The 57,671-nt window shown below is 54.3% G+C and carries 51 protein-coding genes (1 of these 51 running past the window's edge); 28 read left to right on the top strand and 23 right to left on the bottom strand.

The features are described 5' to 3' along the window. A protein-coding gene (locus NA624_RS08645; protein WP_000980661.1) for a Tex family protein crosses the window boundary here: on the bottom strand, positions 1-2,126 show its 5' portion. The gene continues 205 nt to the left of window position 1, outside the view; 2,126 of the gene's 2,331 nt are visible here — the first part of the coding sequence; its start codon is at positions 2,124-2,126; its stop codon lies beyond the left edge, outside the window. 98 nt (positions 2,127-2,224) lie between these two features. Further along, on the bottom strand, positions 2,225-2,698 hold the full coding sequence (gene greB / locus NA624_RS08640; RefSeq protein ID WP_000856695.1) for a transcription elongation factor GreB: 474 nt from the start codon (positions 2,696-2,698) through the stop codon (positions 2,225-2,227). A 225-nt stretch (positions 2,699-2,923) separates the two neighbouring features. Between greB and ompR the strand changes: the two genes are divergently transcribed. Continuing rightward, positions 2,924-3,643: an osmolarity response regulator transcription factor OmpR gene (gene ompR, locus NA624_RS08635; RefSeq protein ID WP_001157751.1), complete on the top strand. Its 720-nt coding sequence runs from the start codon at positions 2,924-2,926 to the stop codon at positions 3,641-3,643. Further along, positions 3,640-4,992, top strand: a complete 1,353-nt coding sequence (gene envZ, locus NA624_RS08630; protein WP_001253818.1) for a two-component system sensor histidine kinase EnvZ — start codon at positions 3,640-3,642, stop codon at positions 4,990-4,992. Before ompR ends, envZ begins: the two co-directional genes overlap by 4 nt. Before the next feature lie 74 nt (positions 4,993-5,066). On the opposite strand, the gene pckA is transcribed toward envZ, so the two are convergent. Next, positions 5,067-6,686: a phosphoenolpyruvate carboxykinase (ATP) gene (gene pckA / locus NA624_RS08625; RefSeq protein WP_001265689.1), complete on the bottom strand. Its 1,620-nt coding sequence runs from the start codon at positions 6,684-6,686 to the stop codon at positions 5,067-5,069. Between the two features lie 379 nt (positions 6,687-7,065). Here pckA and NA624_RS08620 point away from each other — a divergent pair, with 379 nt between their 5' ends. After that, entirely contained in the window at positions 7,066-8,775 is a 1,710-nt protein-coding gene (locus tag NA624_RS08620) for a DUF4153 domain-containing protein (RefSeq protein ID WP_000446439.1), read from the top strand. Positions 8,776-8,885: 110 nt separating this feature from the next. On the opposite strand, the gene hslO is transcribed toward NA624_RS08620, so the two are convergent. From hslO to igaA, 4 genes are all read right to left on the bottom strand, one after another. Then, positions 8,886-9,764, bottom strand: a complete 879-nt coding sequence (gene hslO / locus NA624_RS08615) for an Hsp33 family molecular chaperone HslO (protein WP_001135571.1) — start codon at positions 9,762-9,764, stop codon at positions 8,886-8,888. 24 nt (positions 9,765-9,788) lie between these two features. Continuing rightward, positions 9,789-10,190 carry a ribosome-associated heat shock protein Hsp15 gene (hslR, locus tag NA624_RS08610; RefSeq protein ID WP_000660721.1) on the bottom strand — a complete coding sequence of 134 codons (402 nt, stop codon included), beginning with the start codon at positions 10,188-10,190 and terminating at the stop codon, positions 9,789-9,791. 10 nt (positions 10,191-10,200) lie between these two features. Beyond that, entirely contained in the window at positions 10,201-10,869 is a 669-nt protein-coding gene (gene yrfG, locus NA624_RS08605; protein ID WP_001520508.1) for a GMP/IMP nucleotidase, read from the bottom strand. Positions 10,870-10,933: 64 nt separating this feature from the next. Next, entirely contained in the window at positions 10,934-13,066 is a 2,133-nt protein-coding gene (igaA, locus tag NA624_RS08600) for an intracellular growth attenuator protein IgaA (protein ID WP_000104091.1), read from the bottom strand. 322 nt (positions 13,067-13,388) lie between these two features. Between igaA and nudE the strand changes: the two genes are divergently transcribed. Continuing rightward, entirely contained in the window at positions 13,389-13,952 is a 564-nt protein-coding gene (gene nudE / locus NA624_RS08595; RefSeq protein ID WP_000045725.1) for an ADP compounds hydrolase NudE, read from the top strand. 95 nt (positions 13,953-14,047) lie between these two features. Here the strand turns inward: nudE and mrcA are convergent, their stop codons facing one another. Continuing rightward, positions 14,048-16,600: a peptidoglycan glycosyltransferase/peptidoglycan DD-transpeptidase MrcA gene (gene mrcA, locus NA624_RS08590; protein ID WP_000673824.1), complete on the bottom strand. Its 2,553-nt coding sequence runs from the start codon at positions 16,598-16,600 to the stop codon at positions 14,048-14,050. Between the two features lie 120 nt (positions 16,601-16,720). On the opposite strand from mrcA, the gene NA624_RS08585 reads away from it, so the two are divergent. The 12 genes from NA624_RS08585 (at position 16,721) to trpS (ending at position 27,006) form a co-directional block, all read left to right on the top strand. Beyond that, positions 16,721-17,500, top strand: coding sequence for a hypothetical protein (locus tag NA624_RS08585; protein WP_000874737.1), 780 nt, complete (start codon positions 16,721-16,723; stop codon positions 17,498-17,500). Further along, positions 17,500-18,039, top strand: a complete 540-nt coding sequence (locus NA624_RS08580) for a PilN domain-containing protein (RefSeq protein WP_000951377.1) — start codon at positions 17,500-17,502, stop codon at positions 18,037-18,039. Before NA624_RS08585 ends, NA624_RS08580 begins: the two co-directional genes overlap by 1 nt. Next, on the top strand, positions 18,023-18,496 hold the full coding sequence (locus NA624_RS08575; protein ID WP_000992475.1) for a HofO family protein: 474 nt from the start codon (positions 18,023-18,025) through the stop codon (positions 18,494-18,496). The genes NA624_RS08580 and NA624_RS08575 overlap by 17 nt, the downstream gene beginning before the upstream one ends. Next, positions 18,486-18,887, top strand: a complete 402-nt coding sequence (locus tag NA624_RS08570; RefSeq protein ID WP_000648142.1) for a HofP DNA utilization family protein — start codon at positions 18,486-18,488, stop codon at positions 18,885-18,887. Before NA624_RS08575 ends, NA624_RS08570 begins: the two co-directional genes overlap by 11 nt. Continuing rightward, a complete protein-coding gene (gene hofQ, locus NA624_RS08565; protein ID WP_000832820.1) occupies positions 18,802-20,040 on the top strand; it encodes a DNA uptake porin HofQ in 1,239 nt (412 codons plus the stop codon). Before NA624_RS08570 ends, hofQ begins: the two co-directional genes overlap by 86 nt. Before the next feature lie 464 nt (positions 20,041-20,504). Beyond that, the gene (gene aroK / locus NA624_RS08560) at positions 20,505-21,026 is read left to right on the top strand and encodes a shikimate kinase AroK (RefSeq protein WP_000818621.1); all 522 of its coding nucleotides are present in this window, start codon (positions 20,505-20,507) and stop codon (positions 21,024-21,026) included. Between the two features lie 56 nt (positions 21,027-21,082). Continuing rightward, on the top strand, positions 21,083-22,171 hold the full coding sequence (aroB, locus tag NA624_RS08555; protein WP_000439821.1) for a 3-dehydroquinate synthase: 1,089 nt from the start codon (positions 21,083-21,085) through the stop codon (positions 22,169-22,171). A 97-nt stretch (positions 22,172-22,268) separates the two neighbouring features. After that, positions 22,269-23,546, top strand: coding sequence for a cell division protein DamX (damX, locus tag NA624_RS08550; protein WP_000343151.1), 1,278 nt, complete (start codon positions 22,269-22,271; stop codon positions 23,544-23,546). 180 nt (positions 23,547-23,726) lie between these two features. Next, entirely contained in the window at positions 23,727-24,563 is an 837-nt protein-coding gene (gene dam / locus NA624_RS08545; RefSeq protein WP_000742132.1) for an adenine-specific DNA-methyltransferase, read from the top strand. 17 nt (positions 24,564-24,580) lie between these two features. Further along, the gene (gene rpe / locus NA624_RS08540) at positions 24,581-25,258 is read left to right on the top strand and encodes a ribulose-phosphate 3-epimerase (RefSeq protein ID WP_000816283.1); all 678 of its coding nucleotides are present in this window, start codon (positions 24,581-24,583) and stop codon (positions 25,256-25,258) included. Then, a complete protein-coding gene (gene gph, locus NA624_RS08535) occupies positions 25,251-26,009 on the top strand; it encodes a phosphoglycolate phosphatase (protein ID WP_000359652.1) in 759 nt (252 codons plus the stop codon). Before rpe ends, gph begins: the two co-directional genes overlap by 8 nt. Continuing rightward, complete coding sequence (gene trpS, locus NA624_RS08530) at positions 26,002-27,006, top strand: tryptophan--tRNA ligase (RefSeq protein ID WP_000165562.1); 1,005 nt, start codon at positions 26,002-26,004, stop codon at positions 27,004-27,006. The genes gph and trpS overlap by 8 nt, the downstream gene beginning before the upstream one ends. Positions 27,007-27,150: 144 nt before the next feature. On the opposite strand, the gene NA624_RS08525 is transcribed toward trpS, so the two are convergent. The 7 genes from NA624_RS08525 to tsgA form a co-directional block, all read right to left on the bottom strand. Further along, positions 27,151-27,321: a YhfL family protein gene (locus NA624_RS08525; RefSeq protein ID WP_000472323.1), complete on the bottom strand. Its 171-nt coding sequence runs from the start codon at positions 27,319-27,321 to the stop codon at positions 27,151-27,153. 193 nt (positions 27,322-27,514) lie between these two features. After that, entirely contained in the window at positions 27,515-33,346 is a 5,832-nt protein-coding gene (locus NA624_RS08520; RefSeq protein ID WP_408136937.1) for an autotransporter adhesin BigA, read from the bottom strand. Positions 33,347-33,674: 328 nt separating this feature from the next. Then, positions 33,675-35,048 (bottom strand): siroheme synthase CysG, encoded by a 1,374-nt coding sequence (gene cysG, locus NA624_RS08515; RefSeq protein WP_000349904.1) that lies wholly within the window; start codon positions 35,046-35,048, stop codon positions 33,675-33,677. Between the two features lie 11 nt (positions 35,049-35,059). Further along, on the bottom strand, positions 35,060-35,869 hold the full coding sequence (gene nirC / locus NA624_RS08510) for a nitrite transporter NirC (RefSeq protein WP_000493573.1): 810 nt from the start codon (positions 35,867-35,869) through the stop codon (positions 35,060-35,062). 265 nt (positions 35,870-36,134) lie between these two features. Beyond that, positions 36,135-36,461, bottom strand: coding sequence for a nitrite reductase small subunit NirD (gene nirD / locus NA624_RS08505; RefSeq protein ID WP_000084814.1), 327 nt, complete (start codon positions 36,459-36,461; stop codon positions 36,135-36,137). After that, positions 36,458-39,001, bottom strand: coding sequence for an NADPH-nitrite reductase large subunit (gene nirB, locus NA624_RS08500; protein WP_000049255.1), 2,544 nt, complete (start codon positions 38,999-39,001; stop codon positions 36,458-36,460). Before nirB ends, nirD begins: the two co-directional genes overlap by 4 nt. A 318-nt stretch (positions 39,002-39,319) precedes the next feature. Next, complete coding sequence (gene tsgA, locus NA624_RS08495) at positions 39,320-40,501, bottom strand: MFS transporter TsgA (protein ID WP_000185265.1); 1,182 nt, start codon at positions 40,499-40,501, stop codon at positions 39,320-39,322. Positions 40,502-40,777: 276 nt separating this feature from the next. Here tsgA and ppiA point away from each other — a divergent pair, with 276 nt between their 5' ends. The 5 genes from ppiA (at position 40,778) to argD (ending at position 44,121) form a co-directional block, all read left to right on the top strand. Then, a complete protein-coding gene (ppiA, locus tag NA624_RS08490; protein WP_000920478.1) occupies positions 40,778-41,350 on the top strand; it encodes a peptidylprolyl isomerase A in 573 nt (190 codons plus the stop codon). Positions 41,351-41,463: 113 nt separating this feature from the next. Next, entirely contained in the window at positions 41,464-41,631 is a 168-nt protein-coding gene (locus NA624_RS08485) for a YhfG family protein (protein ID WP_001519136.1), read from the top strand. Continuing rightward, the gene (locus tag NA624_RS08480) at positions 41,621-42,223 is read left to right on the top strand and encodes a putative adenosine monophosphate-protein transferase Fic (protein WP_001280672.1); all 603 of its coding nucleotides are present in this window, start codon (positions 41,621-41,623) and stop codon (positions 42,221-42,223) included. The genes NA624_RS08485 and NA624_RS08480 overlap by 11 nt, the downstream gene beginning before the upstream one ends. 31 nt (positions 42,224-42,254) lie before the next feature. Further along, positions 42,255-42,818, top strand: a complete 564-nt coding sequence (pabA, locus tag NA624_RS08475; RefSeq protein ID WP_000601876.1) for an aminodeoxychorismate synthase component 2 — start codon at positions 42,255-42,257, stop codon at positions 42,816-42,818. Positions 42,819-42,903: 85 nt separating this feature from the next. After that, complete coding sequence (gene argD / locus NA624_RS08470) at positions 42,904-44,121, top strand: bifunctional acetylornithine/succinyldiaminopimelate transaminase (RefSeq protein ID WP_000190032.1); 1,218 nt, start codon at positions 42,904-42,906, stop codon at positions 44,119-44,121. Positions 44,122-44,163: 42 nt separating this feature from the next. Here the strand turns inward: argD and NA624_RS08465 are convergent, their stop codons facing one another. Together NA624_RS08465 and crp are read right to left on the bottom strand one after the other, a co-directional pair. Continuing rightward, on the bottom strand, positions 44,164-46,251 hold the full coding sequence (locus tag NA624_RS08465) for a YccS/YhfK family putative transporter (protein WP_000269317.1): 2,088 nt from the start codon (positions 46,249-46,251) through the stop codon (positions 44,164-44,166). 48 nt (positions 46,252-46,299) lie between these two features. Continuing rightward, complete coding sequence (crp, locus tag NA624_RS08460; protein WP_000242758.1) at positions 46,300-46,932, bottom strand: cAMP-activated global transcriptional regulator CRP; 633 nt, start codon at positions 46,930-46,932, stop codon at positions 46,300-46,302. 307 nt (positions 46,933-47,239) lie between these two features. Here crp and NA624_RS08455 point away from each other — a divergent pair, with 307 nt between their 5' ends. After that, positions 47,240-47,644 (top strand): OsmC family protein, encoded by a 405-nt coding sequence (locus NA624_RS08455; protein WP_001148919.1) that lies wholly within the window; start codon positions 47,240-47,242, stop codon positions 47,642-47,644. Between the two features lie 95 nt (positions 47,645-47,739). Here the strand turns inward: NA624_RS08455 and NA624_RS08450 are convergent, their stop codons facing one another. From NA624_RS08450 to NA624_RS08440, 3 genes are read right to left on the bottom strand one after another with little or no spacing between them, the layout of a single operon-like run. Continuing rightward, entirely contained in the window at positions 47,740-48,609 is an 870-nt protein-coding gene (locus NA624_RS08450; RefSeq protein ID WP_001274690.1) for a phosphoribulokinase, read from the bottom strand. Between the two features lie 51 nt (positions 48,610-48,660). Then, entirely contained in the window at positions 48,661-48,879 is a 219-nt protein-coding gene (locus NA624_RS08445; protein ID WP_000586568.1) for a YheU family protein, read from the bottom strand. Then, positions 48,876-49,943, bottom strand: coding sequence for a hydrolase (locus NA624_RS08440; protein WP_001214117.1), 1,068 nt, complete (start codon positions 49,941-49,943; stop codon positions 48,876-48,878). The genes NA624_RS08445 and NA624_RS08440 overlap by 4 nt, the downstream gene beginning before the upstream one ends. Before the next feature lie 197 nt (positions 49,944-50,140). Here NA624_RS08440 and NA624_RS08435 point away from each other — a divergent pair, with 197 nt between their 5' ends. Beyond that, entirely contained in the window at positions 50,141-50,452 is a 312-nt protein-coding gene (locus tag NA624_RS08435) for a monooxygenase (protein ID WP_000047690.1), read from the top strand. 1 nt (position 50,453) lies between these two features. Here the strand turns inward: NA624_RS08435 and NA624_RS08430 are convergent, their stop codons facing one another. Together NA624_RS08430 and NA624_RS08425 are read right to left on the bottom strand one after the other, a co-directional pair. After that, entirely contained in the window at positions 50,454-50,675 is a 222-nt protein-coding gene (locus tag NA624_RS08430) for a helix-turn-helix domain-containing protein (RefSeq protein ID WP_001054031.1), read from the bottom strand. A 15-nt stretch (positions 50,676-50,690) separates the two neighbouring features. Then, positions 50,691-52,598: an ABC transporter ATP-binding protein gene (locus tag NA624_RS08425; protein WP_000634765.1), complete on the bottom strand. Its 1,908-nt coding sequence runs from the start codon at positions 52,596-52,598 to the stop codon at positions 50,691-50,693. A 265-nt stretch (positions 52,599-52,863) separates the two neighbouring features. On the opposite strand from NA624_RS08425, the gene kefG reads away from it, so the two are divergent. The 4 genes from kefG to slyD all read left to right on the top strand — a co-directional run bounded on the left by kefG (position 52,864) and on the right by slyD (position 56,116). Further along, positions 52,864-53,415 (top strand): glutathione-regulated potassium-efflux system ancillary protein KefG, encoded by a 552-nt coding sequence (kefG, locus tag NA624_RS08420; protein WP_000081820.1) that lies wholly within the window; start codon positions 52,864-52,866, stop codon positions 53,413-53,415. Beyond that, positions 53,415-55,220 (top strand): glutathione-regulated potassium-efflux system protein KefB, encoded by a 1,806-nt coding sequence (kefB, locus tag NA624_RS08415; protein ID WP_000398141.1) that lies wholly within the window; start codon positions 53,415-53,417, stop codon positions 55,218-55,220. Before kefG ends, kefB begins: the two co-directional genes overlap by 1 nt. Before the next feature lie 10 nt (positions 55,221-55,230). Next, positions 55,231-55,431, top strand: coding sequence for a YheV family putative zinc ribbon protein (locus NA624_RS08410; protein ID WP_001007735.1), 201 nt, complete (start codon positions 55,231-55,233; stop codon positions 55,429-55,431). 94 nt (positions 55,432-55,525) lie between these two features. Beyond that, on the top strand, positions 55,526-56,116 hold the full coding sequence (gene slyD / locus NA624_RS08405) for a peptidylprolyl isomerase (RefSeq protein ID WP_000861341.1): 591 nt from the start codon (positions 55,526-55,528) through the stop codon (positions 56,114-56,116). Positions 56,117-56,304: 188 nt separating this feature from the next. Here slyD and NA624_RS08400 read toward each other — a convergent pair whose 3' ends face one another. Continuing rightward, positions 56,305-56,523 carry a protein SlyX gene (locus tag NA624_RS08400; protein WP_001152701.1) on the bottom strand — a complete coding sequence of 73 codons (219 nt, stop codon included), beginning with the start codon at positions 56,521-56,523 and terminating at the stop codon, positions 56,305-56,307. 219 nt (positions 56,524-56,742) lie between these two features. Here NA624_RS08400 and fkpA point away from each other — a divergent pair, with 219 nt between their 5' ends. Beyond that, complete coding sequence (fkpA, locus tag NA624_RS08395; protein ID WP_000838225.1) at positions 56,743-57,561, top strand: FKBP-type peptidyl-prolyl cis-trans isomerase; 819 nt, start codon at positions 56,743-56,745, stop codon at positions 57,559-57,561. The last annotated feature ends 110 nt before the right edge of the window (positions 57,562-57,671 follow it).

Here is a 57,671-nt window from a genome sequence, read left to right as displayed (position 1 = left end):
TCCACTTCCAGCACTTTCACCTTCACGATGTCGCCCGCTTTCACCACGGTGTGCGGATCTTCAACGAACTTATTCGAGAGCGAGGAGATATGCACCAGGCCATCCTGATGAACGCCGATATCGACAAACGCGCCGAAGTTAGTGACGTTAGTGACCGCCCCTTCCAGAATCATCCCCGGCAGCAGGTCGTTCATGGTTTCGACGCCATCGGCGAATTGCGCGGTTTTAAATTCAGGACGCGGGTCGCGGCCCGGTTTTTCCAGCTCTTTGATGATATCGCTCACGGTCGGCACGCCGAATTTATCGTCGGTAAAATCAGCGGCCTTGAGGTGACGCAATTCGTTGCTGTTGCCCATCAGATCTTTTAGCGCTTGCTGCGTCGCCGCCAGAATGCGTTCGACAACCGGATAGGCTTCCGGGTGGACGGTGGAGGCATCCAGCGGGTTATCGCCGTGGTTAATACGCAGGAAGCCCGCGCACTGCTCAAACGCTTTCGGCCCCAGACGGCTCACCTTCAACAGTTGCTGGCGGTTCTGAAACTGACCGTTCTCATCGCGCCAGGCGACGATGTTTTGCGCCATCATGCGCGTTAAGCCCGCGACGCGGGTCAGCAGCGGTACGGAGGCGGTATTCAAATCGACGCCGACGGCGTTTACGCAGTCTTCGACCACCGCATCCAGCTTACGCGCCAACTGGGTCTGGCTGACATCGTGTTGATATTGGCCGACGCCGATGGATTTCGGATCGATTTTCACCAGTTCCGCCAGCGGATCCTGCAGGCGACGCGCGATAGAGACCGCGCCGCGCAGGGAGACGTCGAGATCCGGAAACTCCTGCGCCGCCAGCTCAGAAGCGGAATACACGGACGCCCCCGCTTCGCTGACGATCACTTTCTGCGCCGTCACGTTCGGGAACTGTTTCTGTACGTCGAGATAGAAGCGTTCGGTTTCACGCGAGGCCGTACCGTTGCCAATCGCGACCAGTTCGACGTGGTATTTTTCGCACAGCGCGGCGATCACGGTAGCCGCTTTGGCCGCCTGACCGGTATGCGGATAAATGGTATCCGTCGCCACCAGCTTGCCGGTGCCGTCAACGACAGCGACTTTTACGCCGGTACGCAGGCCAGGATCAAGGCCCATCGTGGCGCGCAGGCCTGCGGGGGCTGCCATCAGCAGGTCGTGCAGGTTACGGGCAAACACGTTAATCGCTTCATCTTCCGCACGTTCGCGCACGGTGCCCATCAGTTCGGTTTCGAGGTGCATTAAGACTTTGATACGCCACGTCCAGCTCACTACGCCTTTGCGCCAGCTATCCGCCGGGGCGTTATTTAGCCGCAGGCCGAGATGGTCCATGATGATTTGCTCGCAGTAGCTTTCTTTCGGCGGCTCATCAAACTGTGGGTCGGCATTGAGCGAAAGTTGCAGAATGCCTTCGTTACGACCACGGAACATGGCCAGCGCACGGTGAGACGGGACGTTAGCAATGGGCTCATGATGGTCGAAATAGTCGCGGAATTTTGCCCCTTCTTCCTCTTTGCCGCTCACGACCGTGGCGACCAGATGGGCGTTCTTCCATAGGTAATCACGCACTTTCGCCAGCAATGCGGCGTCTTCGGCAAAGCGCTCCATCAGAATGTAGCGTGCGCCGTCGAGCGCGGCTTTCGTGTCCGCCACGCCTTTGTCGCCATCAATGTACTTTGCCGCTTCCACGTCAGGATCGTGGGACGGTTCGTTCCAGAGCAGATCGGCCAGCGGCTCAAGGCCGGCTTCAATGGCGATTTGTCCACGGGTGCGGCGTTTAGGTTTATAGGGCAGGTAGAGGTCTTCGAGCTCGGTCTTACTTAACGTAGCGTTGATGGCGCCAGCCAGCTCATCGGTCAGTTTGCCTTGTTCGGAAATGGACTTGAGGATGGCCTGACGCCTGTCTTCCAGCTCACGCAGATAGCCCAGACGCGTTTCCAGGTTACGCAACTGCGTGTCATCCAGACCGCCGGTGATTTCTTTACGATAACGTGCGATAAACGGCACGGTGTTCCCTTCGTCAAGCAGGCGAACGGCAGCTTCAACCTGCCCGGCATTTGCCTGGATTTCACCCGCAATAATGCGGCAGAAAGAATCATTCATCATGGGTTAGCTTCGTCTTCAGGATAAAAATCAGGGGATAGTTATACGGATTGGCTGGCAAAAATGCCAGCCATCAGCGGGGGCTTAGGATTCTTCTTGTCTTATTTGACGTATTCGATCGCATTGACGTACCAGTTTGCTTCGCCGACAGGGGTGTTAACCACCGCCAGATCGCCCACTTCTTTTTTCAGTAGCGCCCGCGCCATCGGCGAGTCGATAGAGATGTAATCCTTACGTCCGAAAATTTCATCGTAGCCGACAATGCGGAACTTCAGCGTATCGCCGTCATCATTTTCAATTTCCACCCAGGCGCCGAAGAAGACTTTGCCCTCCTGCTGCGGGGAATAATCCACGATTTTGAGATTTTCCATGCATTTGGTCAGATATCTGACGCGTCTGTCGATCTCACGCAGGCGCTTTTTATTATACTGATAGTCGGCATTCTCGCTGCGGTCGCCCAGACTCGCAGCCCAGGTCACTTTTTTGGTGACCTCCGGGCGCTCTTCACGCCAGAGATAATTGAGCTCTTGTTTGAGTGTTTCGTACCCTTCGCGGGTGATCAGGGGCGTTTTCATCTCGTTGATTTACCTTTGCTGTCGATATTGCGCACACGGGGTATAACGTGATCGTCCCGACAGAATAAATAATGGGGTTGCCGATTAATTGTATATTTAAGCTGCTGTTAAATATGCTTTGTAACAATTTAGCCTGAAATTCATACCAGAATTTGCTGGTGACTCACGTGAGCTTTTTTAAGAATACACACTTACATTTGTTGCGAACCTTTGGGAGTACAGACAATGCAAGAGAATTATAAGATTCTGGTGGTTGATGACGATATGCGTCTGCGGGCGCTACTGGAACGTTATCTGACCGAGCAGGGCTTCCAGGTTCGAAGCGTCGCTAACGCCGAGCAGATGGATCGTCTGCTGACCCGTGAATCTTTCCATCTCATGGTACTGGATTTAATGCTGCCAGGTGAAGATGGTCTGTCGATTTGTCGTCGCCTGCGTAGTCAAAGTAATCCAATGCCGATCATTATGGTCACGGCGAAGGGTGAAGAGGTTGACCGTATCGTCGGGCTGGAAATCGGCGCCGATGACTACATTCCTAAACCGTTTAACCCGCGCGAGCTGTTGGCGCGTATCCGCGCCGTGCTACGTCGTCAGGCAAACGAACTGCCCGGCGCGCCGTCGCAGGAAGAGGCCGTTATCGCGTTCGGTAAGTTTAAACTGAACCTCGGTACGCGCGAGATGTTCCGTGAAGATGAACCGATGCCGCTGACCAGCGGGGAGTTTGCGGTACTGAAAGCGCTGGTAAGCCACCCGCGCGAGCCGCTCTCTCGCGATAAGCTGATGAATCTGGCCCGTGGCCGCGAGTATTCCGCGATGGAACGCTCCATCGACGTCCAGATCTCCCGCCTGCGCCGTATGGTGGAAGAAGATCCGGCGCATCCGCGTTATATTCAGACCGTCTGGGGCCTGGGCTACGTCTTCGTACCGGACGGTTCTAAAGCATGAGGCGAATGCGCTTCTCGCCGCGAAGTTCATTTGCCCGCACGCTGTTGCTCATCGTCACCTTGCTGTTCGTCAGCCTGGTGACGACCTACCTGGTGGTGCTGAACTTCGCGATTTTGCCGAGCCTCCAGCAGTTTAATAAGGTTCTGGCTTACGAAGTCCGTATGCTGATGACCGATAAGCTGCAACTGGAGGACGGCACGCAGTTAGTCGTGCCGCCTGCGTTTCGTCGGGAAATCTATCGCGAGCTGGGGATCTCTCTCTACACCAACGAAGCCGCCGAAGAGGCCGGGCTGCGTTGGGCGCAACACTACGAATTCTTAAGCCACCAGATGGCGCAGCAATTAGGCGGCCCGACGGAAGTGCGCGTTGAGGTCAACAAAAGCTCGCCTGTCGTGTGGCTCAAAACCTGGCTGTCGCCCAATATCTGGGTGCGCGTGCCGCTGACCGAGATTCATCAGGGCGATTTTTCTCCGCTTTTCCGTTACACGCTGGCGATTATGCTCCTGGCGATAGGCGGCGCGTGGCTGTTTATTCGTATACAGAACCGACCGTTAGTGGATCTTGAACATGCCGCCCTGCAGGTAGGGAAGGGAATTATTCCGCCGCCGCTGCGTGAATATGGCGCCTCTGAGGTGCGCTCTGTGACTCGGGCGTTTAACCATATGGCAGCCGGCGTGAAACAATTGGCTGATGACCGTACGCTATTGATGGCGGGCGTCAGCCACGACTTGCGCACGCCGCTGACCCGTATTCGTCTGGCGACGGAGATGATGGGCGAGGAAGACGGTTATCTCGCGGAGTCGATCAATAAAGACATCGAAGAGTGTAACGCCATTATCGAACAGTTTATTGACTATCTGCGTACCGGTCAGGAAATGCCAATGGAGATGGCGGATCTCAATTCCGTACTGGGCGAGGTGATTGCGGCGGAAAGCGGCTATGAGCGTGAGATTAACACTGCGCTTCAGGCAGGCAGCATCCAGGTGAAAATGCACCCGCTCTCGATTAAGCGCGCGGTGGCGAATATGGTGGTTAATGCTGCCCGTTATGGCAACGGCTGGATTAAGGTCAGTAGCGGCACCGAGTCGCATCGCGCCTGGTTCCAGGTAGAAGATGACGGGCCGGGCATTAAGCCGGAGCAGCGTAAACATCTGTTCCAGCCTTTTGTACGCGGCGACAGCGCCCGTAGCACCAGCGGCACAGGGCTGGGGCTGGCGATTGTGCAGCGCATTATCGATAACCATAACGGGATGCTGGAGATTGGCACCAGCGAGCGTGGCGGATTGTCAATTCGCGCCTGGCTACCGGTTCCTGTGGCTCGCGTCCAGGGGACGACAAAAGAGGCATAAGAAAGGGAGGTATTACCCTCCCTTTCTTCTTAACGCCGGATGACGCCGTTCAAAGCCGCCATCCGGCCTCTTCCTTACAGCTTCGGTCCGGCGCTAACCAGCGCTTCGCCTGCCGGGGTATCCGTATACTTCTCGAAGTTCTCAATGAACAGTTTCGCCAGCGCGGTGGCTTTTTCCTGCCATTGTTCCGGCGACGCGTAGGTGTTACGCGGGTCGAGAATGTGGGTATCCACGCCTGGCAGTTCAGTCGGGATCGCCAGATCGAACAGCGGCAGACGGAAGGTTTCCGCGTTATCAAGAGAACCGTTCAGAATGGCGTCGATAATTGCGCGCGTATCTTTGATGGAGATACGTTTGCCGGTGCCATTCCAGCCGGTGTTAACCAGATAAGCCTGCGCGCCTGCTGCCTGCATACGTTTCACCAGCACCTCAGCATACTGCGTCGGGTGCAGCGTCAGGAACGCGGCGCCGAAGCAGGCGGAGAAGGTGGGGGTCGGTTCGGTGACGCCGCGTTCGGTGCCGGCCAGTTTAGCGGTGAAACCCGACAGGAAGTGGTACTGCGTCTGGTTAGCGGTTAAACGGGAAACCGGCGGCAACACGCCGAAGGCGTCCGCCGTCAGGAAGATAACCTTCGTGGCGTGACCTGCTTTGGACACAGGCTTAACGATGTTATCGATATGATAGATCGGGTAAGAGACGCGGGTGTTTTCGGTTTTGGAACCATCATCGAAATCAACGGTGCCGTCTTCGCGCACGGTGACGTTTTCCAGCAGCGCATCACGGCGAATCGCATGATAAATTTCTGGCTCCGCTTCTTTCGACAGTTTGATGGTTTTGGCGTAGCAGCCGCCTTCAAAGTTGAACACGCCGTCGTCATCCCAACCGTGCTCATCATCGCCAATCAGACGACGTTTCGGGTCGGTGGACAGAGTGGTTTTTCCGGTACCGGAAAGGCCGAAGAAGACCGCGACATCGCCTTTTTCACCCACGTTGGCGGAACAGTGCATTGAGGCGATACCTTTGAGCGGCAGCAGGTAGTTCATTACCGAGAACATTCCTTTTTTCATTTCGCCGCCGTACCAGGTGCCGCCAATAAGCTGAATGCGTTCAGTCAGGTTGAACGCCACGAAGTTTTCCGAGTTCAGCCCTTGCTCTTTCCACTGCGGGTTGGTGCACTTCGCGCCGTTCATGACAATAAAGTCAGGTTTGAAGCCTACCAGCTCTTCGTCCGTTGGGCGAATGAACATATTTTTAACGAAGTGGGCCTGCCAGGCGACTTCCGTAATAAAGCGCACGGAAAGACGAGTGTCGGCATTTGCGCCGCAGAACGCATCAACAATGAATAAGCGTTTACCGGAAAGCTGATGCGTCACCAGACCTTTCAGGTGTTGCCAGGTTTCCTGGGAAAGCGGCTTATTATCGTTTTTACCTTTACCCTTATCGGACCACCACAGCGTATCACGCGTGGTGTCGTCGCGAACAATATACTTATCCTTAGGCGAACGACCGGTAAAAATACCGGTATCAACGGCAACAGCGCCCAGGTTAGTTAACACGCCACGCTCATACCCTTCCAGACCAGGATTAAGTTCTTCCTGATAAAGGGTGTCGTAGCTGGGATTGTAAACGATATCCTGGACGTCGTTGATACCATAAGCCTTGAGATCTTGCGGGGTTAAATTGTTAACGCGCATATCACTGCTCCTTAGCCAATATATATTACCGAAAATAGTAAGGTTTTTTGAGGTTGGTTAACCGCGACAAGGCTCATAGATTTACGTATCTGGACAAAATCACGATTGACGAAAAACACTGTGACTCCTGTCACGCAGCGGCGGTTATTATGGCAGGAAACCTACTTTTGTTGTGGAAAATGTTCTGAAAACGTTAAAAGGAAGTGTTTTTGACCGACATAATGTGACTGTAATCGCATTCATGTAAGAAAGTTACGTAACACCAACATTAACAATATCGATTCACCTCTCTGCGTTTTTTTCTGAATTATGCATGACGACGCCTGGCGGTGAACAGATGATGCAATAATGCGACTTTCTCATCATTCTGGATAACGACATGGAAAGTGTAGCGCTTTCACGTACTACTCGCTGGGGTATGTTGCTCACCGGTTTGCTGCAGGGCGTCTTGTGCTACCTGCTGATGGCCTGGCTGGTACCACTAAATAGCGACTGGCTGTTCTATGGTATGCCTGCGACGATAGCGTTGTCGTCAATGCTATTGCTTACCGTGGTCTCCTTTAAACAGCGCGCGCTGTGGGGCTGGCTGGGGCTGATCTTTGTGGTCGTGCTGGCAATGAGCGGCTGGCTGAAATGGCAGGTTGAGGCGGTGGAGAAATGGCGCCTGGCTGAGCTCCTCTGGCTGTATGGTCTCCGGCTTGTGTTGATGGCGATGCTGGTATTGCCCTGGATGCAATATCAGCTACATTCGCAAACCGGTTCGGCGCGTTATCCCCAGTTTTATCTGCGGTTATGGCATAACGTACTGACATTGTTTATCGTCCTGGTCGCTAACGGACTGTTCTGGCTGGTACTTCTGCTCTGGAGCGCGCTATTCAGGCTGGTAGGCATCCGCTTTTTCAGTACCCTTTTCTTTGAAACTGAAGCCTTTATTTATGTGACCATCGGCTTGGTTACGGCGCTGGCGGTCATTCTCGCCCGCACGCAGTCGCGCCTTGTGGCGGCGGTGCAAAAGCTGCTGACGCTGATCGCGACGGGTTTACTGCCAGTGGTGTCGCTGCTGGCATTGCTGTTTATTGTGACGTTACCCTTTACCGGACTGGAGGCGATTTCTGCGCGTGTTTCCGCTGCGGGGCTGCTATCCACGCTGACGCTGATGCTGCTGCTCCTCGTGGCGATTGTCAACGAACCGCAAAAGCGCGTATTACCCTATCCGCGCGTACTACGCGGCATGATTAGCGCCTCGCTGTGCGTTGCCCCGATATATATGCTGCTGGCGGGCTGGGCGTTATGGGTACGCATTCAGCAATACGGCTGGACGCCGGATCGTCTGTATGGCGCGCTGACGGCGTCTGTCTTGCTGGTATGGTCCTTCGGTTATCTGATCGGTCTGTTACGCCGCGGACGCGACCCTGGTGAGTGGCAAGGCAAGGTGATACTGAGCGTCTCTTTGTTAACGCTGGTGATATTGCTGTTGCTGGCCTCGCCTGTACTTGATGTCTGGCGTATTAGCGTCAACAGCCATATGGCGCGTTACCATAGCGGTAAAATTACTGCGGATCAGATCAGCCTGTATATGCTGGATCACAGCGGCAAACCTGGCCAGGAAGCGCTGAAATCGTTGCGGGATGACGAGGCGTTTACGCAGAACAGAAAGCGCAATCGTGAACTGATGACGTTTTTGCAGAGAAATAAGGTCTCTCCGACGGCGGACGATTTAGCGCGGGTGGTGATGATTGCGCCCGGTAGCCAGAAGCCGGATGCCGCATTTTGGGCGTTTGTCAAAGAGCAGAGTTATTCGGACGATTCCTGCCTTGAACTGGATGCCTGCGTGCTGGTGAGTCAGGATCTTAACGGCGACGGTCAGCCTGAGCAGGTGCTGTATAACTTTATTGTTGCCGAGAGCCAGGTCTACGGCTTAAAAGAGGGGAAATGGACGCAGAAAGCGTTCGCCCGATTGCCGGACGGGTTTTCTAAGACGCAACTGTTGCACGCGATTGCCGGGCATCGGTTAGACTCAGCCCCCAAAGCCTGGCGCGATATCATTATTGATGGTAAGCGGTTGGATGTGGATTACTACAACGAGTAAGCTTTTTGCCGGATGGCGGTATAAATGCCTTATCCGGCCTACGGAGCGGGATGCTGTAGGCCAGATAAGCGCAGCGCCATCAGGCAATGACGTTGCTGACTACGAGGCGATTAGTGAACCTGTGGATCGGCTGGAGAGGCGTTGTTACGGATCTCCGCGATATCCATCGCATTGAACAGATAATGATTGCCGCAGTAATCGCAGTGCATATCGATTTCGCCTTCTTCCGCCAGAATGCTGTCCACTTCTTCATCCGGCAATGTTTTCAGCGCGCCCGCGCAACGTTCGCGTGAACAGGTACATTTGAATTCAACATCTTGCGGATCGTAGAGCGTGACTTCTTCTTCGTGATACAAACGCCACAGCACGTCATTTGCCGGTAACGTCAGCAGCTCTTCGCTTTTAATGGTTTCCGTCAACATAGCCAGATGGTCGAAATCCTCCGCCTGCGCGTTCTGTGCTGGCATCACCTGGAGCAACATTCCACCTGCCGCCGGTTTACCGTCGACATCGCCGGTACGGATAAACAGGCGCGTCGGCAACTGCTCGGAGCGCAGGAAGTAATCTTCCAGGCACGCCGCCAGAGTATCGCCTTCCAGACCCACCACGCCCTGATAGCGTTCACCCTCTTCCGGCGTAATGGTGATCACCAGATAGCCGTTGCCAACCAGCGTTTTGAGATCCGCATTGTCAGGGATGTCGCCCTGAACGCGAGCCACGCCGCGCATCTGCTGCTGATTATTGCCATTGATCACCGCCAGGCTTAACGGCCCGTCGCCCTGGAGCTGTACCGTAATGTCACCGGCAAACTTCAGCGTTGCGGTCAGCAGGCTAGTGGCGACCAGCAGTTCGGCCAGTACGGTTTTCACCGGCTGCGGGTAGGTATGATTGTCGAGGATCTGTTGCAAGGTTTCCGAAACGGTCACCAGCTCGCCGCGAACGGCAAAGTTTTCAAACAGATAACGATGTAATTGGTCATGTTGCGGCATAATCATCTCTCTTGCGGGTGACAGTTATTCGCTGTCGCCGTGTTTAAATCGTAACAGGTCGCGGCGCTCTTTCTTGTCCGGTCGCCTGTCCGGATGCGGCATGGTCAGGGCGTTAAGCTTGCGCGCCTGCGCCATTTTTTCGCGTTTTTCCACGCTTTCCGCCGTCTCTTCATACAGAGCGACGGCTTCGCTGGCCGGACGGCGCTGTTCGGTGATGGCTTTAACGATCACCGTCCGTTCGTCATTTCCCTGACGCAGGGTAAGGGTTGCGTTCAGCTCGACGATTTTGCTCGGCTTACTGCGCTGGCCGTTGTAATGCACCTTACCGCCTTCAATCATCTCGCGGGCCAGCGCGCGGGTTTTATAAAAACGCGCGGCCCACAGCCATTTATCCAGTCTGACCTCAACGGAGGACTTTTCTTTCATGGCGTCTCCTTCACATCAGCGAGGGGATCAGACGGCGGTAGTCGTTCAGAGACGGATGGCGCGTATAGTGCTTTTCCGCCAGGCCGGAATCAGGATTCGTCACGCCAAGACAGTAGCGAATACCAAACCGGGCGGCGGCGTCGAGAATCGGTTCGCTGTCATCGATAAACAGCGTTTTCTCTGCGCTTATTCCCGTTTCCTCAGTGACAGCGCGCCATAACCGCTGATCCTCTTTGGGATAACCAAATGTGTGGGTGGAAAGTAATAAATCAAGGTGTGAGGCCAGACCGGTATGCTCCAGCTTCACCGCCAGGTTATGTGGATGCGCATTGGTGAGCAGAATCCGACGTTTTCCGCTGGCTTTTAACGCATTCAGAAACGGTACGGTATCGTCGCGCAAAACGGCGCGCGGCCCTTGCGCCGTCGTCATGGCGCAAATATCCAGACCCAGACGCTCGCTCCAGTAATCCAGACAGTACCAGTTTAGCGTATGCTGTACGGCATGATACTGCTGGCGAATATATTCCTGCGCGTCCTGCGGCGAAATACCCTGCTGCGCGCCGTAGGTTTCCGGTACCAGCTTTTGCCAGAAATAGTTATCGAACGCGAGATCAAGCAGCGTGCCGTCCATATCCAGCAAAACGGTATCCACGTTTTGCCAGTCAATATCAATATGCATGGGGAACTCCAGGGTAACGCAATTTGCGCGACAGGGTAGCATACCCTGTCGCACGGCGGCGCGATCAGATGAGATTTTCCGGAGAGACGGTTAACCTGGGATTGAGGCAGTTTTCATAGTATTCCTGGATGTCCGCCATACGGGTGCGGTGGCGTTGGTAACGTCTGAACGCCTGAATGCCGTTGTAGACCGCGCTCACTATCATTGCCAACATCAGCAGCGTGGTGCCGAGGTAACGCCACCAGCCGGATTTATCGGGGATACGATGCAGGCTGATATGCTGCGTGCCGTTGGCATCGGTATACACGCTGGTGACAATGCCCTCGGCGCTAAATGGCGTCTGCATGAGCGTTTGCGCCAGACGCTGGAAGGCGCTCCACTGTTCCTGCGCGGGATAGTCATACAGCGGCGTTGACGGCCAGGCCTGATCAACCAGTTCGCTGCCTTCATCGCTGGCGATCAGGAATCCGCCGGGAGCGGGGCTATTCAGCGACTGGGCGGCACGCGCGGTCTCGCGAGAAATAAACGGCGCCGTTGAGGTCGTGACCAGATTTTCCAGCGACTCTGCGCTTACGGGGCGTAGCAGCACGTTGACGCCGTCCAGTTTGCCGGCGTTCGCGCGTTTCACCAGCGCGTTCCAGTCCTTACTGTTACCGAGATTAACCAGCGCATTTTTCAGACGCACGCACTCGTCTTCCGCCGCGCACAAATCAGCGGTTTTCAGAACAATATCGCCAAAGTCATCTAATAATACCATGCCCGATTTTTGTATCGCGGAGCGTAAAGATGCGCTGACGCGCGAGTCGTCTTCGGGTTTTGGATGGAGCTGACGATTTACCGCCTGGCTTAGCGCCATCGCTTTATTCACCAGATCTGATTCCGGCAGCGGTAGCGCAGGCGCGTCATTCCAGATGATTTGCGAGCAATCGAACGGCATAAACGGGGAGTTAGACTGGCCGCTCCAGGTCGCCCCGGAATGAATATTACACATTCCTTTACCGCTCAGGTGCAGCGTATCGCCCACCCGTACGCCAGCTTTTTCAAGCTGTTTTACCGTTGTCGCTTCAATGGTTTGCGCGCCTTTCATCCACGATAGCGTGAACTTAATTGGCATATCCAGCGGGATCCAGAACAGCAGCATAAACAACACCAGCAGCGAACCGATAGCAATAACAGTGCTGCGTAACCAGTGCTGCAACGGAAAGTTTTTCACTTCATCATGCAGGGATAAAAACCGGCCCTGGCGGGCGACATGGCGATCAAGGTAAATATCAATATCCGTTTGTTGCCCAAGATCCTGCGTAATGTAGGGTTGCCAGTGGGCAGGGTAAATAAGGTCGATGATGCCCAGGGAGATATTGTTAATCTGCTCCTGATTATTCTCCCCAAACAGTCCCCAGCGGCGGGGCGTTCCCCGCAGACAGTGAATTTCCCGCAGCGCGCTTTTCGACGGCGGCGCAAAAAGCCCCCAAAGTCCGGCTGCCAGCAGCAGGATCGCGCCGCCTATCATCCACGGTACAAAAACGTCTGGCGTTATCAGACAGAAAAAGAATAACAAAAAGGAGGCGACGATTAACAACGCTTCGCGCAAGCCAGCCGGGCGGCTGAGCGCATATTCTTCGTGGGTCTCCTGACGGATATTCAACAGCTCAATCTGCTCGCTCTCTTCGCCGCGAATCGACGCCTGCGTAGAGGCCGTATTCTGTAGCGCGTAGCCGCGCGACTCCTGCATATACTCTTGCAGCGTATGGCCGTTTAAAGAGATCACCAGCGGCAGCGTATCCGTGAGGATCAGCTCAACGTTGTTTTCATCATTGATGTACTGTTCCCAGAAAGGCGGCAGATGGACTTCGACGGAGTCGAGGTAGTAGCGCCATTTATTAGGATCGTCAGTGGTAATGCCGTAGCGGGTGATGGAGTGGGTCAGTATCACGACACTGTTGCTTTCCGCGTTCAGCGTCAGCGAGATGGGCGCAGCACTGGCACCTGTCGGCCCCGGAACTTGCTGGATCTGGCTAAGGTTATCGAGATAGTTTTCTACCGCGCTGCGCTCTTCGGGCAACAGTTTACGCGTTTGCGCGTCCTGAAAGGCGCTGATCCACGGTAAGCTCCCTCGTCTGGACTTTACCCGGAACCGCCATATTGCCAGTAGAGAGCAGGCCAGCAAAGCAGCTATAAAAATCAGAATGGTGCTCATGCTTTCCCCATCTTACTAAGTCTGTCAGGCGTGGTCAGTCGCACCCTGTCCAATAAACATTTTTCTGTGGTTGGCTATCGGCAAGCGTGGAGTTGAACTTGAGCATTGTAAAGCGCATCCCAGTGAAGGCAAATCATAGCAATACCACCAAAAACGGAATATCAGCAAATTCCTGGAGTTATTTCAACCTATTGACTTTTAATTTGAAATAAGAATTAATTTTTATTACGTTACATAAATGTAAATAAACGGCAATTCGCATTGCCGAAACCGTGCGGTATGTCGCACAATGACCACAGATTACACTGCAAAGATTCTCACAATGAGCAAATCATTACAAAAACCCACCATTCTGAAAGTGGAAACCGTCGCACAATCCCGACTGTTTAACGTAGAAAGCGTGGATCTGGAGTTCAGCAACGGCGTGCGTCGCGTGTATGAACGTATGCGACCATCAACCCGTGAGGCGGTAATGATTGTGCCGATCGTTGATGAGCATCTGATTCTTATTCGTGAGTATGCGGTGGGAACCGAATCCTATGAGCTGGGCTTCTCGAAAGGATTGATCGACCCGGGCGAGACCGTTTTTGAAGCGGCGAACCGGGAGCTCAAAGAAGAGGTCGGGTTTGGCGCGCATAACCTGACCTTCTTAAAAAAACTCAGCATGGCGCCCTCTTATTTTTCCAGCAAAATGAATATTGTGGTGGCGGAAGATCTCTATCCGGAGTCGCTGGAAGGCGACGAGCCTGAGCCATTGCCGCAGGTACGCTGGCCGCTGGCGCATTTAATGGATCTGCTGGAAGACCCCGATTTTAACGAGGCCCGCAACGTCAGCGCGCTGTTTCTGGTACGCGAGTGGTTGAAAGCGCAGGGCCGAATTGCCTGATGGCGCGGCGTTGATCAAGCCAACGGGAGGTTCGTCTCCCCGTTCGCCGTCATCCGCTAAACACAATAAAAAAGGCGCCGGAGCGCCTTTTTTGATCAGAACAGTTCGTGTGTTTCACCATTATCAATAATGGTGGTTCCCACCTCGTGTACCGCCTGTTGTGTCGGCTGCGTGCCTTCGATGAAATACTCTTCACGGCTGTTACCGCCGCTCGCCAGTTGTCCGGTACTGCGGTCGATATTCACCGTGACAATGCCCGGCGGCGGCGTTAGCGGCTGTTCCGGCACGCCTTCCAGCACGGCTTTCATATAGGCGTCCCATGCAGGTTGCGCGCTCTTCGCGCCGCCCTCATAGCCGGAGATTTGATCTTTGATCGCGCCGGAAGCGGTAGTGCGGCCTAAATCACGGCGGTGATCGTCAAAGCCGATCCATACGGAAGTGACGACGCCAGGACCATAGCCGGAGAACCATGCGTCTTTCGAGCTGTTGGTCGTACCGGTTTTGCCGCCGATATCGCGACGTTTAAGGTCGCGCGCCGCACGCCAGCCGGTACCCATCCAGCCGGGTTCGCCGAAGATATTGGTGTTCAGCGCGCTTTTGATCAGAAACGCCAGCGGCGTATTGATCACATGCGGCGCGTACTCCTGCGTGCCGTTTTGCGCGACCAGCGCCTGGTTTGCCTGTTCCAGCTCAGGCATCGGTACGGCGCTGTTTTGCTGCTCTTGCGAAACCGCGACCTCTTCCACATTGGTGTTTTCCAGCACGTCGGATTTCTGCGTATTGCCGTAAATGACCGGGATATCGCACTCCGGGCAGGCGATTTTCGGTTTCGCTTCGAAGATCACGCCGCCCTGATCGTTCTCAATCTTGCTGATGAAATACGGGTCGATCAGGAAACCGCCGTTCGCCATCACCGCATAACCGCGCGCAACCTGCATCGGCGTGAAGGAGGCGGAGCCCAGCGCCAGCGATTCGGTATGCACGATATTCTGCGCCGGGAAGCCGAAGCGTTGCAGATACTCCGCCGCATAGTCGACGCCCATGGCGCGCATGGCGCGTACCATCACCACGTTTTTCGACTGCCCCAGCCCCTGGCGTAAACGAATCGGTCCGGCGTACTGCGGCGGGGAGTTTTTCGGACGCCAGTCTGAACCTGCCCCGGCGTCCCAGCGGGAAATCGGCACATCGTTGAGCATACTGGCAAGCGTCAGCCCTTTATCCATTGCGGCGGTGTAGAGGAACGGTTTGATGTTCGACCCCACCTGACGCAAAGCTTGCGTCGCGCGGTTAAATTTACTCTGATTAAAATCGAAACCGCCGACCAGCGCCAGTACCGCGCCTGTTTGCGGGTTAAGCGAAACCAGCGCGGAGTTCACTTCCGGTACCTGCGCCAGCCACCAGTCGTTATCCACCTGACGAACCCAGATTTGCTGACCTGTCTGGACGACATCGGTAACTTTACGCGGCGTCGGCCCCTGCTGTGTATCCGAGCGGTAAGGCCGCGCCCAACGCATTCCTTCCATACGTAGCGAAACGGACGTACCGTCGGCAAGCGCAGCGGTCGCCTCTTGCGGATTAGCGCTGGTGACCACGGCGGGAAGCAGCGGTCCGTAGGTCGGCAACGCTTTCAACGTATCGGTAATTTTTTTACTGTCCCACGCCGTTTCGCCCACTTTCCATAGCACATTCGCCGGGCCGCGATAACCGTGGCGCATGTCATAGTCCAGCACGTTATTACGCACCGCCTGTTGCGCGGCCTGCTGCACTTTGCGGGTGATGGTCGTGTAAATACGATAACCATCTTCGTAGGCGCTTTCGCCATAACGGTTATACATTTCCTGGCGCACCATTTCCGACAGATAAGGTGCGGAGAAGGCGATTTCCGGCGCGTGATAATTTGCGTCGATAGGTTCGCTACGGGCCTGATCGTACTGCGCCTGAGTGATATATCCCTCGCTTAACATTCGCGAAAGCACTACGTTACGGCGCGCTATCGCCCGATCCATCGAGTAGAGCGGGTTAAAGGTAGAAGGCGCTTTAGGTAGCCCGGCGATAACCGCCATTTCGCTTAGGCTAAGCTGGTCGACCGTCTTACCAAAGTAGACCTGTGCCGCCGCGCCAACGCCATAGGCGCGGTAGCCGAGATAGATCTTGTTCAGATAGAGTTCGAGGATCTCATTTTTATTCAGCATCTGCTCAATACGAATCGCCAGAAACGCTTCCTTGATCTTGCGCATCAGCGTGCGTTCGGGGCTAAGGAAGAAGTTTCGCGCCAGTTGCTGGGTAATGGTACTTGCTCCCTGCGATGCGTGACCGGAGAAGAGCGCGACGCTGGCCGCACGGAAAATACCTACCGGGTCAATGCCGTGATGCTCATAAAAGCGGCTATCTTCGGTGGCGATAAAGGCGTTGATCATTTCCGGCGGAATTTGATCGAGCGTAACGGGAATACGACGTTTTTCGCCATATTGCGCGATAAGTTCGCCATCCGCGCTGTAAACCTGCATCGGAATTTGCAAACGCACATCTTTCAATGTCGCGACGTCAGGTAGCTGCGGCTCAATATAGCGATAAAGGCCATAAATCGAGCCTGCTCCCAGCAGGATGCAACATACTGCAAGGATCAATAAATACTTTACGAACTTCACTGGAGATTTCCCATTTAGTGTCATTTGGGCAGTTTATAAACAAACGCGCGGTAGTATAAAGGCAAGCCAGACGCATTGATATACCCGTTAACGCGACGGGTGATAAGGAGATCGACCGTTATGGCTTTTAAAACCTGGCAAATAGGATTGCATATTCAGCAGCATGAAGCGCTGGCCATCGCCGTTATTCGCGGCGCATCGGGCTGGTCTCTGCAACGTTGGTGGCGACTGCCGCTGATGAACGCCTCCACGGCAGAGGGTACGATTCCTGACCCGCAATCGCTGGCTCACGTACTGCGACCCTGGAGCCGCGAGCTGCCGCTACGTCACCGTATTTATCTCTCTTTTCCCGCAAATCGGACATTGCAACGCGCTTTTCCACATCCGCCGATGCGTCTGCGGGAACGTGAGCAAGTCGCATGGCTTTCACAAACGATGGCGCGTGAGCTGGATATGGATCCGGACTTATTGCGTTTCGACTTTCAGGACGATGCGCTGAGCCCCGCGTTCAACGTTACCGCCGTGCAAAGCAAAGAAATTTCAGCGCTGTTAACGCTGGCGCAAACGCTCAATGTGCGCATCGCTGCTGTAACTCCCGATGCCTGCGCGTTACAGCGCTTGCTGCCGTTTATACCTTCGGGGCGGCAATGTCTGGTCTGGCGCGATGAGAGCCAGTGGCTGTGGGCGACGCGCTATGCGTGGGGGCGTAAATCGGCGTGCGAGGCGACGACGCTGCATGATCTTGCCGCGACGTTATCCGTCGTGCCGGAACATATTTCGTTATGCGCCGAAGGCGAATTCGACCCCTGGCGCGTCGTTACCGTCCGCCAACCGCCGGTTCCGCCGGACGGTTATCGCTTTGCGATTGCGCTGGGTTTAGCCATGGGGGAGATACGCTGATGGCGCATTCTGTCAATTTGCTCCCCTGGCGGCACCAACATTACGTAGCGCGTCTGCGGCTGTGGTGCGTGGTATGGGGCGCGTCCCTGCTGCTGATAGCAAGCCTCGCGACGATCGCCCGGTTGGTTTTTTGGCAGGAGGGGAGGATTAATGAACTGCTACTGACGGCGGAAAACGGACGCACGACGGCGCTTGCGGCGAACATACCGCAGTTGCAGCAGCGTCAGCGGCAGCAACAGGCGCGATTACAACGTCAGGCGCAGCGTGAACTGACGCAAGCCTGGCAATCTATCTTGACTGACCTTGCCAACCTGTTGCCAGATCAGGCATGGCTGACAAGCCTCAATTATCAGCAAGAGACGCTAGAGCTGGAAGGGCTGGCGAGAACGTTTGACGCCCTGCTCACGCTTGAGACATCGCTTCGTCACTATGTCAGTTTTCCGCTAAACCGCACGGGCGCCACGCGGCAGGATGCGCAAGGGCGCTGGCAGTTCCATTATCAGTTAACGAGGAGCGCCGCCCGTGAACGCGCTCTTTGATATCTGGTACGGGATGTCGCGCCGTGGTCGGGTTTTTTGTTGGTGTGCAGGCGTGCTGTGCCTGACGCTGACGGTCGCGTTATCTGTGGACTATCCCGGCTGGAAAACGCTGGATACGCAACAAACGCGGTTAAGCCAGCAGCGCGAGGCCGCCCGACAACAGTGGCGTCATCTGCGCCGTCTGAGCGTCGCGGCTGAACCGCTTTTCGGGCGCACCGTTGAAAATCCGCGTCCTTTTTCGCCGTTAGATTTCCAGGCTCCTCCCCTGCGTTTGCTGCACTGGCAGCCATCGGCGCAGGGGGGAGAAATGGCGCTGAAAACGTCCTGGGATGCGGTGCCGTCACTGTTTGTCCGGTTGGCCGAAAGCGAGATGAGCGTAAGTCGGTTTTCATTGCGTAGAGAGGGGGCGGAATTATTGATAACGCTGCAACTGGAGCGCCTGGCGAATGAAGGCTAGCCGTAGTGTATTGCTCTGTTTTTGTTTGCTGACGTTGACAGGAATGCGCGATCCCTTCCGCCCGCCGGAAGATCGCTGCCGGATAGCGGAACTCTCGCAGTGGCGATATCAGGGCGCGGTACGTAAAGGCGAGCGATGGACAGGCATTCTTAAAGATAGCCAGCAAAAATGGCGGCGAGTGGAAGAAGGGCAGACGCTGGAAAACGGTTGGACGATTGTCCGCCTGACGGCGGAAGCCTTAACGTTAACGACCGGTAAAAATTGTGCGCCGCCGCAGTGGCGGTGGCTACGTCAGGGAGCGGGCAATGAAGCGATGGATAGCCATAATACTGATAGTCTTGATGCCCGCCGCACAGGCGGGAAAAGCGGCGAAAGTGACGCTGGTGGTTGACGACGTCCCTGTGGTGCAGGTTTTGCAGACTTTAGCCGAGCAGGAGCGGCAGAATCTGGTGGTGTCGCCGGACGTCAGCGGGACATTATCGCTACATCTGACGGATGTGCCGTGGAAACAGGCGCTACAGACGGTGGTCAATAGCGCTGGGCTGGTGCTGCGTCAGGAGGGGAATATTCTCCATGTTCATTCACAGGCCTGGCAGAAAGAACACAGTGCGCGGCAGGATGCCGAGCGGTTAAGGCTTCAGGCTAATTTACCGCTGGAAAACCGCAGCATTAGCCTGCAATACGCCGATGCCGCCGAACTGGCGAAAGCGGGCGAGAAACTCCTGAGCGCGAAGGGAACCATCATGGTAGATAAGCGCACCAACCGCCTGCTGTTGCGCGATAATCGCGCGGCCCTGGCGGAGTTGGAAAAATGGGTATCGCAAATGGATCTGCCGGTGGCGCAGGTGGAACTGGCGGCGCATATCGTCACCATTAACGAAAAGAGTCTACGGGAACTGGGCGTAAAGTGGACGCTGGCTGACGCGACGCAAGCGGGCGCGGTGGGTGACGTGACGACGCTTTCCAGTGATTTATCCGTCGCCGCCGCCACCTCACGCGTCGGGTTTAACATCGGGCGCATTAACGGACGCTTGCTGGATCTAGAGCTGTCAGCGCTGGAACAAAAGCAGCAGTTGGATATTATCGCCAGCCCCCGGCTGCTGGCTTCGCATCTGCAGCCAGCCAGTATCAAGCAAGGCAGCGAAATTCCTTATCAGGTTTCCAGCGGCGAAAGCGGCGCGACCTCCGTGGAATTTAAAGAAGCGGTGCTGGGAATGGAAGTGACGCCCACCGTTTTGCAAAAAGGGCGCATCCGCCTGAAGTTACATATCAGCCAGAATGTCCCCGGTCAGGTACTACAACAGGCTGACGGCGAAGTGCTGGCGATAGATAAACAGGAAATTGAAACGCAGGTAGAGGTAAAAAGCGGCGAGACGCTGGCGCTGGGCGGTATTTTTTCGCGAAAAAATAAATCGGGTAGCGATAGCGTGCCGCTGCTGGGGGATATTCCCTGGCTTGGTCAGCTCTTCCGCCATGACGGCAAAGAGGACGAGCGACGCGAATTAGTGGTGTTTATCACCCCCAGACTGGTGGCGACAGAATAATTTATGCATAAAAAAGCGCTGTTTTTGCACTGAACGCATCTGCGGGATTTGACGTGCGGATGTATTTAGCATACAAGGAGTACCGATTTGAGAGTCGTGCTTTTCGTTGCTGACGCATTGATTAATGCGCTTTGCCTTGCCGAAGGTGTGCATAAGACCGATGATAAACGGCTGAATGTCCGCTGATGCAGACGTATTGGTTCTGCGGATTGCGCACAATTGTTTGAAAGTAGAGCAATTTGTAGGCCGGATATGTTGTTCTGGTCGCCATCCGGCAACGCTAACTCGGGTTTTGCAACAATCAGGCTTGGTGATTTATTCAGTTGCCAAACCCGCTTGAGTATTGAGATAATTTTCAGTCTGACTCTCGCAATATCTTATGAGGTTTCAGTTCATGTCCTGCTGCGCTGGGTGTCTGTGAAGCGGGTTTACCATTAACGAATAGTCTTAGTAGTACCGAAAAAATGGCAGAGAAACGCAATATCTTTCTGGTTGGGCCTATGGGTGCCGGAAAAAGCACTATTGGGCGCCAGTTAGCTCAACAACTCAATATGGAATTTTACGATTCTGATCAAGAGATTGAGAAACGAACCGGAGCTGATGTGGGCTGGGTCTTCGATGTTGAAGGTGAAGACGGCTTCCGTAATCGTGAAGAAAAAGTTATCAACGAATTGACGGAAAAACAGGGTATTGTGCTGGCAACCGGCGGTGGCTCTGTAAAATCGCGTGAAACGCGTAACCGTCTCTCCGCGCGTGGCGTCGTGGTCTACCTTGAAACGACCATCGAAAAACAACTGGCGCGTACGCAGCGTGATAAAAAACGCCCGCTGTTGCAGGTTGAAGCACCGCCTCGCGAAGTTCTGGAAGCGCTGGCTAACGAACGCAATCCGCTGTACGAAGAGATTGCCGACGTCACCATTCGCACCGACGATCAAAGCGCTAAGGTTGTGGCAAACCAGATTATTCATATGCTGGAAAGCAACTAATTCAAGCAGAATACGCTGGGTAAGCGGGCACAAGTAACTAAGGTGGATGTCGCGTCATGGAGAGGATTACAGTCACTCTCGGGGAACGTAGTTACCCGATCACCATCGCGGCTGGTTTGTTTAACGAACCAGCTTCATTCTTGCCGCTGAAATCAGGCGATCAGGTCATGTTAGTGACCAACGAAACCCTGGCGCCGCTTTATCTGGACAAGGTTCGCGGCGTACTCGAACGGGCAGGCGTTAACGTAGACAGCGTGATTCTTCCTGACGGCGAGCAGTATAAGAGCCTGACGGTGCTGGATACGGTGTTTACGGCGTTACTGAAAAAACCGCATGGTCGTGATACCACGCTGGTCGCGCTTGGCGGCGGCGTGATTGGCGATCTCACCGGTTTTGCGGCGGCCAGCTACCAGCGAGGCGTACGTTTCATCCAGGTGCCAACTACCTTACTGTCGCAGGTTGATTCTTCCGTGGGCGGGAAAACCGCCGTCAACCATCCCCTTGGCAAAAACATGATTGGCGCGTTTTACCAACCCGCTTCTGTGGTTGTCGATCTTGATTGCCTGAAAACGCTTCCCGCACGCGAACTGGCATCGGGACTGGCAGAGGTGATCAAATACGGCATTATACTCGACGCAGACTTCTTCACCTGGCTTGAGGAGAATCTGGATGCGCTATTGCGTCTGGACGGCCCGGCGATGGCGTACTGTATTCGTCGTTGTTGCGAGCTGAAAGCCGAAGTTGTTGCCGCCGACGAGCGTGAAGCGGGCTTACGTGCTTTACTGAATCTTGGACATACCTTTGGCCACGCCATTGAAGCGGAAATGGGATATGGCAATTGGTTACATGGTGAAGCCGTTGCCGCAGGTATAGTGATGGCTGCGCGCGCATCCGAGCGTTTGGGGCAGTTCAGTTCTGCTGATACGCAGCGCATCATCGCTCTACTCGAACGGGCCGGGTTGCCAGTCAATGGCCCTTGCGAGATGTCCGCGCAGGACTATTTGCCGCACATGCTGCGAGATAAAAAAGTGTTAGCGGGGGAGCTGCGTTTAGTGCTTCCGCTGGCCATAGGGAAAAGTGAAGTGCGCGGCGGAGTGTCGCACGAAGTCGTTCTTAGCGCGATTGCTGACTGTCAGCAGGCGTAACAACAAGAAAGGTCAGACTGATATTGCGTAGATGTCAGTCTTTTAGCTTCAGGTTATGTGCAATGTCGTAAGCATTAACCTTTGAGTGGGGTGTTAAATGGATGAATTCAAACCAGAAGACGAGCTGAAACCCGATCCCAGCGATCGTCGTACTGGTCGTTCTCGTCAATCTTCAGAACGCGATAATGAGCCACAGATCAACTTTGATGACGTTGATCTGGATGCCGACGATCGCCGTCCGACGCGTACGCGTAAAGCGCGTAGTGAAGAACCTGAAGTTGAAGAAGAGTACGAATCCGATGAAGACGATACGGTGGACGAAGAGCGTGTTGAACGCCGCCCACGTAAGCGTAAAAAGGCGGCCCATAAGCCAGCCTCTCGTCAGTACATGATGATGGGCGTTGGCGTACTGGTGCTGCTGCTATTGATTATCGGTATCGGCTCCGCGCTGAAAGCCCCCTCAACGTCTTCCAGCGAGCCGTCGGCCTCTGGCGAAAAGAGTATCGATCTTTCCGGTAACGCCGCCGATCAGGCGAATGCGACCCAGCCTGCGCCGGGCACCACCTCCGCAGAACAAACCGCGGGCAATACGTCGCAGGATATTTCGTTGCCGCCGATTTCTTCAACGCCGACGCAGGGACAGTCGCCTGTGGTCGCTGACGGTCAGCAGCGCGTGGAAGTGCAGGGCGATCTGAATAATGCGCTGACGCAGAATCCAGAGCAGATGAACAATGTTGCGGTGAACTCTACGTTGCCGACAGAGCCTGCAACCGTCGCGCCAGTTCGCAATGGCAGCACGACGCGTCAGGCGGCGGTTAGCGAACCTGCCGAGCGTCATACCACGCGTCCGGAACGTAAACAGGCCGTCATTGAACCTAAGAAACCGCAGACCACGGCGAAAACCACGACTGCGGAACCGAAGAAACCGGTCGCGCCAGTGAAACGCACGGAACCGGCAGCGCCAGCCGCGACGCCGAAAGCGACCACCACGACGGCTGCTCCGACAGCGACGGCAAGCGCTGCGCCGGTACAAACCGCGAAACCAGCGCAAGCCTCCACGACGCCTGTCGCAGGCGGCGGGAAAAGCGCCGGCAACGTTGGCGCGTTAAAGAGCGCGCCATCCAGCCACTACACATTGCAGCTCAGTAGTTCTTCAAATTACGACAACCTGAACGGTTGGGCGAAGAAAGAGAACCTGAAAAATTATGTGGTATACGAGACGACGCGTAATGGACAACCGTGGTATGTGCTGGTAACGGGGATGTATGCTTCGAAAGAGGATGCTAAACGTGCGGTGTCCACCTTACCTGCCGATGTGCAGGCGAAAAACCCGTGGGCAAAACCGTTGCATCAGGTTCAGGCCGATCTGAAATAATCCAGGCTGTGTCCTGCAATTGCCTGTGAGTGTCGCTGACAGCTATTTTTGTTCAGGACAGGCGCGAGGGGCGCATTTGCTATCGCCAAATGCGCCGTAAAGCAACGCGGCACAGCCTAAAGCGCAGGATGCTGTCGGAGCTTTCTCCACAGCCGGAGAAGGTGTAATTAGTTAGTCAGCATGAAAAAAAATCGCGCTTTTTTGAAGTGGGCAGGGGGAAAATACCCTCTGCTTGATGATATCAAACGACATTTGCCAAAAGGCGAGTGCCTTGTCGAACCTTTTGTGGGTGCCGGATCGGTGTTTCTTAACACCGACTTTTCTCGTTATATCCTCGCCGATATCAACAGCGACCTTATTAGCCTCTATAACATCGTGAAGTTACGTACTGACGAGTACGTACAGGCTTCGCGCGAGCTGTTTATGCCTGAAACTAACCAGGCTGAGGTCTATTACCAACTCCGTGAGGAGTTCAACACCTGCCAGGACCCCTTTCGTCGGGCGGTACTGTTTTTATATCTGAACCGCTACGGTTATAACGGACTCTGTCGCTATAACTTGCGCGGGGAATTTAATGTACCGTTTGGTCGTTATAAAAGACCTTACTTCCCGGAAGCGGAGTTGTACCACTTTGCAGAAAAAGCGCAGAATGCGTTCTTTTACTGTGAGTCATACGCAGACAGTATGGCGCGTGCGGACAAGTCGTCGGTGGTCTATTGCGATCCGCCTTATGCGCCGTTGTCCGCCACGGCTAACTTCACAGCGTATCACACCAATAGTTTTAGCCTGACGCAACAAGCGCATCTGGCGGAAATCGCTGAGAATCTGGTCAGTAACCGGATACCGGTGCTCATTTCCAACCATGATACGGCGCTCACACGCGAGTGGTATCAACTCGCAAAATTGCATGTCGTCAAAGTTAGACGCAGTATAAGCAGCAACGGCGGCACACGTAAAAAGGTGGACGAACTGCTGGCTCTGTACCAACCAGGAGTCGCCACGCCTGCAAGAAAATAATTCTCAAGGAGAAGCGGATGAAACAGTATTTGATTGCCCCCTCAATTCTGTCGGCTGATTTTGCTCGCCTGGGTGAAGACACCGCCAAAGCGCTGGCTGCCGGTGCTGATGTTGTACACTTTGACGTCATGGATAATCACTATGTGCCGAACCTGACTATCGGCCCGATGGTGCTGAAATCCCTGCGTCAGTACGGTATTACCGCGCCTATTGATGTCCACCTGATGGTCAAGCCAGTCGACCGTATCGTGCCCGACTTTGCCGCCGCTGGCGCGAGCATCATTACCTTTCACCCGGAAGCCTCCGAACATGTTGACCGCACGCTACAGCTGATTAAAGAGCACGGCTGTAAAGCGGGGCTGGTATTCAACCCGGCAACGCCGCTCAGTTATCTCGATTACGTCATGGACAAACTGGATGTGATCCTGCTGATGTCCGTGAACCCAGGCTTCGGCGGCCAGTCTTTTATTCCGCAGACGCTGGATAAACTGCGCGAAGTGCGACGCCGCATTGATGCGTCCGGTTACGACATTCGCCTGGAAGTGGATGGCGGCGTGAAGGTGAACAATATCGGCGAGATCGCCGCAGCAGGCGCGGACATGTTTGTTGCGGGGTCGGCAATTTTCGATAAGCCCGACTACAAAAAAGTGATTGATGAAATGCGCAGTGAGCTGGCAAAGGTAAGTCATGGATAAGTTGCAGAATATTCGGGGCGTCGCCTTTGATCTTGACGGCACGCTGGTGGATAGCGCGCCGGGTCTTGCCGCGGCGGTGGATATGGCGCTGTATGCGCTGGAACTGCCGGTCGCGGGCGAGGAGCGCGTGATTACCTGGATTGGTAACGGCGCAGACGTATTGATGGAACGCGCGCTGACCTGGGCTCGCGAGGAGCGCGCCACGCTGCGTAAGACGATGGGGAAACCGCCCGTTGATGAAGATATTCCTGCCGAGGAACAGGTACGCATTCTGCGTAAACTGTTCGACAGGTATTATGGCGAAGTGGCGGAAGAAGGCACCTTTTTATTTCCGCATGTCGCCGACACGCTGGGCGCGCTGCACGCCAGCGGATTGTCATTAGGTTTGGTGACCAACAAACCGACGCCGTTCGTCGCGCCGTTGCTGGAATCGCTTGATATCGCCAAATACTTTAGTGTGGTTATCGGCGGCGATGATGTGCAAAATAAGAAGCCGCATCCGGAGCCGCTGTTGCTGGTGGCAAGCCGGCTGGGCATGATGCCGGAGCAGATGCTTTTTGTCGGCGATTCGCGTAATGACATTCAGGCTGCAAAAGCGGCGGGCTGCCCTTCGGTTGGCCTGACATACGGCTACAATTATGGCGAAGCGATCGCTCTTAGCGAGCCGGACGTCATTTATGACAGTTTTAACGATCTTTTGCCCGCACTTGGGCTTCCGCATAGCGATAACCAGGAAATAAAAAATGACTAAGCCCATCGTTTTTAGTGGCGCACAGCCCTCAGGTGAATTGACCATTGGCAACTATATGGGGGCATTGCGTCAGTGGGTAAACATGCAGGATGACTATCATTGCATCTACTGCATCGTAGACCAACATGCTATTACCGTGCGTCAGGACGCGCAGCAGCTACGTAAAGCGACGCTGGATACGCTGGCGCTGTACCTGGCATGTGGTATTGATCCTGAAAAGAGCACTATTTTCGTTCAGTCCCATGTGCCGGAACATGCGCAGCTTGGCTGGGCGCTGAACTGCTATACCTATTTCGGCGAGCTGAGCCGTATGACGCAGTTTAAAGATAAATCTGCGCGCTATGCGGAAAACATTAACGCCGGCCTGTTTGATTACCCGGTGCTGATGGCGGCAGACATCCTGTTGTACCAAACCAATCTGGTGCCGGTAGGCGAAGATCAGAAGCAGCATCTGGAACTGAGCCGCGATATCGCCCAGCGTTTCAACGGGCTGTATGGCGATATTTTCAAAGTACCGGAACCGTTTATTCCAAAATCCGGCGCGCGCGTGATGTCGCTGCTGGAGCCGACAAAGAAAATGTCCAAATCGGACGATAACCGTAATAACGTGATCGGCCTGCTGGAAGATCCGAAATCGGTAGTGAAGAAAATCAAACGAGCGGTCACTGACTCCGACGAGCCGCCGGTAGTGCGTTATGATGTGAAAGAGAAAGCGGGTGTCTCTAACCTGCTGGATATTCTTTCCGCCGTGACCGGTCAGAGCATTCCTGAACTGGAAAAACAGTTTGAAGGTAAAATGTATGGCCATTTGAAAGGCGAAGTGGCGGAGGCGGTTTCCGGAATGTTGTCTGAGTTGCAGGAGCGCTATCATCGTTTCCGCAACGACGAAGCGTTCTTGCAGAAGGTGATGAAAGACGGGGCGGAAAAAGCCAGCGCACGTGCGGCCGAAACGCTGAAAGCCGTTTACGAAGCCATTGGCTTTGTGGCGAAACCGTAAGGGGTATTGCGTGCCCGATGGCGCGAGCTTATCGGGCCTACAAACGAGCGTAAGTTGGACAAGGCATCTGCGCCGTACCGTTTATCAGACCTGTAAAAAAACCGGGAAAATCCCGGTTTTTTTGTATCTGCGCAGTCGTTTCTATTATTGATCGGCAGCCGGGCCGCAACCACCAATAATTTTAGAAATAGAAATTGCAGGGTGCAGCAAATAATCGTAGCTGCAGTTGTTTTTTTTGTTTTCGATATGACCAGTACAGGCGGTGAGCGTTGCCAGAACCCCTGCCACAACGGCAATTTTTACAAATTTGAACATGTCAAAATCCTTGTTGATAAAACGAACACTAATGGTGGAATAAATATAAGATCTATTTAGCGTATAGTACGATAGCAATTAATAAACCATGCAGGTAGTCCAAATAAGGACTTCATCTTTACCTGGAAATCTGATTTAAAAAAGGCCGCTTAATAATAAGCGGCCTGTATTAGTGTTATATAATGTCGTTTATTTAACGAAATGTTTTCTTAACGTTAAGCATAAAGCCTTTATCGCTGATACCGTCTTCTTTCCACTGGTACGCATCCAGATGTAGCGCGGTATCATTGCTGCTATATTTCACGCCGATGGTTGCCAGGCCATTAACGCCGCCGCCTTTTTGACCGTCATCTATGCCGAACGATTGACCCGCCGCACCCTGTAATGACGCTGTACGCTGGCTCTTGCTGTAGCTCAGGTTCGGGCCGCCTTCCAGGGTAGCGGTGGCGCTCCAGCCGTCTTTCCCGGCGTAATCCAGCTTCAGGCCGACAAGAGAGTCTACCGCCGTTTCGTTGCCAGAATTCATGGACAGGTTAAAATCTCCGGCGCTGCGCTCTTTGTAGCCATCTTCCTTGGTGTGACGGAATTTCACCCCGGCATACGGCGTGACTTTCAGCGTATCACTCATCAGAGTGAAGGTTTTTGCCCCTTCGCTGCGGAACTCAAGGTACTGCTGACGTACGTCGGAATCCGCCACCTTGTTGGTGTCGCCATACGAGACGGAGCGACTGCTGTCCAGGTTATGCACGTCATAACGCAGGCTGTTATTCCACGCCAGACCTTCATCAAACGCCATGCTGTGCTTCAGGCCGAAGAACTGACTGTAGCCGCCGGTCAGGCCGTTATCGCCCGCGGTTTTCGAACCGTCGCCATCCAGACGCGCAATACCGTACTCCAGCGTCAGATTCTGGCTTGTGGTCAAATCCAGCTTCTGGCGCAGCGCCAGCATGTCGTACTGAGTGTCGTTGCCCAGTTCAGCGCGCGGGTCGCCTTTCGCCACTACGTTAAACGCCAGGCCGTCTTTAATCTGCTGGGCCGCGTCGGCCAGCATGTTAAAGCGGTTACTGAGGATACGCGCTTCGCGGAACACGGTGGTGGCCTGAGCGCCGCTGACCTGTTTCAGGGCGTTGTTCAGTTCGGCGGTGGTGCCAACGTTGAGGCTGGTATACAGCTCGTTGTTGGTATAACCGGCGTCGAGCGCACTCGCCACGCCGGAGACGCTGGCGTCGGTCGCCACATCGGCATAGGCGTTTTTGGTCATGGTGACGTCAACGTTGCCGTCGCTGTCCTGGCTTCCCTGTGCTTTCCACACCACGGTGGTGGACTGGATAGCGCCGGCGTCAGACAGGTTGCTGCCTTCGACCACGTTGTCGAAGCTGACGGTGGTGTCGGCGGTACCTGCGGCAAAGCCGGTGTTGATTTCCACGCCGTTCATGCTGGCGTTGCTGACCTTGAGCTTACCGGCGCTGCCGTCGGCGCTGGTGCCGACCACGTAGCCGGACAGGTTGTTGGTGGTGGATGAGCCTGCGCTGTCGCCGGTGGTCACGGTCGCCATGCCATCGTTAATGGTCGGTTCCGTTGGCGCAATGAAGTCAACATAATGCACTTCCGTACCGTCGCCGTTTTCACCGCTGCCTTCGATGGTTTTACCGCTCTGCTTGATAAAGCCGGAGCCGGTTACGCTGTCATCAATATAGACCGTACCGTTGTTGACGATATGGCCGTTGCTGCTCAGTTGACTGAATGCATAAGAATTGCTGGCGTAGATATTGATAGTGCCGTTGTTTTCAATAACCGCATCGGATTTGGCATCAGACTCAAGCTGCATCCCGACCATGCCGGTCTGCGTGGTGCCTTTAGTACCGACGTTAATTTCACCGTTGTTGACCATCTTCGCGCTGCCATGCGCCGACATCGCCACATTGCCGGTTTTATCAATGTTGATGGTGCCGTCGTTAATCGCCTTGCTGCCGCCGTTATTTTTCGCCGTGGTGATCTGCCCGTTAATAACACCGGTGCTGCCGTTATACAGGGTGTGCCCGCTCCCGCCGGTGGCGATATCGGCATCGCTATTCACCGTTCCCCAGTTATTGAAGGCGCCAGCCCACAGGCCGTCGTTTATTAGCGTTACAACGCCGCCTTCCAGGTTATTAAACGTACCGCCTTTATCAACAGAACCATTGTTGATGATCCCTGCGTTATTAACGGTTGCGGCACCGGTAAAGTTCAGCTTATCGATTTCGCCGCCTGAGTAGTTATTCAGTACCGTACTGCCCGATGCGCCGACCCAGGCCGACACTGTGCCTGTGTTATTCATGGTGCTGGCCCACTGCTCAACCGCGTTCATGGAGCCGCTGTTGTTGATAATGGAACCCGCTACCGTGGTCCCCGTTTTCCCGGTCACGGTGCCGGTATTGTTGAACACGCCGCCGTCTACGGAAACGGCAGCCGTTGTTCCCTCGTTGGTATAGATGCCGCCTTTGTCGATGCCGACGCTGCTGATGCTGCCGGTGGACTCGTTGGTGACATCACCGTAATTTCTGACGGTGACCTTGCCGCCGCTGACGATGCCTGCGTTGGTGACGTGTACGGTCTGCGTTGCGATCGGACTGGTGATAATGGTTTCGCCAGTAAGCGTTTCACCTGCGGCGGTAATGACATCGCCATCAGCAAAAGCCAGGGAGACGTTGCTGTCGGTCGGGTTGTACTGGTCGCTGCTCTGACAGTTGCTGTCAAAGCACACGGTGCCGTAGTTAATCACGCTGCTGTTGTTGTCGGCCAGGAATGGTTTACCGTAAGAGGCATCGATATTGATGGTGCCAGTGGTATCGTTGATGACGGTCCCGCCGTTGAGCGCCGCCATGCCGACCAGCTGGTTATCATCAATTTTGGTGACGCCCTCATCGGCGGTGAGATTAATGGTGCCCTGGTTAATGGCGGTGCCGCCATTGAGCGCCATCATGCCGAACCCGGCGTTATTAACGTTAATGGTGCCGGTATTGGTGGCTGTGGCGTCGCCGTCACCGCCATCAGTTGAGCCTGCGACCATACCTGCACTGGTGAGATAGAGCGATGACGGATGCCAGTAGCTTGTGCTGGTAATATCACCTTCATCGTCCAGCGTCGGGACAAAACCATCCAGATAAATATCGCCTGCGTTTAGCGCCGCTCCTTTGATGGCGCTAACGCCATATACGCCTGCGCCCTGCAAATGGATGGCGGCGTCTTCATCATTGACAACATCGCCATATCCAGAAGCGAGCATTGCATAGAAGGTATGGTTGTACCATTTCAGCGGGAAAAAGGAAAAACCTTTATATTTTACAGGTTGCTGGTCAGATATGATGGTGATATCACCGCCAGATTGGTTATGAATTACCGAACCTGCGTCGTCGGCGCGGGCAACGGCAGTACGATCGTCGCCGCCGCCGTTACTGGTTGCGTAAACCAGGATCTCACCGCTGTTGCTGATAGTTGCGCCATTGTCGACGCGCATAATGGAATAGACGCCGTGGCTTGTGATATCGCCCTGGTTCGCAATTGATGAATTTTCTCCGTTAGCGACTAATAGCGCATTGTTAATGGAAGCGCTAACATCTATATAATTGACATTAATATCAATGATTGAATTGTCATCCAGAATCAGAGAACCGCCGTTGCTGACCTTGGCCAGTGTGACAGCGCCTCCTATCATGGTGGCTGTATCTATTGTGGACTGACCGCTTAGCGTAACTTCGCTGTCGCCGTTGAGATTGATGCCTGTGACGATGCTGACCGAGCCATCCGTATTCTGGCTATGGGTAATGCTAATACCGCCGCGGATATCTACGTTGTTACCCTCGCCCGTAACGTTCAGACCGATAACACTCAACGCTTGTCCACTGACTGTCGACAGATCGCCGACGTTGATGTCAAATGTGCCATTAAGGGTGATATCGTTGTTGGCGCCGTTAACGGTGACGCCGGTTAGCGGGGTATCGCCGGCGATCAAAGAATTTTGCTCGAACTCAGCGCTCATATTCACGTTGCCTGCGATATTGACGGTGTTGCTGTCGCCGCTCACGTTTACGCCCGTCGCGCCGCGGAATACGCCATCGCTGTCCTGCACGGAAATAACGTTAATATCGCCATCCAGCGTAACCTGTGACGTATTGCCGCTCACCAGCGCGCCGGTGCCGTTGAGGCTGACGTTAATATTCCCTTTGTTGCGGAAGGCGTTTTGTTCGCCAGCGACCACAAAACCCACCGAGTCCTGATCGCGGACGGTGGCGTTACCGGTATTTTTTGCTTCATTTCCGGTGCCGTAGGTGATGATACCCATCGCGCCGTCGGTGACCAGCAGATCGCCCGCCTGGGTCAGACTGCCGTTGTCGCCATTGATAACTACAGCGGCAGAGCCTGCGCCATCCACTGCGATATCGCCGGTATTGGCGATACGGGCCTTACTGCCGTCAATTCGCGTACCGGTCGCGCCGCCGGAGATGGTCTGATCGCCTTCATTGATAATGAGCGTGTTATCGCCATCGACATACAACGCAGCGGACCCCGCGCCGCTGACGGTGGTGTCCCCGACATTATCGATAACCGCGTTGTCGCCGATAATATGGCCGCCGGTGGCACCGTCGGTGATGGTCATATCGCCGTCGTTGCTGACGCGCGCGTTATTGCCGTCAATGGTGGTGCCGGTGGAACCTGCGCCGCTGATACTGGAGGTACCAGTATTCTGAACCGTGGCGTTGTCGCCGTCGATGATGATGGCGGTGCCGCCGCCGCTCACGGTAATGTCGCCGGAGAAATCGGTGGTGGTATTATTACCGGAAATCAGCGCGCCGATGGCGTTGTCTACCGTTGAATGGCCCGAAATGGTGTTGGTGGTGCCGTCGCCGGAGATCACCATGCCGGTGGCACCGTCGGTCACACTGGAGTCCCCGGTGAGCGTGTTGACGGTTCGATCGCCGGAAATAATCACGCCGGTGCGATCCTGGCCGCTGATATCCATGCCGCGATCGGAGGTATGCGATTCGCCGTCGCCGGTGATAACCGTGGTGTTATCGTCGGCAATAATCAGATAGCCCCGGCTGTCGTACTTCCAGTAGAGACCGTTTTCCTGGGTGCCTTCAATCACGGCGGCATTGGCGTCAGTCACGTCCCAGCCGGTGACGTTCAGCGTTTTGCCGTCTTCGGTGGTCAACTGCCACTGGTCATCCTGTTCTGAATAATTCCACACGGCGCCCTCGAGAACGCTGCCGTTATCCAGTTTGAAGCTATCGAAGGCCAGGGTATCTTTGCCTTTATCGATGGTGACGCCGTTGCTGAAGGTAGTAACAGAATTATCTGTGGGTGTGTCGTCGTCATCGCCGCTATCGTCAGGCGGGGTTACATCGTCATCGCCGCTATCGTCAGGCGGGGTCACATCGTCATCGCCGCTATCATCGGGCGGGGTCACATCGTCATCGCCGCTATCGTCAGGCGGGGTCACATCGTCATCGCCGCTATCGTCTGGCGGGGTCACATCGTCATCGCCGCTATCGTCAGGCGGGGTTACATCGTCATCACCGCTATCATCGGGTGGGGTCACATCGTCATCGCCGCTATCGTCAGGCGGGGTTACATCGTCATCGCCGCTATCATCGGGTGGGATCACATTGTCATCGCCGCCATCGTCGGGCGGAGTGACGTTGCCGCCATTATCGGGCGGAGTGACGTCGCCGCCATTATCGGGCGTAGGGGGGGTATAAGAATGAGTGGAATCTCCGCCACCGTTATTTTCAACGCCAATAGCCACACCTGCGACCAGCGCAGCAACGCCGCCAGCAACCCAGCCCCAGTGATTATCATTTTCAGGTAATGTAGCAAGGCAGGTCGGTGAGAGTTTTGCGCGTTTTTCTTTAGGCAGGGAGGAGATATTACTGGGACATTCTTTTTCATCATCGTTATTTTCTGCGGCGATGGCCGGAATGTAATAACTTTGTAGCGTTAAAGCGATCGCGATAGAAATAAGTTTTTTCTTTTGCATAGGGTTCATCCTTAATTAATATTTTCCTTGCGTGCATAAACATATGGAGATAGCGATACAGGCAATGATGAAATGGCCAGAAGAAAATTATGCTTTAGTGTTTATTTTATCACCCGATAACCAGGTCAGGTCAAATTGAGTGCTTAACGGTGTTATTTATTAGGTGAATGAATGATGGGGAAATTTGACGAATAAAAGGGTTTTTACGCAATATTATTAATATTTAAATTCACGTGGTGTATTTAAAATGGATTGCTTAATTTAATTTTAAGTAAAAATAATTTGGGGTTACGAATAGTTGTAAAATAAGGCCCTGAATAACAGGGCCTTATTTTAATTAATGATTAGAGAACCAATTTAATTTATCGCGTAAACCAACGACCCGGCCAACGATAATCAGCGCCGGGCTTTCAACCTGTTGCGCTAATTCCCCGAGCTGCGTCAGCACACCGTGGACGACGCGTTGCTTCACGGAGGTGCCGTTTTCTACCAGCGCAACCGGCATATCGGCCTGCATACCGAATGCGATCAGTTTTTCCTGGATAGTTGCTGCCTGATTAAGCCCCATGTAGAACACCAGCGTCTGTTTTTCTGCCGCCAAGTTTTCCCAGTCCAGCTCGCCGCCGGTTTTCAGGTGACCCGTGACCAGACGTACGCTCTGGGCGTAATCGCGATGGGTTAGCGGAATACCGGAGTAGGCGGAGCAGCCGGAAGCCGCGGTAATCCCCGGCACGACCGAGAAAGGAATACCGGCATGGCACAGCGTTTCCAGCTCTTCGCCGCCGCGACCAAAGATAAAGGGATCGCCGCCTTTCAGGCGTACCACGCGTTTACCTTTTTGCGCTTCACGCAGCAGGATCTGGTTGATTTCCTCCTGTGGGACGCAGTGGTAACCCGCGCGTTTCCCCACAAAGACCCGATCGGCATCGCGGCGTACCAGGTTCATAATGTCGTCGGAGACGAGGCGATCGTAAACCACGATATCCGCCTGTTGGATTTGTTGTAACCCTTTCAGCGTGAGCAGTCCGGCATCGCCCGGCCCGGCGCCAACCAGCACGACTTCGCCACGGTGATCCAGCGGTTCGCTAAACAGGTGTTCGGTTGTCGCGTTAACCGCTTTCTCATCGGCATTCGCCAGCGACTGCGCCAGCCGGTCATTGACGAAAAATTTTTCCCAGAAGCGACGACGTTCGCCCATCGTGGCAAACTGCTTTTTCACTCGGGCGCGGAGTTGTCCGGCATAGCGCGCGACCTGCCCCAGATGCTGCGGCAGCAGCGACTCCAGTTTCTCGCGCAGCAGACGCGCCAGCACCGGAGAAGTGCCGCCCGAGGAGACGGCGACCATCAGCGGCGAGCGGTCAATAATGGAGGGCATGATAAAGCTGGCGGCTTTCGGCGCATCCACCACGTTGCAGAAGATGCGGCGTGACTCCGCCGCTTCGCTGACGCGCTGGTTGACGGTATCGTCGTCGGTGGCCGCGATCGCCAGCCAACACGAGTCGAGAAGCGTTTCGTCGAACGGTCCCTCAACCAGAGTCAACATGCCTTCATTTGCCCATACGGTGAACTGTGGAATAAAGGTGAGCGCATTGACCGTTAAACGTGCGCCTGCTTCCAGCAATAACCGTGCTTTGCGTTCTGCGACATCGCCACCGCCGACGATCAGACAGTCGCGGTCGCGTAATTGACAAAATATAGGCAAATGGTCCACGACATTACCCCTTAATTATTGGCAGCAGCCTCTGGCTGATTGATTTTTGCCGGAACAGGACGCTCCGATTTCGGCGTAGCATACCAATAACCTAATCCCATGAACACGACGCCGGACAAAGTATTACCCAGAGTGACCCACAACAGATTGTGTCCGATTCCGGACAAGGTATAAGCGTCGCTGTGATGACCAAACCAGGAGAGGGCGAACAGCGTCATATTCGCGACAGAGTGCTCGTAGCCGGAGGCGATAAACGCCAGCAGACACCACCAGATAGCAAGAAATTTCGCCGTGCCTTCGGTGCGGATCGCCATCCAGATTGCCAGACAAACCAGCCAGTTACACAGCGCGCCTTTGAAGAACAGTACCGTGGCGGGCGCGGTGGTTTTCGCCAGCGCGACTGAGTGAACGATGCTGGTATCGACCGGCAACAAACTGCCGCCGCCCCAGCTGTAAAGCAGGGCGACAAAGACGGAGCCGACCAGGTTGCCGAGCCAGGTTTGCGGCAGGATAGCCCACATTTGACCGTGGCTGATGGTGCCAGCTTTGACGCCCAGCGTCAGGAACATGGTGTGGCCGGTAAACAGTTCGGAACCGGCGATGATGACCAGCGTTAAGGCGATACCAAAAGTGGCACCCATTACCAAAGGACGCACGGACGGGTCGAGCAGATTGCCGAGGGTGAAAATAAGAATGATGCCGAGACCGACATAAGCCCCGGCCATTGCCGAACTGACCCAGAAGCCGAGCGGATTATTCGCCGACAGGCGTGCGATGCGCGCAGCGTTAGCCGCACACTTATTGATAGTGTCTGTAAACATTTGATTATCCTTTTCTCACTTCATCCTTTGCACTGCCTCTTTGTTGGCTGCTCTCGCTCACCCCAGTCACATAGTGAACTATGCTCCTGGGGATTAATGAGGGACATCCTTGTCCCTCACCGAAGGCAGCCAGCGGCTGTTCAAATTCGTTCCTGACGAATTTGTTGCTCAGTTGCCGCCGCGATGCAGTACAAATGATTTTGTGATAACAATTAAAATGAAAAAAAATACAAAAAAGGGGAGGCGTTGCGCCTCCCAAAAATAATTAACCGCGCAACTGCACCACGCCGTCTTTTACCCGCGCGTCGTAATGTTTCACAGAGAACTGCTCATCTTCCATGCACAAACCATCGCTCAGGCGGAAGCGCTGCTTTTTCAACGGGCTGGCGACCCACAGTTCGCCCTGGTGTTCCGCAATCAGTCCACGAGACAGCACACTGGCCTCAAAGAACGGGTCGATGTTGCTGATCGCGAACACCTGATCGCTATGGTAAGGACGGAAAATCGCCACCTGTTCGCCGCCTGACAGCGCGCAGACGCCGGTTCCCGGCAGGATGTCATCGATTTTGCAGATGTTTTGCCACTGGCTCATGCGTTTTCCTCCACCAGAGTGACCGGGATACGTTCATACGGCGTGGCCGGACGATGCTGTTCGCGTTCCGGCACAACCTGAACATTTGGGTCGCGCTTGTCGCTGTTGATAAAGTGTTTGAAACGAACCTGCGCCGCTGGCGTGTTGACGGTCTCCGTCCACTCGCAGACCACCGCTGCGCGCAGGCGCGCCATCTCTTCTTCCAGATGTTCGTTCAGGCCCAGCTTGTCGTCGATGATGACCGATTTCAGATAGTCGATGCCGCCTTCCAGGTTGTCTAACCACGGTGCGGTACGGGTCAGTTTGTCGGCGGTACGGATGTAGAACATCATAAAGCGGTCGAGATACTTGAGCAGCGTTTCGCGATCGAGATCGGCTGCCAGCAGATCCGCATGACGAGGTTTCATGCCGCCGTTACCGCAAACGTACAGGTTCCAGCCTTTCTCAGTGGCGATGATACCCACATCTTTACCCTGCGCTTCCGCACATTCACGGGTACAGCCGGAGACGCCGAACTTCATCTTGTGCGGGGTGCGAATGCCTTTGTAGCGGTTTTCCAGCTCCACGCCGAAACCGACGCTGTCGCCCACGCCGTAGCGGCACCAGGTGCTGCCGACGCAGGTTTTCGCCATCCGCAGCGCTTTGGCGTACGCGTGACCGGTTTCGAAGCCCGCTTCAATCAGTTGACGCCAGATTTCCGGCAGATCGTCTTTTTGCGCGCCAAACAGACCGATACGCTGAGAACCGGTAATTTTGGTATAGAGGTTAAACTCGCGGGCGATACGACCCACGGCCACCAGACCTTCCGGGGTGATTTCACCGCCAGCGGAGCGCGGGATCACCGAGTAAGTACCGTCTTTCTGGATATTCGCCAGGAAGTTGTCGTTAGTATCCTGTAGCGGCGTGTGCTGCGGTTTGAGGATGTATTCGTTCCAGCACGACGCCAGCAGCGAACCGACGGTCGGCTTACACACTTCGCAGCCGTAGCCTTTACCGTGTTTCGCCAGCAGTTCTTCAAAGGTTTTAATGCCTTCCACGCGGATTAAGTGGAACAGTTCCTGACGAGAATAAGCAAAGTGCTCGCACAGGTTGTTGTTGACTTCAATACCCTGTTTCGCCAGTTCGGCGTTCAGTACCTGCGTCACCAGCGGGATGCAGCCGCCGCAGCCGGTTCCGGCTTTGGTTTCCGCTTTCAGCGCCGCCACGGTATGACAGCCTTTATTGATAGCGGCGATCAGATCGCCTTTAGTCACATCGAAGCAGGAGCAGATCTGCGCGCTGTCCGGCAGTTTATCCACGCCGATAGAGGGTTTACCACTACCCGCGTGCGACGGCAGGATCAGCGAATCCGGGTTTTCCGGCAGTTCGATGGCGTTCAGTACCAGTTGCAGCAAATTGCCGTAATCGCTGGTGTCGCCGACCAGTACTGCGCCGAGCAGCGTTTTGTTATCTTCGCTGACAATAAGACGTTTGTAGACTTCTTTGCTTTCATCGAGGTAAACGTAGCTACGCGCGCCCGGCGTGCGGCCATGCGCGTCGCCGATGCCGCCGACGTCCACGCCCAGCAGCTTCAGCTTGGCGCTGAGATCCGCCCCTTCAAAGGCGTTTTCACTGCCGAGGATATGGTCAACGGCGACCTGGGCCATTTTATAGCCTGGTGCGACCAGACCGTAAACGCGGTTGTTCCAACTGGCGCACTCGCCGATAGCGTAGATATCCGGGTCGGACGTCTGGCAGGTGTCGTTAATCACGATCCCGCCGCGCTGCGCGACGGCCAGACCGCACTGGGTAGCCAGCTTGTCGCGTGGGCGAATACCGGTAGAGAAGACGATAAAATCGACTTCCAGCTCGCTGCCGTCGGCAAAACGCATAGTCTTACGCGCTTCGTTACCCTGCTGAACAATCTCTTGCGTGTTTTTACTGGTGTGTACACGCACGCCCATGCTTTCGATCTTGCGACGTAGCTGCTCGCCGCCCATCTGATCGAGCTGTTCCGCCATCAGCATTGGCGCAAATTCAATGACGTGCGTTTCCACTCCGAGGTTTTTCAGCGCGCCAGCGGCTTCCAGCCCCAGCAGACCGCCGCCGACCACCGCCCCGCGCTTGCTGCGACGGGCGCAGGCTTCGATAGCGTTGAGGTCTTCAATGGTACGGTAAACGAAGCAATCCTGGGTTTCGGAGCCTTTAATCGGCGGAATCCACGGATATGAACCGGTCGCCATGATCAGCTTGTCATAATAAACGGTACGACCCGCGCTGGAGTGAATCACTTTCTCCTGACGGTTAATGGTAATTGCGCGTTCGCCAACCAGTACCTTCACGCCGTGCTTCTCGTAAAATCCTTCACGCACCAGAGAGAGCTCTTCCGCGGTGTGGTGAGAGAAGTAGGATGATAAGTGGACACGGTCATAGGCTTTACGGGGTTCTTCACAGAACACGGTAATGTCGAACAGGCTAGCGTCGGATTTATCAAGGAGATCCTCAATAAAGCGGTGGCCGACCATACCATTACCGATAATAGCGAGTCTGACTTTGCTCATTTTTGCCTCGATTTCTTTTCTATTACCGCCTACCTTAACGATTCAGCAACCCCGCTTATTGATGTAAATCAAATTCACCTTTATATACCTCTTAATGGGTATATGGCTGATTTGTCTGGATTTTTATAAGTGGCGGAATTGTCAGGTTTTTCAGGTTTGTACAAATAACATACAAAATGAGGGGTTTTTAGACCAACAGGCCTACCTCGTCAGGAGGGAGGATAGAGTGCCGGAGGGCGACGTCGCCTTATCCGGCCTACCAACAGCTTACGCTGTAGGCCGGATAAGACGCATCGCGTCGCCATCCGGCAATCATTATCAATGCGCCGCTGGCGCGCTATGCTGACGATGACGGGACACAAAGCCGAGCGCAAAGCACATCACAAAGACCACCGCATACAGACCATTCGCGGTGAGTAACGCCGCCTGTGGACCGCTGTGCGCCACAATCGGGCCGGTGACGACGAAGGTCAGCATCGTTCCGATGGTGCCGCAGGTCAGAATAAAGTTAACCAGCTTAGGCGAGGCCACTTTCGTTTGCTGCGATCCCAGCGTAATGATGGAGGTATAAATGGCGCTGGAGAAGAAGCCCAGCATCAGAATAAACCACGGCATATGCGCCTGCGTGCCGGTAATAAACAGATACATCAGGACCGCCGCCATACCCGCCAGTACGGTCAGGATGCGTTGCAGATCGAAAAAGCGCAGGATAAAGCTGAACGCCCACATACCAAACATATAGGACATCCAGAAATCACTCACCAGCGCCCCGGCGTCATTCAGGCTCATGCCGAGGCCTTTGGCATATTCCGGCACCCAGGAGATAAAGCCCAATTGACCGAGGATATAGCACAGCGCGGCGACGGCGAGAAACAGTACGCCAATGCCCCATTTTTCTTTGGCGACAGGTGCCTGAGAGTGCTGCGCATGTTTACCCAGCGCCGGAAATTCACAGCCGAAGGTCAGGATGAAAATCGCCAGGTAGACCAGGCCGATGCAGGCGTAGACCCAGTACCACTCAATACTACGCGCCAGCAGGAAGGCGGCGACCATAGGAAAAATCATCCCCGCCATGCTGAAGAAGGAGTCGGTAAACAGCAGCCGGGAACCGCGCTGACGCCCTTCATACAGTTGCGTAATCAGGAAGGTGCCAATCGACATGGTGATCCCGCTGACCAGCCCCAGCACAAACATCGCCGCTGAGAACAACGCCAGGCTGTGGCTGAACATCAGCCCGGCCACCGCCAGCACCATCAGGATAAAACCAAAGCGTAGCTGTGTTTTCAGCGGGATGATTTCCATCAGCCACGCATTGAGGAAGATCGAGATCAAAATCCCGGCGTTCAGAAAAGTAAAGGTGTTACTCATGCTGGAAACGGGCAGCTGAAAATAGTCTGCGATATTTCCCATCACCATCCCGGTGACAATCACCAGCGCCCCGGTCAGGGCGTAGGAAAGAAAGCTGATCCATGTGAGCTTGATGCGGTTGCTGTTAGTCATGTCTGGCCTTGAAGAGAAGTGAAGCGCGTGGAGGGCGCGTTAAGCGGGCAGATTTTAGGCGCTTTTGTGATGCATTTAAATAATTATTAGTGATAGTAATGTTCATTACATTTTTTAATGTGATGTTTGTCACATCATATTGCAAGAATACGGCATTGCGTCGTAACGTTACATTTGTTTCATATACGTAAAATTAGGTAAAGGGCTGGCCTGGCCCAGGAAGGCTCTTTAAAATCATTCCACTTGCTTTATTTCTGCTCTCTTTAAGGAAATCTCATGCTCAAATCGACTCTGGCGGCTGTCGCAGCTGTTTTCGCTCTTTCTGCTCTTTCTCCCGCAGCGTTGGCAGCAAAAGGCGATCCTCATGTGCTGTTAACCACCTCCGCCGGGAATATTGAGCTGGAGCTGAACAGCCAGAAAGCGCCGGTTTCTGTGAAAAACTTTGTCGATTACGTCAACAGTGGTTTCTATAACAACACTACGTTTCACCGCGTTATTCCTGGCTTTATGATTCAGGGCGGTGGTTTTAACGAGCAGATGCAGCAGAAGAAACCGAATCCGCCGATTAAGAATGAAGCCGACAACGGTCTGCGTAATACTCGCGGCACGATCGCGATGGCGCGCACCGCAGATAAAGACAGCGCCACCAGCCAGTTCTTTATTAACGTCGCGGATAACGCTTTTCTCGACCACGGCCAGCGCGACTTTGGCTATGCGGTATTTGGTAAAGTGGTAAAAGGTATGGATGTCGCCGATAAAATCTCACAGGTACCAACGCACGATGTCGGGCCTTATCAGAATGTGCCGACAAAACCAGTCGTTATCCTTTCCGCGAAAGTCCTGCCATAAAATAAAATATGACTGCGCGGGTGCGAGCCGCCCGCGTTTTCTCCCTGTCTCAGCGTAACCTGAAATTGCTGCTTATACTTGTGGTCAAGCACAGACATATTCAGGGAGGCCAGGTGAAGAAACTTACCGATAAACAAAAGTCACGCTTTTGGGAACAGCGGCGCAACGTTAACTTCCAGCAAAGCCGCCGTCTCGAAGGTATTGAGATCCCCTTAGTAACCCTGACCGCCGATGAAGCGCTGGCACGTCTTGACGAGCTTCGGAGGCACTATGAGCGATAAATTTGGCGAAGGGCGCGATCCGTACCTCTATCCGGGGCTGAATGTGATGCGTAATCGGCTGGGGATTCATCAGGCCCAGCGACTGGCGCAAGCGGCATATGAAATGACCGCGCTCCGTGCCGCCACGATTGAACTGGGGCCGCTGGTACGCGGCTTGCCTCATCTGTGCGCGATTCATCGCCAGCTCTATCAGGATATTTTCGACTGGGCAGGGCAACTGCGGGAGGTCGATATTTACCAGGGCGATACCCGTTTTTGCCACTTTGCCTATATCGAAAAAGAGGGCAACGCTCTGATGCAGGATCTGGAAGAAGAGGGCTATCTGGTCGGTCTGGCGCACGAGAAGTTTGTCGAGCGGCTGGCGCATTACTACTGTGAAATTAACGTGCTTCATCCGTTTCGTTTGGGGAGCGGGCTGGCGCAGCGCATCTTCTTTGAACAGCTGGCGCTACATGCAGGCTACGCGCTGAGTTGGCAAGGTATTGCGGCTGAAACATGGAAGCAGGCGAACCAGAGCGGCGCGATGGGCGATCTCTCCGCTTTGCAGGCGATTTTTCAGAAAGCGATAAGCGAAGCTCGCGAAACTGAGTAAAATAGTGCGGTTCTACTGACCCGGAGCCGCCATGATCCTGCTTATCGATAACTATGATTCCTTTACCTGGAACCTCTACCAGTATTTTTGTGAACTGGGCGCGGAAGTGCAGGTCCGGCGCAATGATGCGCTGACGCTGGCGCACATTGACGCTTTGAACCCGCAAAAAATCGTTATCTCTCCTGGCCCCTGTACGCCAAATGACGCTGGCATTTCACTGGCGGTTATCCGCCATTATGCCGGACGTATTCCGATACTGGGCGTTTGCCTGGGTCATCAGGCGATGGCGCAGGCCTTTGGCGCGTCGGTGGTGCGGGCAGCGAAAGTGATGCACGGTAAAACGTCACCTGTTACGCATAATGGACAGGGCGTGTTTCGGGGATTGCCCAGCCCGTTAACCGTGACACGTTACCACTCGCTGATTGTCGACCCTGCCACGTTGCCAGAGTGTTTTGAGATCACCGCCTGGAGTGAAACGCAGGAGATTATGGGCATTCGCCACCGCGAGTGGGATCTGGAAGGCGTGCAGTTCCACCCGGAAAGTATTCTCAGCGAACAAGGACACGCTCTGCTGGAAAATTTCCTCCGGCGTTGATTTGTGGTTGCTATTGAGTGATTTTTTATTCATATTTTGTGATTATAATTTCACTGGCGTTTCTACTTAACCGGGTGGTAATGATATGGCAACTGAACAAACGGCTATTACGCGCGCAACTTTTGATGAGGTGATTCTGCCTGTTTATGCACCGGCGGACTTTATTCCGGTCAAAGGTAAAGGCAGCCGCGTATGGGATCAGCAGGGCAAAGAGTATATCGATTTCGCCGGCGGGATTGCAGTGACTGCACTGGGCCATTGCCATCCGGCACTGGTCGAGGCGCTGAAATCCCAGGGGGAAACCTTGTGGCATACCAGTAACGTTTTTACCAATGAACCAGCGTTGCGTCTGGGACGTAAACTGATCGACGCCACATTTGCCGAGCGCGTGCTGTTTATGAATTCCGGCACCGAAGCGAACGAAACCGCTTTTAAACTGGCGCGTCATTATGCCTGCGTGCGCCATAGCCCGTTCAAAACGAAAATCATTGCCTTCCATAACGCCTTTCATGGCCGTTCCTTGTTTACCGTCTCTGTCGGCGGGCAGCCAAAATATTCCGACGGCTTTGGGCCGAAACCCGCCGATATTGTTCACGTTCCCTTCAACGATCTCCATGCGGTGAAAGCGGTAATGGATGACCACACCTGCGCGGTGGTGGTCGAGCCGATTCAGGGGGAAGGCGGCGTGCAGGCGGCTACACCGGAATTCCTCAAAGGGTTACGCGACCTGTGTGACAAGCATCAGGCGTTGCTGGTGTTTGATGAAGTGCAGTGCGGGATGGGGCGCACCGGAGACCTGTTTGCCTATATGCACTACGGCGTCATGCCGGATATCCTCACCAGCGCCAAAGCGTTAGGCGGCGGTTTTCCGGTGAGCGCCATGCTGACCACGCAGGAGATCGCCTCGGCCTTCCATGTCGGTTCGCATGGTTCAACCTATGGCGGCAATCCGCTAGCCTGTGCGGTGGCTGGCGCGGCATTCGATATTATTAATACGCCAGAGGTACTACAAGGCATTCACACTAAGCGGCAACAGTTTGTGCAACATTTGCAGGCGATTGACGAGCAATTTGACATTTTCAGCGATATTCGCGGCATGGGGCTGCTGATTGGCGCGGAACTGAAGCCGAAGTACAAAGGCCGGGCGCGCGATTTTCTGTACGCAGGAGCGGAGGCCGGCGTGATGGTGCTCAATGCCGGAGCCGACGTGATGCGTTTTGCCCCGTCGCTGGTGGTGGAAGAGGCGGATATCAATGAAGGAATGCAGCGCTTTGCGCAGGCGGTAGGGAAGGTGGTGGCCTGATGGCGGATTGCCGGATAAGCGTAGCGCATCCGGCAGTCGGACTTAACCTTTTGTATCCCGTAGCCGCTTACTCAGCCAGATACCGTGATGCGGACGCTGACGCCAGGCCATCGACGAAATGGTGTGCATGGTGTTCAGATGGCCAATGATGCGCTGTAAATGTTGTTCCAGAGTGCTCAATAAGCCATGTGACGGCATGTCCGGCGACTCCAGAATATTGACATCGCCGGAGCCGCCTGGCCTGTCGTACTCCAGGCGCTGCTGGCAGCGCTGAATCGCAATCTCGCAAGATTCCAGATAGCGCTGCGCCAGATCCGGCGTCAGCATGGTGTGTTCCCGTGCCAGCGTCGTCATGGCGTTGATATGCTCGACAATAAACTGGCTGTGCGTGACCCACAGTTTCATATCCGACAGATAGTGGGTATTGAACCCGGGTTCCTGCATTGCCTGATTTAACGAGTTGAATAACGTGTTATGCGCCTGGTTGACCCGCATTCTTTGATAAGCGAGCGGGGTGGCCTGCGGATCGTTACTGAGGATCAGTCGGATAGCTTCTTGATCGGCTTCCAGCGCATCATGGGCGTTTTTACGTAATAGCCCGCTTTGCCATTGCGGCCACAGCCAGACCATGCCGCCAAAGGCAATTAAACAGCCAATCAGCGTATCGATCAGCCTCGGCACAATAAACTGCTCTCCGTTTAACGTCAGTAACTGGATGGTGTATACCGCCGTCACCGTAAAGCCGACCGTCGCCCAGCCGTAGTTTTTACGAATAATCAGATAACTTGCCAGCGTTAGTACCAGCATGACCGCCAGCGTAATGCTTTCGGGAATATGTAAGTGCAGCGTGACGCCGGCAATCACCAGGCCGACCAGCGTTCCGACCGAACGGTGCAGAATACGTACGCGCGTCGCGCCATAGCCGTTTTGGGTGACAAACAGCACCGTCATGAGGATCCAGTACGGTTTGGGCAGGTGCAACGCGCTGCCCATCAGACTGGCGATGCTCATCATCACGCTGATGCGTCCGGCGTTGCGTAGCGCCGGCGATTTAAGCGACATATAATTTTTCAGCGCCGGAAGTAGCGGCAGACGACGCTGTTTATCGGCCATCAGGTCGCGGGCGTACAGCGGTCGCTGGGTACGCAGCACACGGGCGATTCGACTGAAGTGCCAATAGCAGAACTGGCCTACCGGATTTTCAGGATGCTGATTGGCGATCTTCTCCAGAGCGCCAATCTGTTTTTCCATGGAGAAGCGCGTCGGCAGACGATGATAAAGAATGTCATCCGCCAGCACGCGCAGACGGGCGGCGACCGTTTGCGCATTCCAGCGAATCACCTCTTCCGCATGGCTGCGTTCTACCAGTTTCTGTACCTCTTCCGGCTGATGCAAGCTGACGGAGATGTGCTCCTGCAAATCCATCGCTTCCTGAAAAGCCCGCAGTAGACGCTTGTAATCATTATTGTTGTGCGCCGAAAGCATATGCATCTGTTGGTAACACTGGGTAATGAGATCGACCGCTTTTTGCTGGCGTATCAGCAGGGGAGGCAGCGCTTTTTCCGGATCGATATGTTGGGTGAGCAGGCTGTATTTCGCTTCGCAATAATCGGCCAGTTCACGGTATAACAAACTCAATGACTCGCGCAGCGGCTGTTCGCGCCATAGCCAGAACCAAAACCAGTTAAACACGCCGTACCATAGCGTGCCCAGCGCATAAATGAGCAGCGGCTCCCAGACGGGCATGTATCCCGCAAGACTCAGGGTAAAGATGGCGGCAATCAGCGACGCTGGCAGTAGCCGCGCGTGAAGCGGGCTAATTTCCGCCGTCACGCCAAGCACCAGCGTGAGCCCGGTCAGGATCAACTGCAGGGGGATGGATTCCGCCAGCAGAAGTTGCGTTACCAGACTGCATCCGGCGAACAGCGACGCGCCGATGATCAGGCGTTTAAAAAAGCGTTTGTGCGGGGTATCCAGACCTGCAATGTTGCAGCAGGCGGGAACAAGAGAGAAAAGCAAGCCCAGGTGTAGCTGGCCTATCAATAAACCGACAGCCACAGGCAGGCACAGCACCAGCGTTTGCCGTAGTGCGTAATTAATCTCTGGGTGATAAATCAGTCTTCGCCACATCGATGCAAACAAAAATGGCGCATGATAAAACGCGCCATTCTGACGGAATTAACGGGTGCCGTAGACGACGATGGTCTTGCCATGCGCGGAGATCAGGTTTTGATCTTCCAGCATTTTCAAAATACGACCAACGGTTTCGCGGGAGCAGCCGACGATCTGGCCGATTTCCTGACGGGTGATTTTGATCTGCATCCCATCCGGGTGCGTCATGGCATCGGGCTGTTTCGCCAGATTCAGCAGCGTCTGAGCGATACGCCCGGTGACGTCAAGGAAGGCGAGGTTACCTACTTTTTCAGAGGTGACTTGTAAGCGACGAGCCATCTGGGAAGAGAGGCGCATCAGAATATCCGGGTTGACCTGGATTAATTGGCGAAATTTTTTGTAGGAAATTTCAGCGACCTCACATGCGGTTTTCGCACGTACCCAGGCGCTGCGTTCCTGGCCTTCTTCAAACAGGCCCAGTTCACCAATAAAATCACCCTGATTCAGATAAGAAAGGATCATTTCTTTCCCTTCTTCATCTTTGATCAGCACTGCCACGGAGCCTTTAACGATGTAGTACAGCGTTTCTGCTTTTTCACCCTGGTGAATCAGCGTGCTCTTTGACGGGTACTTATGAATGTGGCAATGAGACAAGAACCATTCAAGAGTCGGGTCTGTTTGCGGTTTGCCAAGCACCATGCGCGGTTATCCTCTGTTATAAGCTGTCTCCAGAGCCAGAAAACGGCACTGTCTCTGGGGTTGCAAAAATATACTTCCCGCTACCTGGGAAGGGGGCTACGAAAATAGATTGTAGCCTGTAATGTGATGTCCTCTGCATACATGCAGTACGTCAATGTATTACTGTAGCATCTTGTCTGTTTTAGCATAGCTTTCGCCGTGTGTCTCCTGGTGTCTCGCTTCAGCATGACCCAGGTCGCCTTCCATTGCCAGTTTTGTTGTATGCGCGTAATCTTTCAGGAAAATTGAAACATTGGAGTTACGAAATATGCAAGCGCGTGTAAAGTGGGTTGAAGGACTCACGTTCCTCGGAGAGTCCTCCTCCGGCCACCAGATTTTAATGGATGGCAACTCCGGTGACAAAGCGCCGAGTCCGATGGAGATGGTATTAATGGCGGCTGGCGGATGTAGCGCTATTGATGTGGTATCAATCCTGCAAAAGGGCCGTCAGAATGTCACCAACTGCGAAGTGAAGCTGACATCCGAGCGCCGGGAAGACGCGCCGCGCCTGTTTACGCACATTAATCTGCATTTTATCGTTACCGGCAGCGATCTGAAAGAGGCTGCCGTCGCACGCGCTGTCGATCTCTCCGCGGAAAAATATTGCTCGGTGGCGCTAATGCTGGAAAAAGCGGTCAATATTACCCATTCGTATGAAGTGATTGCGGCGTAACACGTGATGCCGGATGGCGGCGTGGCCTTATCCGGCCTACCCGTTTTTATCTCGTAGGCCCGATAAGCGTAGCGCCATCGGGCATTTCACCGCGGTTATTCGATTTTTTTGCCTTCCATTAGTCGCTGCACCAGCGGCAACATAATCAGCTCCATCGCCAGCCCCATTTTGCCGCCCGGCACCACTAATGTATTAATGTGAGAAATAAACGAGCCCTGGAGCATCGCCAGGAGCCAGGGAAAATCGATCCCTTCCAGGTTGCGAAAATGGATCACCACAAAACTCTCATCCAGCGAGGGAATACCCTTTGCGGCGAACGGATTGGATGTATCGACGGTCGGCACGCGCTGGAAGTTAATATGGGTACGCGAGAACTGCGGCGTAATGTAATTGATGTAGTCGTCCATGGAACGCACCACGGAATCCATCACCGCTTCACGGGAGTGTCCGCGCTCGCTGGTGTCGCGGATTAGTTTCTGAATCCACTCGAGGTTGACGATAGGCACCACGCCAACCAACAGATCAACATGACGCGCGACATCATGTTGCGGGGTGACGACGCCGCCGTGCAGTCCTTCATAAAACAGCACATCGGTCGGTTCGGGAAGCGGCTGCCAGGGGGTAAACGTGCCGGGAACCTGATTCCACGGTACGGCTTCATCATAGGTATGCAGATATTTACGCGACTGGCCTTTACCCGTCTGCCCGTACTCAATAAAAGTATGTTCCAGTAGGCTGAAGTCATTGGCTTCAGGCCCGAAATAGCTGATATGCCGCCCGGCGTCACGCGCTTTGCGGATCGCCATGTCCATTTCCGGGCGGGTGTAACGATGAAAACTGTCGCCTTCCACCTCGGCGGCGTGCAGATTTAACTGCGCGAAAATTTTACGAAACGCGAGGCTGGTGGTGGTGGTCCCCGCGCCGCTTGACCCTGTTACTGCTATCACCGGATGTTTGGCTGACATGGCAACTCCATGATTGAGCTTTAGTAATAATGTATTGTCGGCAAAGGCGTTTTATTCGCGAAACTGCTTTTTCGGCATAATATTGACCGTTTCATGTAATTCAGACCATACCAGCACGGCCTCGCCGGATTGCAGTTGGCGTTTTACGTCAGCGACTTTTTGTTCAAGCGAACGTTCATGTTCACCATAATCGGTGCCTTCGCGCAACACAAAGCTTTCGATCAGGTTGTCCAGCGTGTCGGGGGCCAGCCCCTGCCAGGGAATGATCATGATGACGCCTCCAGGTATGTTGTCAGCCAGTCAGGAATTCGGCGTTCCAGCCACATTTCAGGGCGCAGCGGCGTACCGCCGATAAATCCTACGTGTCCGCCATGCTCAGTCAGCTGATACTCCACCTGCGGGGGTAGATCTTCCGCTTTAGGGATCACATGATGATCCATAAACGGATCGTCTTTAGCGTGAATAATCAGCGTCGGTTTAGCAATCTGGTTAAGCAACGGCATGGCGCTACACTGACGATAGTAGTCGATGGCGTCGGCAAAGCCGTGAATTTTCGCGGTGATCAGGTCGTCAAACTCGCGAATGCGGCGCATTGATTTCAGTTGCGCCAGATTCACCGGCAGCGAACCGGGATACGCCGCCAGCTTGCGTGACGCATTCGCTTTTAACAGATTAAGCAAATAACGCTGATAGACGCGGGAAAACCCTTTGTCCATGTGGTAGCTACAGGCTTCGAGAACAAAGGGCGCAGAAACAATCACCGCCGCCTCGATGGGAATATCGCGGCCTTCTTTCGCCAGCAGGCACGCCAGCATATTACCGCCGAGCGAATAGCCCACGGCGGCTGTCGGAACGGCGCCGAGCTCCCGCTGTAGCCAGCGTAAAAACCAGGCTCCGTCCTCCGTTTCACCGGAGTGGTAAATACGATTCAGACGGTTGGGTTCGCCGCTACAGCCGCGAAAGTGCATCACCACGCCCAGCCAGCCGCGCTTTTGCGCCGCCTCAATCAGCCCGTGGGCATAGGGGCTGTTCAGGCTGCCTTCCAGACCGTGAAAGACCACCAGCCGCGGTTTATGCTTTGCCTGTTGCGGTTCTTCGCTCCATGCCAGATCGACAAAATCGCCGTCCGGTAGCTCCAGCCGCTGCCAGTGGGCGTTGAACTTCACTTTGCGGCGGATTAAGCGCGGCAGCATAGTTTGTAAATGGCGATTACGAATGCCACGCATGGGAATAAATTCATGCGAGTCATTGACAGGCGGGGTCATTTCTGTGGACGTGATCTCAACCATAGCACCAGAACAATTGATAATTGGAAACAATACTATACCGCGCATAAGGTTCACAGATTAGTCAATATGTGATTTTACGTTCAATTGGTCGCCTGGCGAAATAAAATTGCGCCTCATTTCCCCAGAGGGGGCGGTATGCAAGGCGCGCGCAATACCCCACAGAAATCGCGTGAACCTCTGCATCAGCCGAATTAATCGTGGTAGTGTGGCAACACGATAGTTATGTGACTCAAGGAGAAGGCATGTCGAAGACACTTTTACAGATCCATTTTAACTTTAGCGGCCCTTTTGGCGAGGAGATGACTCAGCAACTGGTCGGGCTGGCGGAGTCTATCAATGAGGAGCCGGGCTTCATCTGGAAAATCTGGACAGAAAGCGAGAAAAACCAGCAAGCTGGCGGCATTTACTTGTTTGAATCCGAAGAAACGGCGCAGGCTTATATTAAAAAACACACTGCGCGTCTGAAAAATCTTGGCGTTGATGAGGTGACGTTTACATTATTTGGCGTGAACGACGCGCTGACGAAAATAAATCACGGCAACCTTTGCCGCTAAATCACATAACGCAGGCTTCTGTTCCGGTGCTGCCGACCGCAACGGTAATCTTTATACCGGGGCGAGTACCGAAGAGGCCTTTATGGACGAACAGCGGACAACGAACGTTCTCTTCCAGCGTGTTCAGCGCCTCGGCGGTGCGGGCGATGTTACCCTTCTCCACAAACATCATGAAGATGGTGAGCTTGCGGAAGGTAATGTCATCGGTGATTGACAGGTTCATCGTCCGCCCCGCGCGTTAGTCGTTCTGCATCATTTGCTCAAGCTGCTCCTGCGCCTCAAGCCATGCCATTTCACACTCTTCCAGCCCGGATTTGGCGCTGGCCTGCAGTTGCAGACACTCGGTCATCTCCGCTTTACGGCTGGGGTCATACAGGCTGCTGTCGCCGAGCTTCTCTTCCGCCTGCGCCAGTTGGGCGTTGAGCTTTTCCATCTCTTTTTCCAGACGGGTAATCTCTTTACGCAGCGGCTGCGTCAGAGTGCGTAGCTCGGCTTCGCGACGCTTCTGATCTTTGCGTGACTGGGCGCTGTTGGCGTTGTTTTCCTTCGGTGCGTCGTCGGCCTGGTTTTCCTGCTTCTGCACGTCACTCAGCCACTGCTGATAATCTTCCAGGTCGCCGTCGAACGGCTCGACTTTTTTGTCGTGCACCAGATAGAGGTCGTCAGTGGTGGAGCGAATCAGGTGGCGGTCGTGCGACACGACGACCAATGCGCCTTCAAAATCAATCAGCGCTTCGGTGAGCGCCTGACGCATGTCGAGATCCAGGTGGTTGGTCGGTTCATCGAGCAGCAGCAGATTTGGACGCTGCCAGACGATCAGCGCCAGTACCAGGCGCGCTTTCTCGCCGCCGGAGAAACGTTGCGTCTCTTCCGTTACTTTGTCGCCCTGGAAACCGAAGCCGCCGAGATAGTCGCGCAGCTTCTGCTCCAGTTCCTGCGGCGCCAGACGCGCCATATGCTGCAACGGGGATTCATCGGCGCGCAGGAACTCCAGTTGGTGCTGGGCGAAGTAGCCGAGCTTAATGCCTTTGGCGAGGCCAATTTCACCGTGCAACGGTTCCAGTTCGCCCGCCAGCAGCTTGATCAGCGTCGATTTCCCCGCGCCGTTGCGGCCCAGCAGGCCGATACGCGAGCCGGGCACCAGGTTCAGCTTGATGGATTCCAGAATGATGCGATCGCCATAACCTGCGCTGACTTTTTCCATCTTCAGCAGCGGGTTCGGCAGGCTTTCCGGCGCGCGGAAGCTGAAATGGAACGGGTTGTCGACATGAGCAGGCGCAATCAGCTCCATACGCTCCAGCATCTTGATACGGCTTTGCGCCTGCTTGGCTTTGGTCGCTTTGGCGCGGAAACGGTCGATGTAGCTTTGCAGATGCGCCACACGCTCCTGCTGGCTCTCATACATCGCCTGCTGTTGCGCCAGGCGCGTGGCGCGCTGAACTTCAAACGCGCTGTAGTTGCCGGTGTACTCGAACAGAGTCTGCTGTTCGATATGGATAATTTTATCCACTATCGGGTCAAGAAAGTCGCGATCGTGGGAAATCAGAATCAGGGTGCCCGGATAGCTCTTCAGCCATTTTTCCAGCCAGATAACGGCATCCAGATCGAGGTGGTTGGTCGGTTCGTCGAGCAGCAGTAAATCGGAACGGCAAATCAACGCCTGGGCCAGGTTAAGGCGCATCCGCCAGCCGCCGGAAAAGTCGCTGACCGGACGTTCCAGCTGATCGTTAGAGAAGCCGAGGCCGTGTAGCAGGCTGGCGGCGCGCGAGCGAACGGTCCATGCATCGATGGCGTCCAGCTTGCCGTGTATGGAGGCGATAGCATGTCCGTCGTTACGTTCGTTGGCGTCGTTAAGCTGCGCCTCCAGCTGCCGGTATTCACGGTCGCCGTCAATGACATACTCAATCGCTGGCTGAGGCAACGCAGGTGTTTCCTGATTCACCCACGCTAATTGCCAGGTTCCGGGCAGGGTAAAACTCCCGGCATCGGCGCTGATTTCATTTTTTAGCAATGCCAGCAGGGTAGATTTACCGCAGCCGTTTTTACCCACCAGGCCGACTTTCTGGCCTGGATTAATGGTAGCCGAGGCATTGTCCAGTAGGACGCGCACGCCGCGACGAATTTGTAACGAGGAGAAAACAATCATAAGGCGCCGTATGTTCAGACTATGTTAATTTATCATTATGATAATGTAATATTCGGGCGTACCGCCGCGCTGGAGCGCAATGGTAGCTCAAAACAACAACGATACACAAAATCATTCAGGCCGCCTTTGGTGAGGGACAAGAATATCTCTCATTAATCCCAAGCGGCGGACATAGAGTACGTTCCTGAGTTGAACAAACGCTGTCAACGTAGAAGCGGCCTGAGGAATGGCATGTATCGACCCAAAACAACCGGGAGGGGGATTGATGTCTCAGCCAGCGAAAGTCTTGCTGTTGTATGCCCATCCGGAATCTCAGGACTCGGTTGCTAACCGGGTACTGCTTAAACCGGCCATACAGCACAATAACGTAACCGTGCACGATCTTTATGCGCGCTATCCTGATTTTTTTATCGACACGCCCTATGAACAAGCCCTGTTACGTGAGCACGACGTCATTGTTTTTCAGCATCCCCTTTACACCTATAGCTGTCCGGCTTTACTGAAAGAATGGCTTGATCGCGTTTTGAGTCGGGGGTTCGCCAGCGGACCAGGGGGAAACCAACTGGTGGGAAAGTACTGGCGTAGCGTGATTACGACCGGCGAGCCGGAGAGCGCTTACCGGTATGACGCGCTAAACCGCTATCCAATGAGCGATGTACTGCGCCCCTTTGAACTGACCGCGGCCATGTGCCGGATGCACTGGATGCCGCCCATTATTGTGTACTGGGCGCGGCGCCAGTCGCCGCAGACGCTGGCCAGTCATGCGAAAGCCTATGGCGAGTGGCTGGCGAATCCTGTGAGCGCGGGAGGCTATTGATGGAAGGTGCTGATTTATTGACAGCGGGAGTGTTGTTTCTCTTCGCGGCGGTGGCGGCGGTGCCGCTGGCGGCCAGGCTGGGCATCGGCGCGGTGCTAGGGTATTTGCTGGCGGGAATCGCCATCGGTCCGTGGGGGCTGGGATTTATCAGCGACGTTGACGAGATCCTGCACTTTTCCGAACTGGGCGTCGTGTTTCTGATGTTTATCATTGGTCTCGAACTCAATCCGTCCCGGCTTTGGCAACTACGGCGCTCTATCTTCGGCGTCGGCGCTGCTCAGGTGCTGTTAAGCGCGGCGGTGCTGGCGGGGTTATTGATGCTTGCTGATTTCTTATGGCAGGCGGCGGTCGTCGGCGGGATTGGCCTGGCGATGTCTTCGACGGCGATGGCGCTACAACTGATGCGCGAGAAAGGCATGAACCGTAGCGAGTCCGGGCAGTTAGGGTTTTCCGTCTTACTGTTTCAGGATTTAGCGGTGATCCCCGCGCTGGCGTTGGTGCCTTTACTGGCGGGATCGGTCGACGAGCACTTCGACTGGTTTAAAGTGGCAATGAAGGTACTGGCTTTCGCGGTAATGCTGATTGGCGGTCGTTACCTGCTGCGCCCGGTATTTCGTTTTATTGCTGCGTCCGGCGTGCGGGAGGTCTTCACTGCCGCGACGCTGTTGCTGGTGTTGAGCGCCGCCTTATTTATGGATGCGCTGGGACTGTCGATGGCCCTGGGAACCTTCATTGCCGGCGTTTTACTGGCAGAGAGTGAATACCGGCATGAGCTGGAAAACGCTATCGATCCCTTTAAAGGTTTACTGCTTGGGCTGTTCTTTATCTCCGTCGGTATGTCGCTAAATCTCGGCGTACTTTATACCCATTTACTGTGGGTGGCGGCGAGCGTTGTTATTCTGGTCGTCATAAAAATGCTGACGCTGTATCTGCTGGCGCGGTTATATGGAATAAGAAGTTCTGAACGGATGCAGTTTGCCAGCGTGCTGAGTCAGGGGGGCGAGTTCGCTTTTGTGCTCTTTTCTACCGCCTCTTCTCAGCGCCTGTTTCAGGGCGATCAGATGGCGTTATTATTGGTGACTGTCACGTTATCAATGATGACCACGCCGCTACTGATGAAAGGGATTGATAAGTGGTTATCGCGCCGCCTTAATGGCCCGGAAGAGAATGATGAAAAGCCGTGGGTTGAGGATGATAAGCCCCAGGTAATTGTCGTCGGCTTTGGCCGTTTTGGTCAGGTGATCGCTCGCTTATTGATGGCGAATAAGATGCGTATCACCGTGCTGGAACGCGATATCGGCGCCGTTAATCTGATGCGCAAATATGGTTATAAAGTGTATTACGGCGACGCTACACAAGTCGAGCTGCTGCGTTCTGCGGGCGCGGAAGCGGCGGAGTCGATAGTCATCACGTGTAATGAACCGGAAGACACGATGAAGCTGGTGGCGCTGTGTCAGCAGCATTTTCCTCATCTGCATATTCTTGCGCGAGCGCGTGGACGTGTGGAGGCCCATGAGTTATTACAGGCTGGCGTCACGCAGTTTTCCCGTGAAACGTTTTCCAGCGCGCTGGAATTGGGACGTAAAACTCTGGTGTCGTTAGGTATGCATCCGCATCAGGCGCAACGCGCGCAGTTGCATTTTCGTCGGCTGGATATGCGAATGTTGCGGGAGCTGATCCCGGAGCATAGCGACATGGTACAGATTTCGCGCGCCAGAGAGGCCCGACGCGAACTGGAGGAGATTTTTCAGCGCGAAATGCAACAGGAACGGCGCCAGTTGGATGGCTGGGATGAATTTGAGTAGGGGTAAAACAATGGCAATCCGTAAACGTTTTATTGCAGGCGCGAAATGTCCGGCCTGTCAGGCGCAGGATACAATGGCGATGTGGCGTGAAAATAATGTCGATATTGTTGAATGCGTTAAGTGCGGGCATCAAATGCGGGAAGCGGATAAAGACGTTCGCGAGCATGTTCGCAAAGAAGAGCAAGTGATCGGGATTTTTCATCCGGACTAGCGATATGCCGCAGGTTTTTTTAAGCTAAGGGGTACACGGCTGCAGAATTCCGCTACAATCTGCGCCACTATTCTTCCCATGCTCAGGAGATATCATGAAAGTAGCAAAAGACCTGGTGGTCAGCCTGGCCTATCAGGTACGTACAGAAGACGGTGTGTTGGTTGATGAGTCTCCGGTGAGTGCGCCGCTGGATTACCTGCACGGTCACGGCTCCCTGATCTCTGGTCTGGAAACCGCGCTGGAAGGCCATGAAGTTGGCGACAAATTTGATGTCGCTGTTGGCGCGAACGACGCTTACGGCCAGTATGACGAAAATCTGGTGCAGCGTGTGCCTAAAGACGTCTTTATGGGCGTTGATGAACTGCAGGTAGGGATGCGTTTCCTGGCTGAAACCGACCAGGGCCCGGTACCGGTAGAGATTACCGAAGTGGAAGACGATCACGTTGTGGTTGATGGTAACCACATGCTGGCGGGCCAGAATCTGAAATTTAACGTCGAAGTTGTTGCGATTCGTGAAGCGACTGAAGAAGAACTGGCTCACGGTCATGTTCACGGCGCGCACGATCACCACCACGATCACGGTGAAGACGGCTGCTGTGGCGGTCATGGTCATGACCATGGTCACGAGCACGGCGGCGAAGGCTGCTGCGGTGGCGGTGGTAAAGGCGGCTGCGGTTGCCACTAATCCCCGTCGTCTTTCAAGCCACCGCGGTGTTGGCTACGCTTTCAAACCCCGGTCACATAGTTATCTATGCTCCCGGGGAATTTTCAAGCTTGCCGCCTTGCTGTGACTCGAAATCCTTAGGGTATTATCATTGGTTCGATAAATCATCGGGCACAAAAAAAGCGGGTTAACCCCGCTTTTTTTTCGTCTCAATAATGCGGCGGCGGCGTTTCTTCTGCCTGAGAGGCGATATTTGACGGCTGACTGGCTTTTAACTTTTCCGTGAGCAAACGCAGATGATCGCGCAGCTTCGCCATCTCCATTTCATGTGCGGTTACCGTCAGGTTTAGTTCTTCTATGGTAATCTCCTGGAACGCCAGACGGCTTTCCAGTTCAGCCAGACGAGCTTCCATCGTGATATCCTGCATGATGTACCTCTTTATGTTGTCTCCGTCGGCGGATTCTACTTAACTTTACCGGCTTTCACAGCAACCATTACGCGCCCTACGAAACTAATTTAAACAAAAAGAGTCTGAAAAGAAGTGATAATAGGGCGTGTTCGTATGTTGATTTGTTCTGCAACGATTTATAGTACGCTTCTTACGTAAGTTAACATGGGGCGAGATGCCCCGGCCCTGGAGATATGGATGAAATCACTGTTTAAAGCCACGCTGCTGGCAACTACGATGGCCGTTGCTATGCACGCACCGATCACTTTTGCTGCTGATGCGGCGAAACCGGCAGCTACCGCTGATAGCAAAGCAGCATTTAAAAACGACGACCAAAAAGCGGCTTATGCGCTGGGCGCCTCGCTGGGTCGTTACATGGAAAATTCGCTTAAAGAGCAGGAAAAGTTGGGCATCAAACTGGATAAAGATCAGTTGATTGCCGGCGTTCAGGATGCCTTTGCCGATAAGAGCAAACTGTCCGATCAGGAAATTGAGCAAACGCTGCAGACGTTTGAAGCACGCGTGAAGAGCGCTGCTCAGGCGAAGATGGAAAAAGACGCTGCCGATAACGAAGCAAAAGGTAAAACGTTCCGCGACGCTTTTGCTAAAGAGAAAGGCGTGAAAACCTCCTCTACCGGTCTGCTTTACAAAGTAGAGAAAGAAGGCACAGGCGAGGCGCCGAAAGATAGCGATACCGTTGTGGTGAACTACAAAGGTACGCTGATCGACGGTAAAGAGTTTGATAACTCTTACACGCGCGGCGAACCGCTCTCCTTCCGTCTGGACGGCGTTATCCCTGGCTGGACTGAAGGCCTGAAAAATATTAAGAAAGGCGGCAAGATCAAGCTGGTTATCCCACCGGCGCTGGCCTACGGTAAAACGGGCGTTCCGGGTATCCCGGCGAACTCCACCCTGGTATTCGACGTAGAGCTGCTGGATATCAAACCAGCGCCGAAAGCGGATGCTAAACCTGCCGATGCGGCTGACGCTAAAGCCGCAGATGCTGCTAAAAAATAAAAACTGAGAGCCGCCGCTTGTAATAGCGGCGGTTTTTTGTCTATGGAAAACCCCCAGCTAGGCTGGGGGTTCCGGAAAGCTTTCAGCTTTAAGCCAGTTATTAAAACCCC

This window comes from Salmonella sp. NW38 (genome assembly GCF_051807745.1).
GTDB lineage: Bacteria > Pseudomonadota > Gammaproteobacteria > Enterobacterales > Enterobacteriaceae > Salmonella > Salmonella enterica.
This window is presented reverse-complemented; position numbering and strand designations above follow the sequence as displayed.

Bases quoted from the DNA above. Each gene is read 5' to 3' on its own strand.
- greB (WP_000856695.1), bottom strand. From the start codon at position 2,698: ATGAAAACGCCCCTGATCACCCGCGAAGGGTACGAAACACTCAAACAA.
- ompR (WP_001157751.1), top strand. From the start codon at position 2,924: ATGCAAGAGAATTATAAGATTCTGGTGGTTGATGACGATATGCGTCTG.
- envZ (WP_001253818.1), top strand. From the start codon at position 3,640: ATGAGGCGAATGCGCTTCTCGCCGCGAAGTTCATTTGCCCGCACGCTG.
- pckA (WP_001265689.1), bottom strand. From the start codon at position 6,686: ATGCGCGTTAACAATTTAACCCCGCAAGATCTCAAGGCTTATGGTATC.
- NA624_RS08620 (WP_000446439.1), top strand. From the start codon at position 7,066: ATGGAAAGTGTAGCGCTTTCACGTACTACTCGCTGGGGTATGTTGCTC.
- hslO (WP_001135571.1), bottom strand. From the start codon at position 9,764: ATGCCGCAACATGACCAATTACATCGTTATCTGTTTGAAAACTTTGCC.
- hslR (WP_000660721.1), bottom strand. From the start codon at position 10,190: ATGAAAGAAAAGTCCTCCGTTGAGGTCAGACTGGATAAATGGCTGTGG.
- yrfG (WP_001520508.1), bottom strand. From the start codon at position 10,869: ATGCATATTGATATTGACTGGCAAAACGTGGATACCGTTTTGCTGGAT.
- igaA (WP_000104091.1), bottom strand. From the start codon at position 13,066: ATGAGCACCATTCTGATTTTTATAGCTGCTTTGCTGGCCTGCTCTCTA.
- nudE (WP_000045725.1), top strand. From the start codon at position 13,389: ATGAGCAAATCATTACAAAAACCCACCATTCTGAAAGTGGAAACCGTC.
- NA624_RS08585 (WP_000874737.1), top strand. From the start codon at position 16,721: ATGGCTTTTAAAACCTGGCAAATAGGATTGCATATTCAGCAGCATGAA.
- NA624_RS08580 (WP_000951377.1), top strand. From the start codon at position 17,500: ATGGCGCATTCTGTCAATTTGCTCCCCTGGCGGCACCAACATTACGTA.
- NA624_RS08570 (WP_000648142.1), top strand. From the start codon at position 18,486: ATGAAGGCTAGCCGTAGTGTATTGCTCTGTTTTTGTTTGCTGACGTTG.
- hofQ (WP_000832820.1), top strand. From the start codon at position 18,802: ATGAAGCGATGGATAGCCATAATACTGATAGTCTTGATGCCCGCCGCA.
- aroK (WP_000818621.1), top strand. From the start codon at position 20,505: ATGGCAGAGAAACGCAATATCTTTCTGGTTGGGCCTATGGGTGCCGGA.
- aroB (WP_000439821.1), top strand. From the start codon at position 21,083: ATGGAGAGGATTACAGTCACTCTCGGGGAACGTAGTTACCCGATCACC.
- damX (WP_000343151.1), top strand. From the start codon at position 22,269: ATGGATGAATTCAAACCAGAAGACGAGCTGAAACCCGATCCCAGCGAT.
- dam (WP_000742132.1), top strand. From the start codon at position 23,727: ATGAAAAAAAATCGCGCTTTTTTGAAGTGGGCAGGGGGAAAATACCCT.
- rpe (WP_000816283.1), top strand. From the start codon at position 24,581: ATGAAACAGTATTTGATTGCCCCCTCAATTCTGTCGGCTGATTTTGCT.
- gph (WP_000359652.1), top strand. From the start codon at position 25,251: ATGGATAAGTTGCAGAATATTCGGGGCGTCGCCTTTGATCTTGACGGC.
- trpS (WP_000165562.1), top strand. From the start codon at position 26,002: ATGACTAAGCCCATCGTTTTTAGTGGCGCACAGCCCTCAGGTGAATTG.
- NA624_RS08525 (WP_000472323.1), bottom strand. From the start codon at position 27,321: ATGTTCAAATTTGTAAAAATTGCCGTTGTGGCAGGGGTTCTGGCAACG.
- NA624_RS08520 (WP_408136937.1), bottom strand. From the start codon at position 33,346: ATGAACCCTATGCAAAAGAAAAAACTTATTTCTATCGCGATCGCTTTA.
- nirC (WP_000493573.1), bottom strand. From the start codon at position 35,869: ATGTTTACAGACACTATCAATAAGTGTGCGGCTAACGCTGCGCGCATC.
- nirD (WP_000084814.1), bottom strand. From the start codon at position 36,461: ATGAGCCAGTGGCAAAACATCTGCAAAATCGATGACATCCTGCCGGGA.
- nirB (WP_000049255.1), bottom strand. From the start codon at position 39,001: ATGAGCAAAGTCAGACTCGCTATTATCGGTAATGGTATGGTCGGCCAC.
- tsgA (WP_000185265.1), bottom strand. From the start codon at position 40,501: ATGACTAACAGCAACCGCATCAAGCTCACATGGATCAGCTTTCTTTCC.
- ppiA (WP_000920478.1), top strand. From the start codon at position 40,778: ATGCTCAAATCGACTCTGGCGGCTGTCGCAGCTGTTTTCGCTCTTTCT.
- NA624_RS08480 (WP_001280672.1), top strand. From the start codon at position 41,621: ATGAGCGATAAATTTGGCGAAGGGCGCGATCCGTACCTCTATCCGGGG.
- pabA (WP_000601876.1), top strand. From the start codon at position 42,255: ATGATCCTGCTTATCGATAACTATGATTCCTTTACCTGGAACCTCTAC.
- argD (WP_000190032.1), top strand. From the start codon at position 42,904: ATGGCAACTGAACAAACGGCTATTACGCGCGCAACTTTTGATGAGGTG.
- NA624_RS08465 (WP_000269317.1), bottom strand. From the start codon at position 46,251: ATGTGGCGAAGACTGATTTATCACCCAGAGATTAATTACGCACTACGG.
- crp (WP_000242758.1), bottom strand. From the start codon at position 46,932: ATGGTGCTTGGCAAACCGCAAACAGACCCGACTCTTGAATGGTTCTTG.
- NA624_RS08455 (WP_001148919.1), top strand. From the start codon at position 47,240: ATGCAAGCGCGTGTAAAGTGGGTTGAAGGACTCACGTTCCTCGGAGAG.
- NA624_RS08450 (WP_001274690.1), bottom strand. From the start codon at position 48,609: ATGTCAGCCAAACATCCGGTGATAGCAGTAACAGGGTCAAGCGGCGCG.
- NA624_RS08445 (WP_000586568.1), bottom strand. From the start codon at position 48,879: ATGATCATTCCCTGGCAGGGGCTGGCCCCCGACACGCTGGACAACCTG.
- NA624_RS08440 (WP_001214117.1), bottom strand. From the start codon at position 49,943: ATGCGCGGTATAGTATTGTTTCCAATTATCAATTGTTCTGGTGCTATG.
- NA624_RS08435 (WP_000047690.1), top strand. From the start codon at position 50,141: ATGTCGAAGACACTTTTACAGATCCATTTTAACTTTAGCGGCCCTTTT.
- NA624_RS08430 (WP_001054031.1), bottom strand. From the start codon at position 50,675: ATGAACCTGTCAATCACCGATGACATTACCTTCCGCAAGCTCACCATC.
- NA624_RS08425 (WP_000634765.1), bottom strand. From the start codon at position 52,598: ATGATTGTTTTCTCCTCGTTACAAATTCGTCGCGGCGTGCGCGTCCTA.
- kefG (WP_000081820.1), top strand. From the start codon at position 52,864: ATGTCTCAGCCAGCGAAAGTCTTGCTGTTGTATGCCCATCCGGAATCT.
- kefB (WP_000398141.1), top strand. From the start codon at position 53,415: ATGGAAGGTGCTGATTTATTGACAGCGGGAGTGTTGTTTCTCTTCGCG.
- NA624_RS08410 (WP_001007735.1), top strand. From the start codon at position 55,231: ATGGCAATCCGTAAACGTTTTATTGCAGGCGCGAAATGTCCGGCCTGT.
- slyD (WP_000861341.1), top strand. From the start codon at position 55,526: ATGAAAGTAGCAAAAGACCTGGTGGTCAGCCTGGCCTATCAGGTACGT.
- NA624_RS08400 (WP_001152701.1), bottom strand. From the start codon at position 56,523: ATGCAGGATATCACGATGGAAGCTCGTCTGGCTGAACTGGAAAGCCGT.
- fkpA (WP_000838225.1), top strand. From the start codon at position 56,743: ATGAAATCACTGTTTAAAGCCACGCTGCTGGCAACTACGATGGCCGTT.